Origin of the sequence: Streptococcus sp. HMSC057G03 (assembly GCF_001808745.1) — a bacterium.
GTDB classification, from domain to species: Bacteria; Bacillota; Bacilli; order Lactobacillales; family Streptococcaceae; genus Streptococcus; species Streptococcus parasanguinis_Z.
The window spans coordinates 285,839-326,237 of record NZ_KV794434.1 but is presented as its reverse complement, the minus strand read 5'-3'; the positions used below and the strand labels follow the sequence as shown (position 1 = coordinate 326,237).

Genomic DNA, 40,399 nt, shown 5'->3' with positions numbered 1-40,399 from the left:
ACTCAACTGTGCGGAGGTGAGACGACGAAATCGAATTCTAAGGAATTACCGATTTCTGTCCCACTCTCTTCTTATTTTGTAAAATCAATCCGTTTAGAAAGTTGATTGATCACAATCGCTCCAAAAATCAAGGATGCAAATTCACCCACTCCCATGGTCAACCAGTTATAGAAGAATGGTTGGCCTTGAAGGTAATAAAGTTCCAAGGCAATCGTAAACATGGAAATGGAAAAGAAAATCGCAAACAAGAAATGGTCCAACCGAATAAGACCGTCAAACAAGAACTTGTTTTTAAAACGACCAAATAGAATGAGTCCAAGTCCTAGGAAGACAAAGGTTGAACCTCCACCAACAAAGACATCGATCCACCCAAAACTAAATAAGTTAGCAATCATACAACCAAGAGTCACTCCAATCAAGTACTTCTTATTGTAGAAGGCTAAGAAATTCATCATCTCCGAAACACGGAATTGATAGCCATAGTAGGCCATAGCATTGAGAGGTGGGGTAATGGTCAATACGATATAAATCGCAGCAACAATGGCAATTTGTGCCATATCACGAGCAGTTAACTGTTTCATTTATTCTCCTTTAGCGGTTTTCCCGCGTGTAATATGCTTGGCGAAAGGATCTTAAGCACCAAGGGTTGAAGGTTTGATTTCTTCAACCTTTCAAGTATAGCATATTTTGAGGTTTTATGGTAGACTGAATTTATGAAAACACTAATTAAAAAATTTTTTGATAATGAGATTTTATCCTATCTCTTCTTTGGAGTCGCCACAACCGTTGTTTCCGTCGGAACCCGCCTCTTCATCTATCATATGTCTCGTGATGAACGATTGGCGACAGCGATTGGAAACATTGCTGGGATCCTCTTTGCCTTTGCGACCAACGATACCATCGTCTTTAAGCAAGAAAGAAAGGGCTGGTTTCAGCGCTTGATCCGATTTGCGATTGCCCGCTCTGGGACCTTTATACTAGACATGGCCTTGACCGAGATTTTTGTCAAGCAATTCCCAGGAATCATCGGGCAATTTGTCCACAACAACAAGAGTCAAATCAATCTAATTGAAACCCTCTTTGCGCAAGTTGCTATAGTGGTCCTCAATTATGTCTTTAGTAAACTCTTTGTCTTTAAAAATAAAAACAAGGCTTGAAACAATTGTTTCAGCCTTATTATTTTAAACTTCTATACTTGCATGCTCTGCACTTAATTGATAGATCGTTCCCTCGACCCCAAAATAATCCTTGGCTAGCTCTTTCAATTCCTGCATAGCTGTTTGTGCACGTTTGGCCTGCTCCTCATCAATGGCTTCAATCACCAAAATAGCATCCTTGGTATCTTCAGTTAGCATGGTTCTTTGAGCTTCTCGCCAATTCAAACAACGACAAACGGCTCCTTCTTGGTCATAGTAGATGATCTCCCCTTCCAAAGCTGGCGCATCTTCTTCAGCTCCTAATGGAAAGAACGGTTCGCCTCCTTTCGCCTGTCCTAGAGAGAGTCCACCCACTAATTTATCCATGTCTTCTCCTCCACAAGGAAGGGCATAAGCCATAGACACACTATTGTATAAATCAACCAAGGGATTAATCGGATAAAATTCACGACCCTGGTGAACCCGTTTTAAGAGTGCTTCGATTGAAGATCGGGCTCCTTTTTTTGTTTTAAACTTGCTAAAAGCTTGGCGCCACTCTTGAACGAACTCACTCTGGGTATAGTTTTCTTCATCGATAAATTCCCATGCTCGCTTGGCACCCTTGTCCAACAATTCTTTGAAATAAGGATCCTTGGCTTCATCTACTGTATTATCAATACCATACAAGGACATCACTGTAATTCTAGCTGTTGGAAATAAATCCCAAAATGCTTGATCGACTGTCACTTTCATTGCTTTACCTCACTATAATTTCTTTTTTGACCTTTTTTGACTAGTTCCCAATCCAAGGTGATATTCTCACGAACTCGGATCAGATACTCTTCTAACTGTGCGACTTCTTCTTTGGAAAATCCTTTTAAGGCAGTTGTCTCAGAGTAAAGATGCTCCCCTAAAATGAAGGGGTAAATCTGCTTACCTTTTTCAGTTAATTCCCATTCCTTGGTTTTAAGGTTTTCACCCTTTGGGCGCTGTTGAATCAGTCCTCGTTCTTCTAGTCTTTTTACGGATCGGGCAACAGTTGAGCGATCTACTTTTAAGAGCTCAGAGAGTTCTTCCTGAATCATTCCAGGTTGCTCCGCAATTCGCACCAGGTAAAGGTATTGACCACGCGCCAAATCCAAATCTCGAAATTCAATATTTGCTATAGAATCCAGAGCTCGCGCAATGATGCCTATCTCACGCAAAATACTCATCTCACTCCTCCTTTCCTATTGACAATAGCATAACACATTTTTGTTGCATTTGCAATAAAATGGATAAAAAAAGAGGCTGGAACAAAAGTTCTAGCCTCTCAATTATTTTTGAATTGTGGAGCAAGACGCAGTGGTTGAGTGGGCTCTACTACGCTGATTTTATCAGCTTTTACAGCCCTACACAACTGTGCGGAGGTGGGACGACGAAATCGAATTTTAACGAATGACCGTTTTCTGTCCCACTCTCCCTTATTCCGTTTTTTCTTTTTTTATCAAGCGTAACCGACGCTTTAATTTTTGTGAAACTTCTCTATGCCGGAAGTCCACTTCTTCTGATTTTAACTTAGAGACAATTTCTCCACTGCGCGTTTGGAACTTTGCTTCTCTAGCAAATTGGATACTGGCATTTAAAATACAACCAATAATCATGATTTTTGCCACCAAGATAAACCAGAACATGATGACCGCTAGGACGACCGAACCGAAGAAACGAGCATCTAAGAAATGACTCACATAACGATCCACATATTTCCAAAAGATATTCAAGATCGCATACAGGACAGCAACAACAAAGGTCGCCCCTGGCAATACATATCTAAATTTCGGAATTTTGACATTTGGAAGGGTGTAATAGAGCAAGACCAGACTGACAAAAAGCAAGAGATAGATGGTCGGCTCTGTCAAATTCAGTAAGCGCACATAAATCGTCCGATCAAATGAAAAGGTCCGATAGAGATAGCGAACGATCATTTTCCCAAACATGGAAAGGATCAGCGAGAGTCCAAACAAGCCCTGCAAGGCAAAACTGATCAGGAAGCTAAAGAGTCGCCCCCAGATAATACCACGCTCCTTTTCCACCCCATAACTCTTGTTATAGGCTTTTTGGAGGTAGGCAATGCTCTGAGAGAAGATCCACAAAGCAGAAATAATCGAGAAACTCAGTAAGCCTGTCGAAGGTTTGGTCAAGACACTCGAAATCATCTGTGCCACTATTCGATATAAGGAGGCTGGCAAGACTTTTTGTAAGCTTAAAAGAATCTGAGTGGGACGAATATGAAAGTAGGGTAAAATATTGGCTGCAATCAGCATCAAAGGGAAAATGGAGATCAGCAAATAATAGGCCACCGCAATGCTAGTGATGTCAGACTCTGCACTCTGATAAAACCGCACGAAGCCCTTTATAAATGGCTGTCCCAGTACTTTTTGTAGGACCTTTTTCATTCGTCACCTCCCCATTTTACTAAAAAAGAGCAAAGAGCGAAACCAGACACTTGCCTTCAGCTCCATTCTTTCCTCTCTAGTTTTAGTATGTTCCTTCTTCACCTTGACTAGTCAAGATCACTGGACCATCTTTTGTAATCACAAATTGATGCTCGTATTGACAAGAAAGGCCACCGTCGAGGGTCTTATGGGCCCAACCAGTTTCCATATCTGTATCAATCTCCCAAGTACCGGTATTAATCATTGGCTCAATCGTCAAGACCATCCCTTCACGTAAGCGAAGACCGCGTCCAGCACGACCATAATGCGGGACCATTGGTTCTTCATGCATGGTAGGCCCGACACCGTGTCCGACCAAATCACGCACCACGCCATAGCCTTTGCTTTCTGCATACTCTTGAATCGCTGCACCAATATCTCCCAAGCGATTGCCAACGACCGCTTTCTCAATTCCCTTATAGAGACATTCTTTGGTCACGTCCATCAAATCTTTGACTTCTTGCGAAACATTTCCAACCGCATAAGCCCAGCAAGAGTCCGCCAAGCCACCACTATAAGACTCCGTGTATTTCTTGACTTGCGCTACATTATCAAAATCTAATTTCGATACATCCAAAACAGACTTATCAAGCGGTTCTGACAAGACCATGTCTACCTTGAGGAGATCACCATCTTTGAGAATGACGTGACGTGGAAAAGCATGGGCTACTTCGTCATTCAAACCACAGCAAGTCGCATAAGGATAGTCCATGAGACTACCTTCTACACCGATTTGAAGCGGCAAGACATTGGCTTCTTTACAGCGACGACGGACATATTCTTCTACTTCCCATAGGTCAAGCCCTGGCTTGATCAAGTCACGTAATCCAATATGGATACTGGCAAGGATATCACCTGCACGATCCATGGCTTCAATTTCACGTTGTGATTTTAATGTAATCATTGTCTCCTCATTTCTTTTTGTTTAATTAATCTTAATTGTAATGGTTGCTTTCGCAACTAGCTGCAGATCTAAATACAAGCTAAAATCAACCAAGGCCGAACGTCTGGTTCGTCGAACTAGTTGTGGTTCAATGCGGATCACATCATCCACCTGTACAGCCTGTAAAAAATTGATGATCAACTGTTCGACAATCAAGCTACGCCCACTGTGTTGCATCATCTTGCGAATAATCTTCATCAGCACTTCGATCATGACCCCATTGGCCAAAACACCGCTTTTCTCCAGCATACTTGGCTCCACTGTGAATTGGTAATGGTCGTTCTCTGTCTGAATCTTTTGACCGATCTGCTCACTAAAGGTTGGTAAGCTCGAAAACTGCACCTTGCTAATCCGATCCATGACATCCCGACGCGTAATAACCCCCAGCAAGGTCTGGTTATTACGAACAACAGGAATCATTTCATAATCTTCAGCGATCATCCGTTGGCTAATCGTCGCAATGCTGGTGGACAAATTAGTGGTAAAAATGGTCCGTGACATCACCTTATCAAGGGTCGTCTGAGGCGCCTTATCTCCAGCATCTCTCATGGTTACGACGCCCACTACCATCTGGTGCTGATTGACAACCGGAAAACGACTAAAGCGATTCTTTCGAACCAAATCTAAATAATCCCTTACCGTATCCGTCTCAGAAAGATAGCCGTACTCATGGAAGGGCCGATAGACCTGCTCGACTGTCAAGATATCCGTCTTGATCTGCATGTTAGACAAAGCCTTATTGATCATGGTCGCGACGGTATAGGTATCGTGTGAAGTTCGGATGACTGGGATTTGTACCTGATTGGCCAGATCAATCACATCCTCACTCACTTCAAAGCCACCCGTCACTAAGACCGCATTGTCATGCTTAAGAGCCAATCGTTGGATGCTAGTGCGGTCACCCACGATCAAAAGCCCCCCTTCAGACACATAGTCAAGGACGTGCTTTTCTGTCATGGCACCGATATAAAATTTATTAAATTCTTTTTCGAGTCCCTCTTCACCAGCTAATATTTCAGAACCGGTGATTTCTAAAATTTCCCGATAAGTCAGGTGCTCTAGTACAGCTTTTTGCGATTTGACACGGATGGTCCCGCTTCTAGGACGCGTTTCGACAATTCCTTGATTTTCAGCTTCTTTAATGGCACGATAGGCCGTCCCATCACTGACATTCAAAAAATTGGAGATACTGCGGACACTGACCCGTTTTCCAATCGGTAATTTTTCGAGATAGTCTAAAATCTCTTGGTGTTTACTCATAGAAGTCCCCTCTACCTAGGCGGAAATCATAATAATCGCGCATTTTACGCGTATAGCGGTCACTCCCTTTGAATTGACGAAAGAGACGAAAACCAGCCTTCAAAGCAACCTTTTGACTCCCTGCATTTTCAACATGGGTGACAATCTTAAGCTCCTTCAGTTGAAATTTTTCAAACGATAGAGAGACCAACTCTTTGACCGCTTCTGTCATCAGACCCTTTCCCCAAAAATCTTTGTGTAAAAAGTAGCCTAACTCAGCCTCTCCCTTAATTTCATCCAACTTTTCAAACTTGATGGAGCCAATCATCTGATTGGTTTCCTTATCACAGATCGCCCAAACCCCCAAAGGATTTTTCATGAAATAGTTGGCTAGTACATATTGAGTTTCAGCAAGATCGGCTTGTGCAGGGAAGATAAATTGTAAATTTTCAGGATTCGAAGCAATCTTATAAAAATCTTCCGCATCCTCAAAGAGAAAAGGTCGTAAATACAACCTTTGTGTTTCAATTAGTGAATAGGCAGCTAAGTTCGTCCAAATATTCATTTCAAACTCCATTGTTCGTGTATCCAGCCGCCACTATCAGATCCCAAGTTCTGTCACTATTCCTCTACCAACTGGATGTCTGCTCCAAGTTGGGTCAATTTATGAATAATATCTGAATACCCGCGAAGGATGTATTCCACATTTGTAATTTCTGTTGTTCCAGAAGCCATGAGACCGGCGATCACTAAAGCCGCACCAGCTCGAAGATCCGTCGCTTTCACACTGGATCCTGTCAATTGATTTGGCCCTTCATAAATAATGTGGTCGTTCAAGGTCGAAATGGTGGCCCCCATTTTAGCTAATTCTGGTACATGGTTGACCCGTTTTTCATAAATTGTATCAACAATGCGTCCACGTCCTGCAGCCGTTAAGAGCAAAGGTGTGATCGGTTGTTGCAAATCAGTCGCAAAACCAGGATAAGGAGACGTTTTGATCTGGATGGCCTTCAAGCCCGTCTGCTTTTCTACAAAGATACTATCTTCAGAAATGGTCATGCGCACACCCATTTCCTCTAACTTAGCAATATAGCTCTCTAAATGCTCATACAGGACATTATTGATCTGGATACCTTCTCCAATAGCAGCTGCAAGGGCAATATAGGTTCCAGCTTCGATGCGATCTGGAATCACCTGATGTCTCGTTCCATGCAATTGTGGAACACCATCAATGATAATAATGTCTGTTCCTGCTCCACGAATATGGGCTCCCATGTTGTTGAGCAAGGTCACCACATCGATAATCTCAGGTTCCCGCGCAGCATTTTCGATCACCGTCCGGCCTTCAGCCTTGACTGCTGCCAAAATCGTATTGATCGTTGCACCGACACTAACAGTATCCATGTAGATGTTTGCTCCTTGAAGAGGCTTGCCATCAGTCGCAAGTTTCATACTAGAGCCATCCATGGTCATAGCGGCTCCCATCGCTTCAAAGGCCTTCAAATGCAAATCAATCGGACGTGGGCCAAGATCACACCCACCAGGAAGCCCAACAGTTGCTTGACCATAGCGTCCTAATAAGCTGCCATAGAAATAATAGGAAGCTCGCAGACTGTTGATTTTTCCAAATGGCATGGGCATATTCTTCACCCCACGTGGATCAATGATCAAACTGTCTTCTTTGCGCTCGATCTTAGCCCCCATGATGGTCATGATTTCAATCAGACTCGCCACGTCGGAGATATCCGGTACCCCATCAAGGGTCACGATATCATCCGCCAGAATGGTCGCCGGAATCAAGGCTACTACACTATTTTTTGCACCACTAATGGTCACCTCTCCTTTTAGAGGGCGACCACCATTTATTACAATTTTTTTCATCTTAATAATTTATTAGCTCTTTCAAGTCTTTTTCCTTTTACTATCGTTTTTTGTAACGGAAATAAAAGGGACAACGTATTCAAAATACTGCATCTATTATACCACAGATCGACCTATTTTTCCATCTGTAGGAATTTTCAAAACGAAAAAAAGCTAGGATCAACTTGACCCTAACTTTTCCATTTCAACTAATTATTTTACAGCTTCTTTCAAGGCTTCTACCTTGTCCAAACGTTCCCATGGAAGGTCAATATCTGTCCGTCCCATATGGCCATAAGCCGCTGTTTGACGGTAGATTGGACGTTTCAAATCCAACATTTGAATAATCCCTGCAGGACGAAGATCAAAGAGCTCACGTGCTGCTTTTTCAAGCTTACTTTCAGCGACTGTTCCAGTACCGAAGGTATCAATACGAACAGAGACAGGTTGAGCAACCCCAATGGCATAAGCCAATTGCACTTCTGCTTTCTTAGCAAGACCTGCCGCTACGATGTTTTTGGCAATGTAGCGAGCTGCATAAGAAGCAGAACGGTCCACCTTAGTGGCATCCTTACCAGAGAAGGCACCACCACCGTGACGTGAATAACCACCATAAGTATCCACGATGATCTTACGACCTGTCAAACCTGAGTCCCCTTGAGGCCCACCGATAACGAAGCGACCAGTTGGGTTGATGAAGAATTTAGTCTCCTCATCTAGGTAAGAAGCTGGAATCACTTCTTTGATGACCTTGTTAATCACATCTTCGTGGATTTGTTCATTGCTGACATCTGGATCGTGTTGAGTTGAAATAACCACTGTATCCACGCGCGCTGGGCGGTCGTTTTCATCGTACTCAACAGTAACTTGTGACTTGGCATCTGGACGAAGATAGCTGATTTCACCAGACTTACGAAGCTCTGCCAAACGACGAACCAACTTGTGGCTGAGTGAAATTGGCAATGGCATGAGTTCTTCTGTTTCATCCACCGCAAAACCAAACATGAGACCTTGGTCTCCTGCTCCGATCAAATCAAGTGGATCTTGATCTGCATTTCCACGTACTTCCAAGGCTTCATTAACCCCTTGGGCAATATCAGGAGATTGTTCCACCAAAGATGGGTGTACTCCTACAGTTTCAGCTGAGAATCCATATTCCGTATTAGTATATCCAATTTCTGCAATGGTATCACGAACCACACGGTTAATATCCACATAAGCAGTCGTTGAAATCTCTCCGAAGACATGCACGGAACCAGTATAAACAGCTGTTTCGGCAGCCACGTGAGCTTCTGGATCTTGTTCTAAAATAGCATCTAAAATAGCATCTGAAATTTGGTCTGCAATCTTATCTGGATGCCCCTCAGATACAGATTCAGACGTGAAAAGTTTACGTTCTGACATAAAAATGTCCCCCCTTAAAAAATATTGTTATAGAGTTACAAAGTACTGATAGAAGATTTCTACCACCTTATCGGGACCATATAACACTTCATTATAACACATTACATATGATATGGAAAATGATTTTTCAAAAAGCCCATTAAATCAGCTTTTTCGATCTATGTACTACCCAGTTAAACTGACTTAAACAGTCCTCAAAGTTCCTAAAAAGTTCACAAAAAATACCCCGTAGGGTATCTATCAATTGACGAGTTCAGCAGGCAAGATCTAGCACCCTCACACGGTGCTTTTTTTATCTTCAAAAATGATAGGCGTCCGCGTACCAATGGGTACTCGAAAACCTACCACCTACTTAAATGATAACAGTTCTTTAAAAATTTTCAACCCTATCTACTTTAATCAGTCTCCATTTTTAAATAATATACCTCCAATAAATACCAGGACTCCTAAAACCAAGGATAAAATATTTGGACCTGTCCAATAAGGATCTAGCGTACCTATGATGGAAACAATAAATAAGACGGCTGATGTATTTAAGAGACCCACATTTCCATTCCTCATAGCTATGAAAAGGATGAAAGTCGCAATCATAAAACAAATATAATGGATGGCACCAATATATAAGATCAGTAGATACATGGGGTTTCCTAAAAATAAAGGAAAAATCATAATACCAAGGTGGCAGACTGCTATTATAAGGGCGCTCCATAACCAAGACGAATGAAGAATAATCCTCTTTGGCGAATTTTCTTTATCATTGTTTGATTGTATATCAGCATTCAACTGATCGTTTACATCTATGTCTCCTTCTACTTGAGAGTCCGCCATCTCTGGTTTAGTGTCAATAGATGATAGATCTTGTACTTTCACCTTGGACTCCCAGCTAACTGCAACTTTCTCAAGTAAACTAAAAACACGACAAGCAATATAAATCGATAAGAGAAGATAAAAGAGACCGTAAAAGCTTATACGAGAGATGAAAGAGTATACTGCACCTATCACAACAAGAGAAGATAAAATGAGCAAGAGAGAAAATACTTTCTGAAGTTTCTCACTTGTACTTGTGATCATAACATTAATCAGAAGTAAAAACATTAACTCCATTACACTGTATCGAAGTGTAAAAGCGTAAATATCACTCGTTCTATCCATACCAATCAATATAAATAGTGGAGAAATATTTGTAGAGGCAACAAATAGTACTAAATAAGCTATCGATGATTTCCAACCATCTTTACTTTTCCAATTGTTTAAAAGCTCCCTCATTTCTACATTCTTTATAAGCAAGCAAATCCATATTAAACAAATGATATTTAGCACAAAGGAAATGTTCATCAGATTTGTTGGGGAGAAAGGTGGTAAAAAAAACATCAGTAGTTGGGTAATTGAGAGGAGAAGAGCAGCTATCAATCCTTCAACATTTAAACGCTGCTTCATGATTCTCCAAATTACCCAGCAAATAATCATTCCATTCCATATAGAAAAAATACTAGAGGTAGTGATCAGTGGTGTATTTCCATTTAAATTTTGGACATTATAGCTCTCTACTAGACTACTACCATAAGAAACAAGATAAAGAATTGCTTCAAGAATTAGCAGTATACCATACCATTTTTTTCTAGACATAGATTCTCCTCCGCTTTCTAAGAAAAGTATTTAACGATCCATTTATTTAAATTATAACACAATTTGTAACCGTTTTCTCAGTGCGTTATCAGTACTAAATAAATAAAAAAGATAGGATTGAACATCCTACCTGCTATCATCACTCTTCATTTTTTAACAATACAGTTCCAATCAATACCAGCACTCCTACCACAAACTGTGGTATATGATTAATCACCCAATCCGGATCACCCGCAGCAATAAATGAAAAAACATAAATAGCTACTGCTATATAAAGAGTTGCTTTATTGGCATTCACTATTCCATTCCAAAGCAGGATGGTTGCAATCACAAAGCTAATCATATGGATTCCCAAAAAGTACAAAAAGCCACCAGCCCACGCTCCCATTGAAAAGAGACCTAATAAAAGTAAAACTATATAAACAATGGCCAAGAACAAAGCAATAGAAAGGATTACAGAATTTCCAATTCTCTTCTCTGGCTTCATTTCATTGTTCGGAAAAAGACTTTCATCTGAAGCATATGCCTCATTTTCTTTATCTACTTCAGGATTTTTTTGTTGATCTGTCATAACTTTTTCCTAACATTTTTAGTTATTCTTTCCAATAATAGCGCTTAAAAATAGAGCGGAGAACTGATTTAACTATCTCTTTGATCGACCCGAATACTTTTTATTGAGTAGAGTTGACCATACCCATTTTTTGATTAAGAGCTTTTCTCTTCTTTAACCAGGAGTGTTCCGATTAAATCCAAAATACCTAAACATAAGGGAGCAATTCGAAATATTTCCCAGTCCGGATCAAAAGCCAAGATGATAGACAGCAGATAGAGTCCAACACTCGCATAGAGAAGGCTTTTATTCCCCTTCTTCATCCCTAGTCGAATTAGAGAGGCTCCAATCGCAAGACTTAATAAGTTTGGACCAAGGAAAATCAAAACGACAAATCCCCAACCATCACCCCAAGGTGCAAAGTAAAAGAAAAACAATACAAGATAGATAATGGATAAGTAAAATGTCACTGAAAGAAGAATAGAATGTAAGCTATTTTCTTTTGGAGGATTCTGAACAGATACAGAATTGGGATAATCTTCACTGATCTTGCTATGTTCTTTATTTTCCTCAAAATGTTTCTCTTGGTTTGTCATCACTTTCTCCTTCCTTTCTTATATTTTTATGTTTTTCCTTTAACACCATTATTCTTGATTCCATCATTCTTTTCATGATATCCATCTATTCAATGCTATCTCATAAACATTAATTTGGACAGGTTGCCAATTAGATTGCTAACATATCATGAAATAGGCTGGAAATCTTCCCTAAATAAAATCAGCCTCTGCAATAGCTCTTTTCACTTCTTCAATTGGTAAATTGACCAGTTCTACTTCTTTTTCACGGTAGAGGTATTCGGCATATTCATCGATGCGGTATTGATGAATATATACTACCCGCTTGCAACCGACTTGAAGCAACTGCTTGGTGCAATTGAGGCAAGGAAAATGCGTCACATAAGCTGTAAAGCCTTTGGGAATTCCACGTTCAGCTCCTTGCAAAATAGCATTGACTTCCGCATGAATCGTCCGGACACAGTGTCCCTCGACCATGAGGCAGCCATCCTCTAAACAGTGATCTGTCCCAGAAACAGACCCATTATACCCGGTTGCAATGACCTTATTATCCTTAACTAGAACAGCACCTACTTTCGCTCTATTACATGTCGCTCGATTCGAAATCAGTAAGGCCTGTGCTGCAAAATATTCATCCCATGCTAGTCGATTGTGTGTCACCTTTATATCCTCCATCTCTCCTCATATCGGTTACGATTATTTTCATTATAGCATGAAATCAACAAGAAAAAAAGGGAGTGGGAAAGAACTCTGACTAGTAAAAAAGAGTTCGTTTTCCCACCCCCGCACAGTTGATTAGGTCATCTTTAGAGCTTAAAAAGCGAATAAAGATACCAATCAACCACTGCGTCATACAGTTATTTCTATCATACATCAAAGGCTGGACAACTTTTGCCCAGCCTATTATAAACATTATTTACCAAGTTTTGCTTTAGCTGCATCTGCAAGAGCTGTGAAAGCTGCTGCATCGTTAACAGCCAAGTCAGCAAGCATTTTACGGTTAACTTCGATCTCAGCCAATTTCAAACCATGCATCAATTGTGAGTATGAAAGTCCGTTCAAACGAGCTGCCGCATTGATACGTGTGATCCACAATTTACGGAAGTCACGTTTCTTTTGACGACGGTCACGGTATGCATAGTAGTAAGAGTTCATTACTTGTTCTTTTGCAGTACGGAACAAGATATGTTTAGCTCCATAGTAACCTTTAGCTAATTTAAGAATACGTTTACGACGTTTGCGTGATACAACGCCACCTTTAACACGTGCCATTTATATTTCCTCCAATATTTCCTAGAATTCTTTACTTACGAATACGCGATTATTTCAAGCGAGTAAGCATTGCTTTGATACGTTTGAAATCTCCTGCATGCACCATAGATGCTTTACGAAGATGACGACGTTGTTTCTTAGTTTTTCCGTGGAAACGGTGAGAAGTGTAAGCACGGAAACGTTTAAGTCCACCAGAACCTGTACGTTTGAAACGTTTAGCTGATGCGCGGTGTGTTTTTTGTTTTGGCATGATATTTTCTCCTTTTTTTAACTTTCTGACAGATTATTTCTTGTCAGTTGCTGGCGCCAATTGCATGAACATTTGACGTCCATCCATCTTAGCTCGTTGTTCGATGATCGCCACATCTTGTGTCGCTTCAGCGAAGTCGGCTAAAACTTTAGCACCAATCTCTTTGTGGGTAATCATACGACCCTTAAAGCGAATGGATACCTTCACTTTATTTCCTTTTTCAAGGAATTTGCGAGCATTGCGAAGTTTTGTATCGAAATCACCCTTGTCAATCACTGGGCTCAAACGAACTTCTTTCACGGTCACAACGCTTTGTTTTTTGCGTTGTTCTTTTTGCTTCTTCTGGTACTCAAATTTGAACTTACCGTAGTCCATAATTTTCGCAACAGGAGGTTTAGCTTGAGGTTGAATGAGAACCAAGTCAACATTAGCGTCGTCTGCAAGTGCTTGCGCTTCGCTAAGTGGTTTGATACCCAATTGCTCACCTTCAAGACCGATTAAGCGAACTTCACGTACACGAATTTCATCATTGATGAATAAGTCTTGCTTTGCTATGGTTTTCACCTCTTTTTTATTATTCGAGAAAAACAAAGAACGGACCTGCAATACAGGCCCGAACTACATGATGTATTTCATTACTGAAACTTGATCCGTAGGGGCCAGGCAACTTGCGTCACAAGGCGAGAAGTTCTCACTTCTGCTTTTCTCAACTTTTATATGATATCAAGTTTTTTATTCTTTGTCAAGAAGTTTTTTTGCTTTTTCTTCAATAAAGGCAACAACGTCTGCAATTCCAACACCCGTTGTGTCAAAATGAATGGCATCAGCTGCCGGTTTCAAAGGAGAAACGGCACGGTGGCTGTCCTTATAGTCCCGCTCAGCGATTTCTTTTTTCAACAATTCAAGATCCGCTGTGATGCCCTTTTCAACATTTTCCTTATAGCGACGTTCTGCCCGCTCCTCAACCGAAGCAACCAAAAAGATCTTCAACTCTGCATGTGGAAGGACGACCGTCCCAATATCGCGTCCGTCCATAACGATGCCCCCCTCTGCTGCAATTTCTTGCTGTAGAGTGACAAGTTTTTCACGGACTGGCGCAAGCGCTGCAACCCATGAAACATTGTTGGTCACTTGATTATCGCGAATTGGGTGGGTAATATCCACGTCTGCTACAAAGACAAGCTGCTCTCCTTCTTCTGAACGACCGAAACTAATTGGATACTGATCTAAAAGGGCTAAGAGGTCATCAACCTGTTCAGCTGTCAGATTATTTTGCAAAGCTAGATAAGTCGCTGCACGATACATAGCTCCCGTGTCTAAATACGTATAGCCTAGATCCTTGGCAATAATCTTTGCAACTGTGGACTTTCCACTAGAAGCCGGTCCATCAATGGCAATTTGAATTTGTTTCATTCTGTCTTCAACTCCTACTGAATCTTAACGACATCACCAGGATTCGCATACCATGATCCTGTAGACATGTGAGATGGATTTAACTGTTCCAATTGGGCAATGGAAATACCAGCACGCGCAGCAATCGCTGCTTCCCCTTCACCTGCTTGAACAGTGATCGTACCTTCTTCAGAGTTCTCATCTTTTGAACTATCGTCTTTAGCCGCTTGGTCAGTTTGTGCTGCAGGGGCTGATGATTTCTGTTCAACCTTAGTCTCTCCATTGTAGAAACCAGACATTTGTTTTGATTTATTGCTGCCACCTGTTGAAAGGAAGATCAACAAGCAGACCATCGCCACTACTACTACAAAGAAAATAATGGCTAAAATCGTCAATAGACGATCTGCCTTGATTCCGTTTAACTTACTCGTTCTTTTCAATGTTTCTTCTCCATCATCGTAAATATCTTCTTCCCATGGTTCTTTTGCCATGACTTCCTCCTTGTTTTTTCTCGTAAAAATCATTACAATAGAAGTATGAAAGTTACGTTAATTCCAGATCGTTGCATCGCTTGCGGTCTCTGTCAGACCTATTCTGAATTATTTGATTACCATGACAATGGCATCGTTAAATTTGCTGCTGAAGAGGACGACCTCCTTGAAAAGGAAGTCCCTGTCACAAACGATGTTCTCGAGGCTATTAAAGAATGCCCCACTCATGCTCTCTTAAAAGATTAAGAGGGCTTTTTATTTGTTTGCATAATACATCTCGTAGTAATCCACATGGATGAAATTGTCCGTCAGGATTACTTCTCCCTTAAAATAAGGATTTAAGGCAAGCGCATTGATAAAGTATTTTTTCGGCCATTTACGCATACAGAATGTCCGACTGCGCGAACCATCATTAAAAATGAGCTTGATCGATTTCTTATTTACTTCGACCTTTTCAATCGAGTCAATCTTCACCTTGATTGGAGTAAAAGGATTGGCTGTAATAATCCGCAAGATCCCATCCTCATAGATCGTGAAGTAACGATGGACCCCAATCGCGAGCAAGACCATAAATAAAAAGAACGAAAACAAAACTAGCGTTGGCACACTAGAGCTCTCATACATCAAGGCCAGTCCAATAAAGACCGGAATCACTGCAATAGACCAATAAATCACAAGAATAGATAAGTCCGGTTGCCAATGATAATGGACCTTTCCAAATATCTTAATCATGAGCGTACCCCCATCTAATAGTTTAGCATAAAAAACAAAAAAAAGGGAGCCAGACAGCCAAAATCACAAAGATTTTTACCTGCTAGCACTCCTTTTAAAAGTTTCATTCTGTTCTAGTTCTTATTTTGAGATACTCTAAAGTATTCATAAACTTTTTCTTTGATCATTTTTAATTCACTTTCAGGAATTTCCTCTACCTTACTCCCTGATGTTTTTTTCAAAACAGTACCTTCGGAGTATATAGAACTGAACATATTGTCATTGTTATCTTGTGAAAATAGGGAGGTGCCTAAAAAATAATTTGTCGAAGAATAATCTAAAAAATCTAGAACAGTAGGTGTCATATTAAGAGAATTTTTCCCATTCACGTCTATTGTCTGAGACGATACACCTTTATAGTATATAAAAAATGGAATTTTATCCAAACTTACATGATCACGGTTTTCATTTGGGAATGCTTTTTTATATTCATCATCAACATACGTCGCATGGTCAGTGGTGAAAATAAGGACTGTATTTTCTGAGATTGGACTTGAATTAAATCGATCCATGAATTTTTTAAACTGCTGATCCATCTCATAGAATCGATTGAGAACTCTATCATTACCATCTCCTAATTTATAATTATATCCGTCAGAACCTATATGTGTCCCAAATGTGTACATTGAAATTAGAAACGGAGATTTATTTTTTGAATAATTCTCTATTTGTGAGAACAGTTCCTCGTACGCTTCTTTGTCAAATGAGATTTTTCTACCATTTTCCAACTTTGAACTATAGATATTATCAAAACCTAAATCAGAAAGGTAATCTGTAAATTCTTTATTTTTAGGTTCAGTATTTATAAATTCAGTTTTATATCCTTGTCCACTTAAAAATTTAGGAAGAGAAATTAAGTAATTCCGTGAATTATTCTCAATTTGATAACCCGAGAATAATTGACTTTCTATACCTCGGTATGTTGCAAACGTATGATTATAATAATTTCTAAACGATATAGATTTCGACTCATATTCTTTAATTGTTGGAGTAATATTTCTACTGTCATCGATAATATGATGTGAAAATCCCTCAGTAAAAATTAAGATTATATTTGGCTTATCAGGGAGGTTTGATGGTTTTTTAACATAATCTTGAACTCCATCTTTAAGAAATTTTTGTTTAAGCTTTTCTGATTTTATTAGGGTCTCTCGTTTTACTTTTTCAAACTCAATTTTATCTTGTACCAAATTATATGTTGAAACAGTAGGAGACATTTTTACCGGTAAAAATTGTAATACAATTAATTCAAATACTAAAATCAAAATAGCAAAAATAAGATCTTGGAATTTCCATATTGGGTCATCTTGCAGATTTGCTCTTTTGAATTTTGACGTATCTAACAATTCAATTTTATTAATCGGTAAAAAACTAAAAAACAATAATAGTAAAATAGCAAAACCATAGATAAACGCTCTACCACCCAATGCTTCCCATGAACTTATGTTATCAACCATAGTCAATGTAACATACGAAGTTCCAAAATTTAACACAAGTATTTGTGTATTATACAACAGCAGTAACACACTATTGAAAATTTGAGTGATAACTTGAAATCTCTTGATAAAGAAATTACTCAGAAAAAAAATTAATGACAATTCAATTAAAGATATGATTGTATAACCAAAATTTTTTGTACTACTGATAGCCAGTAATGAAATTATTAGTGAAAATAAATATTTTATCAAAAATAAATTCTTCAAATAATATAACTCTTTAGCCTTTATTATCTTTCTCTTTAATTCCATTAACTTCTCTCTACTACTCTCTTTAATTCCATTAACTTCTCTCTACTACTCTCTTTAATTTATTAACTACTTTTTTAAAGATACTAATTTTCTCATTTCTCACAATTTCGTTTGAGAAAAATTCTATTGATGAATACACATTTTCCAAGATTTCAGAAGGAAAGTCTGAAATTGATTTTATTTCACATTTTAATTGATTTGCTTGTTCTTGATGTGATTGTAGCGCTTTTATTTTTAAAAATGGTACCCTATGATTCAAGATGTCAAACGGTCTATAGTAAGAAAAATCGGGATGAAGCATATCATCTGATTTTTCCCCTAAAGTATTAAATACAACCTGGTAGTTAAATCCTGTTCTTTTTAATTCAGATGTAAATTTCGTTTCATAATTATCAATAACTTGTCTCACATTATCATAAGATTTTACATTCATCCAAAAACTTTTAAACACTTTTGATGAAACAACTTCTCGGGAATAGGAAACAAAATAACTTTGCACATGTTCTCGAAAATATTTTGTTTTTTTAAAGTTTGTCATTCCCCAAAAATCACAATCTATAGCGGATTCAAATGATCTAAAATAAGGTTCTAATGGCCAAAGAGGACCTATACAAGTGTCATTCATTAATGTCACAGAATCATACTTTTCCAAATGATCAAAACCAACGTATTCCATTCCATCTCGCCAAGCTGCAAAATCAAATCCGATATTTGCTCTTTGAATAATTTCAGTTATTCCAATCATTTCTAATTTTCGCATGTAATTCTTTTCTAAACGACTGTTGGATATTAAAATTACACGGGAAAAAAGTGGTTTTATTTGCTCTAACTGATAAAGAACATGCTCACTCACCTCATCAAATTTATTATAATGAATGTACAGAAGAATTCTATTCATCAACTAAAGTCTCCCAATGACCATTCCTCTGAATCAATCCAGTAGCAGAGTCTTTTGCAGAAATATCATCAGCAGAAATATCTGTTCGATTTAACAAAATTATAGGTGAATTATTTCCCTTTGCAAATGCAAGTATTGTATTCGAACTATCTCTTACAGAAATTTGAAGTTTTAATTTGATATCATTCAAACTTGATAAACTACATGAGTAACGGAAATTCTTTCTTCCTTTTCCAGCTGTCAAAAAATCTAAAGAATTATCGTTATATACCCAAAGTCCGCGGTCTATTTCAGTTAGTGAGAAAGCTATGTAAGTTTTAATTTCCTGATTAACATCATATGACACCTCAAACTCAATGGGATCTTCAGGACTTGACATTTTATTCGAAAGCAATTTTATATTTAAATTGCTTACAGCTGAATCCTCAACTGTAACATCATCATTTGAAACCCTTTGACTTGATGCATTATCATAACTATATTGATTTGCAACATCGTCAGGGTTTCCAACTACTTTAACCAACCCATTTTCAATTAAAACTGCTTTATTACAATATTTTTTTACGGCATTCATATCATGGGTAACAAGAATCGTCGTCTTACCTGATTTTTTACGTTCCATAAAGTAATCATTACACTTGCGTTGGAAGGCTTCATCTCCTACTGCAAGGACCTCGTCCAAAATCAAGATATCACCTTGGGCCTTAATCGCAACCGAAAAGGCTAGACGAACCTGCATGCCTGATGAGTAGTTCTTTAGCTTCTGGTTCATGAATTCATGCAACTCAGCAAAGTCTACGATGTCATCATACATGGCATCAATTTCAGCCGTTGAGAAGCCCAGCATGGCCCCGTTCATATAGACATTTTCCCGACCTGTCAGTTCTGGGTTAAAGCCCACTCCAAGCTCAATGAAAGACACCAATTTCCCATTGATGGTAACAGAACCTTTTTCCGGCACATAGATTTCTGAAATTATTTTTAATAGAGTCGATTTTCCAGAACCATTTCGACCTACGATACCATAAAAATCACCTTTTTCAACCTCAAAAGAAATATCACGTAAAACTTCTTGTTTCTTGTAACCCTTAATCCCCCTAAAACGGTTTACTAGTGTTGTTCGTAAACTTTGAGTTGACTCTGTTGGTAATTTAAAAAATTTACTTACATGGTCTACCTTAACTGCTACATTACTTGACATTATAAAATCTCCGCAAATCGTTTCGAATTTTTATTGAAAACAATCAAACCAATCACAAAAATGAATACTGGAATACAATATGGAATACAAGCTATCATTTTATTATCAAAGATATCCCAACCACGTGGATTAACTGGATCAATAATAAAATGACGCATATCTTGTAGCATTTGAGCTATTGGATTCATCATCAACATTTTAGCAACTGCCAAATGATTTCGTTGCAATAAATAGGTAATCGAATAAATAATAGGACTGGCGTACATACCTGCTTGAAGAACAACTTCCCAGACCGGACCAATATCTCGATATTTAACAAATAAGGCCGATAGGATAAATGCACACCCCATAGCTAAGATTAACATCTCAATAAATAAAGGAATAATTATTAGAGAATGAATACCAAATGAAACATTATTTATGAGAGCAAATACAAATACTACTAAAAGATTAATAGAAAAATTAATTGCAGCTCCAAAAACTGAAGAGACAACAATTGTTTGCTTAGGAAAATTCAATTTGCGTAGCAAATCTCCTCTTGAAACAATAGACAACATTCCCATATTTGTTGCTTCCGTAAAGAACGTCCAAAAGATCATTGATAAAAGCAATCCAACAGCATAATGCGGTGTTCCATCATCAAATCTTAAGAAGCGAACAAATACCACATACATGATACTAAACATCATCAGGGGCTTTAAAATAGACCAAAGATAACCGATCGCTGATCCTTGGTAGCGTAATTTAAAGTCTGTTTTGATTAACTCTCGTAATAAAATTCGATTTTTCTGACTAAAAACGTCAAACATTATTTTTTACCTCGATATGCAAACTTTGTCAGAATCAAGCTGGTAAACACAAAGGTGTGAAAGGCTCGGTTCTTACGATAACCATACTTGCGAATACGAGCCAAACGTTCCTTGAACGGGACGTCCATGATTGTCACAAAGTTTTCAATGATTTCTTTATTTTGGAGACTGACAGGCAGATCCAATAAATTTTTTGCTTGTTCTTGACTGGACTCGATGAGATTCCAATATTTAGCAAACAGAATATGAGGGCGAACCCAGTTTTTGACCCGTTTTCTAAGGGTACGAGCTCCCAGAACATTGCTACTGTGTTGCCGGTACAGTTCTGTTGGCTGATCGATATAGATGAGCTTCCCAAAGGCAGTTGCCAACAAGGCCAAATACCAGTCATGCATGAGGAGATCATGTTTTTCTTGACCTGTCCATAACTCTGCCAATGCGTGGTTAATCATGGCTACACCGCCAGTTACCGTATTTTCTGTCAGCTCTTGAATCAGTTCGGTATTGGCATGATCAGACTGGGTGCGAATCATACTCTCATGCTGCACGTTCAAGTTTTCATCGACCACTTTTAAATCTGTGTAGACCAGTAAAGGCACTTCTTGAGGGTGCTTGGCCGCTTCTGCTACTTGAAGAGCAATTTTTTCAGGAAGCCAAACATCATCTTGATCACTGAAGCAATAAAAATCAGCTTTTTCATATTTCAGAAGCGCATGGAAGCTCTTGATGACACCCAGATTTTCGATAGCTCCTTGATTGATAAAGCGGATACGCTCATCCTGGGCCACCAACTCTTGAATAATCTCTACCGTACCGTCGGTTGACCCATCATCTCGGATCAAGAGTTGCCAGTCTTGATAAGTCTGGTCTTGGATACTTTTGACCTGCTCTTTTAGATACTGTTCCCCATTATAGGTGGACAACAAGATATTTACTTTCATGATAAGAATAATTCCTCGTACTCACCTACAATTTTTTCCCAGGTAAAGTTTTGCTTCATATTAGCCTTGGCACGTTGACCCCATTCAGATACATCTTCTAAAGAATCAACCTGGTCAATCAAATGCGCCAAATTCCCAGTTTCTTTGGTCCAATATTGAGCTGTGTCCTTGGCAACCGTTTGGTTAAAGGAGACCCCTAAAACTAAATTCAGATCCGTCTGGGCAAGAGCCTCTAGGAGACCAGGATTGGTTCCGCCCACTTCATGACCATGGATATAGGCAAAGGCTTCTTTACGGATATACTTCAACAGGTCTTGATCATAGACGGTTCCTACAAACTTAACACGAGGATCCTGATCAAATCCAGTACAATCTCGGAGCTCCTCAAAATAAGGATTGCCTTCCTGGTTACAAATGATCACCAAATCCCGTTTGGTGGAAGAGGCCATAAATTCACGAATGGCGGTCTCATAATTATTTTCTGGAACAAAGCGACCCAAAATTAAGTAATAGTTTTTCTCCTGAGTCTTCCACTTGTGATAGAATTCTCGGACCTTATCATCCTGACTGTTTAGGCTGGTCGGTGACAAGTCCGTCCCATAGGCAATATAGGTCGTTTTGGACCAAGGATAGGTTTCCTTGATATAGGACTCAATACCTGGGTTGTCTGAAATTACCAAGTCAGCGTGGCGCGTCATGATCTTTTCAGAATACTTGAGATAGGCTTGAATCGGTTTAGCCCACTTGGCCCGCTTCCACTCCAGTCCATCTGGGTTGATATAGAATCGTCCCCCCAATTTATGGATCTTATGCGCAAAAGGCGCCACAAAGGCTCCGATTGTATTGCCCAAGACGTAAAAAATCGGAAGTTCAATTCCTTGTTTCTTAATAAGCTTCAAGGCATAGTTGATGGCCATCATATCATAGGCGATGACACGCGCAGGCCCAAGCTTAGGGGCTTTAATCGTAAAACAATCCACACCCTTGTAGTCAAAATGTTGATAAGCTTGATCATTAGAAAGACAAGCAACATGGTACTGGATATCTGGAGACACTTGATGCGAAACCAATTGGTCCACAAAAGTCTCAAAACCGCCATATTGAGCCGGAAGCCCACGACTTCCGATAATAAAAACATGTTGCATAGAGTTCCCTTTCAAATCATTCACAGTCCATTCAATTATACCATTTTCTAAGCTTTTTGCCTAATGCAAACAGAAAAGGGAGTGTCACAGAAGGAGCTTTAAATAAAATTCCTTCTGTAACACTCCCACAATGATAAAGAATTCTAACCAAGTTTCTTCAGTCTAAATATTTTTTTAAAAGCAGATTTTACACTCTTTATTAGAGCTTTTCGGCTGTTTAAAAAATCTGTATCTTTCTGATTTACTTTTTTATGACGCAATTCATCATCCTCAATCTTTTCAGTAATATTAGCATAAACTTTCTCAAGAGAATATCTCTCTTTTAAACTTGGAACAGATTGTACTGCTTCAAATTTCTCTTGGTCAAATCCATCAAGGACCTCTGAAATCATTCTAGTTAAAGCATCTAAATCACCCAAAGGGTAGATGCGACCTTGCTCATTCATATATTCAAAAGCAGATTTATGTCCCGCATTATCTGATAAAATTGTTGGAATACCATTTAAAACAGACTCAACATAAACAAGACCAAACGTCTCCATACTAGATGGAAAAACAGCTAAATCCTTATCAGTAATCTCCGACCAAGGATCATCTAAATACCCCAAAAATGAGATATTTTTCAAATCTTGCTCTGCAATATAATCATCACAGAGTTGTTTGTAATCCTCATCCCATGCGCCTAAAAATACAAGTTCAGTTCCTGCTCGATTAAGCATCTGAAAAGCTTTAATTAACTCAAGCTGATTCTTTCTCTGAGTCAAGCGACCAACTGAAACAATACGATGTTGATCATTAGATTCAGTTTTTACATCTTCTTTTGGTTCAATTTGAGTATAGGGTGCAAAGGAATAAATCTTCCTATTTGGAAAATACTTTTCTAAATCCTCAGTTAAAGCTCCTGTTACAGCAAAGATTTCATCAGAAAACTTATCTATAAAATCTAGTTTTTCTTTGTAGTAACCGAACTCCCCCTCAGGAAATTCATGAATCAACCAAAAATGTTTGACATTCTCAAAAGCTGCAGCAAGTGCTCCTTGAAAGACGTTGACTGTATTACTGATGACAAGTTCCACCTTGTTATCTACAATAATATTTTGAATATCTTTAACATTTTTATTATAAGAATTCACTCGTATAAAATGATTAGCCGGCAAACCACCCGGTGCTTCTTCCCACCACCATTTGACAGCTGAAAGACCATAGGTCTCAATCCCTTCTTTCTGAAGTCTTACTTGATACTCTTCTTGAGATGGAACTTTATAATCAGGAAAAACGTTTAATACACGATAACCTTTTTTCACAAGAAATTCCATCAGATTTACAATTGAGATTTCAGCACCATTATCCAACGTTCCTGTTGGGGAAATGAATAGAATTGTTTTGGCCATAATTTTTCTCCTACATCCAATAGAAAGGAATTATCAAAAAAATGGAAATTAGAAAATTTACTAGTAGTGTTATGGTTGAAATTTTTAAAACTTTATTTTGCGAGATTTCAAAGTTTCCTAAATTTGCCACTAAAGGTAAAAAGAGGATTAAAAATGGTGTAAAATATCTTCCTTGAGAACCAACTGAAACAGAAGCCCCGTGTCCAAGAACAATCGGTGTCCATTGAAGGTACATAACTGTTACAGTAGCTAGAACTTGAATTGGAAACAACCAGGCTGCAAAAATTGAAAAATCTTTTGAAAAGAAATCTTTTTCATTAGCTAAGAAAATTAAAACCAATACTGCTATATCTATAAAAATCAGCCATAGAGGTAACTGCAATGTAAAGTTTCCTAAATAACCAAAAACTCCTATTGTGAGAATAGAATTTAAATCTCCATTTTGCCTTGCATTTACAAGTGTATTTAAAAGGACATGAATATAATGGACGAGACCACCTTCATTTCTCATTAAAAATTGTAAAATGAAACCTATTGTTATAAGTAGTAAAAGATAAAAGACAAACTTATATCTAGAAACTATAATCTTTAATGACTCAAACGGTCTATTTAAAACTTTTAATACACCCTTAAATTCAAATGATACAAAAGGTATCAAACCTAATAACAAAATATTATTTGGTTTTGTTGCTAGAAGCAAAATCGCAAGGCCAATCACTTGAACAAAATTACGATTGGTAAATCGTTTCGAATAGGCGAGATTCGTGATAAAACCAATAGCCAACATCACTTCCAAGTAATTCATCACATCATAAGAAAGAGATGAAGCTTGTTGGACCATAATTGGTAATAGTGATATAAACATCAAGGCTGTCTTTCCATACTTAAAATAACGTATTAAAAAGTATAACCCAAGTATATAAGCTAATGCATTAAAGATACGCCCCATATAAATGATCATCCCAACCGAGGGACTAATCCAACTTCCTATCGTCATCCCAATTAATTGAGGTAAAAAGGAAATCGTTTTTAGACTAATACCAACTTTAAATGGCTCATTCTTCATTTCAATTTTGCGTGCTAGGAGTTGTTTATATTCCTTTGGTTTAACCTTATCATTACTTGGTATCTCATCCATCCACTTAAAGGAATTCTCCGTTGGTTTGTGGAAAGTCTCCCAAGTCATACGCGCGTGGTTCATTTCATCTGGCACACGATTAATCGGAAACAGAAACATAAATGAAAAAATAAAAATCGTTGCTAATATGAAAAATAAATTTTCAACTTTTATCTGTTTAATTCTGTTCAAAATAAGTCACCATTTCATCTTTCTTGCTTAAGGTACAATTTTCAAGGACTGCTCGGTATGCTGATTCTGCTAAGTTTTGCCTTAATTCTGGAGATAAAACTAAAGCTTCTAGCTTGTCAAACCACTGATCATCAGTAGCTAACAGACCTGTTTCACCATCAATAACCATATCTGAGAAAGCTCCTATCTTGCTTGCTACTGTTGGTACTTTCACCAAAGCAGCTTCAATCCACTTAATCTCAGATTTGGCACGATTAAAGATAGAATCCACAAGCGGTGCTAGGTTAATATCGACCTCGCTAATCAATACAGGTAATTTGTCCCAGTCCACATAATCGTGAGTGACAATTTGATTTTCAAAGGGCTTCATATCTTTTGGAATATCAAGAATTCCGACAATATGTAATTGAACATTACTGTATTTTTTAAGCAGTTGCTTAATAGCTGGTTTAATCAATTCAAAATTCTCATTATGACTTATTGAACCAGAGAAATAACCAATCTTAACCACGTCTGAGACTTGAGAATAGTCCTTAAGAAATTGACTACTGATAGAGATTAACTCATCAGAGGCTAGATTACGATTCAGCAAAACCTTGCTTTGATACTTCTTCAACTCTTTTTGCAACTGATTCGTTGAAGTAATAGCACCGTCACAGTTCTCTAGCATATAACCATAGTTTCGAACATTAGCATCATAATTTTCCTTCTCATGGTGTGGTAATCCTTTAGTATAACTCAATTGATCAGTATATAGCGTATCAAACACCAAATCATCAATATCAAAGAAAATTGGTTTTCCATAGTCCTTTGCCAAATGGCAAAGACGGAGAAGTTCAGGAGAAATTGGTGACCGATATATGATAATATGACTTGCATTTTGAGCTTGAGTCAATTCGAATTCTGATAAATTTACTACCTTAACTTTAAATCCATGTTTCCGTAATTGCTCTGCTTTATTTAAAACACGATAGCGCGTACATTGTGGAATAATATTTTCAACACCATCAATCAATAAAATATATTGTTCACGAGGAACAGCTTTGAATTTATTGACAATATCTTGCAAAATTGACACTGGGTAATCTGTCTTCTCAGCAACATACTCGAGCAAATCCGGAACTTCTGACTCACGCTCAAGACCTTGCCACAAGAATTGATCCTCATCATAATTTTTCAAAGCTGTGTATTTGACCAAAGGGCTACCTGCTTTCAGCATCCTCAACGGGTGAATATACATAGCAGAATCTTCGTATTCATGCACCACAGCATCGAAACGATAACCTAAATCAGAAAAATACTTGGTAAAACGTGTCTCATGTCGACCAATAGCCTTATCGCGAGAATCTGTGTCTGTCAAATGTGTCCAATATTCATAAAAGGCATCATCATTTAACATGAGCTTTTCAATAACTAGAAAATACGACTGAAGGTGCTTAGGAATATAGCCGTATGGGTTCTCCTTCGTAACATCTTCTTGCTCTTCTCCAAAGGAAATCCCCCAGAAATCAAGATGCTTATCAGTCATCTCTTGACAAACTTGAGACAGATCCCTCATCGGTCCAATATTGGTATCATTGACCAAGAACAGTTGATCGTAATCTTTAAGCTTATCTTTACCAAGAGCAAAGATCCCCTCTCTAAAGGCAGCTGTGTCATATCCCTTATTGTCACGAGTCAAAACTTGTCCATAGGGTTCAAGTGTATTGATATCTTCAACATGAAGCTGACCGTTTACAACAACAATGACATCATCCATCAACGGGGACAAGGCCTGTAAAAAACGTAATTTGTATTCTTGCAGCCGATTTTCAGATTCGAAAATGACATAGACTAGCGCTCTTTTACCAGTAAATGACAGAGCAGACCGTTGACTATTTCTAAGACGACGTAACCGACGAACCTTAAGTGGGGTCACATGACGACGTAATCTAACAATTTTCTCCTTTGTAGCATTTAAATAAGACTTGATTTTTCGTGGATTTTTTAATAAAACCTTCGTGATTTTAATAGGTTTAATCAGAGAATTCCCTATACGATACGAAAGAGAACTTCGAATCAGTTGTATTTCTTTACGAGCCTCTTTCAATTCTTCTACTTGCGTTTGACTCTTACGATGAAGTTGTTTCTGCTTTCTTTGTAATTCTTTTACATATTCAGAAACATCATTATGGTGACTTATTAAACTTTCTAAACGATCTTCTAAAGTCATGAGATTATCACAAACTGCTTTATAAATCTCATGAGGAAGTTTATCCAAATACTTCTCAAGGATCTCAAGATATATTTCATAATGATATTTGACTGAATTACGTAAAGAAATAGATCCTGTTTCAAATACTCGATAAAATAACTTTGTATTTGGTTGGTAACAAGCTTTAGCATTTCTATTAATTACAAGATTCAAGAAAAAATCATAATCTTCCAATTTTTTTCCTGATAAATGTTCATCATATCTGATTTCACCAAGAATATCTTTTCTAACTAACGAACAATTGGAAATATAATTTGCCGTCAAAAAGCTATATATTTCAAAATTTCTAGCTTTTAAATAAATTTCATTTTTTTCAAAATCAAACAAATCACAATAAACAATATCCGCCTGTTGATTTATTGCACATGAATAAAGTTCTTCAACATAGTCATCTGGCAAATAATCATCACTATCAACAAAGAGAAAATATTTTCCATTAATCAGTTCTATACCCTTATTCCTTGTTTTTACAACCCCCATATTTTTATGAGATTCAAACTTTACCTCGAAAGGCGAGTCCTTTAAAGTCTTAAGAATAATCTGCTTAGATCCATCTGTAGACCCATCGTCCAGAACAATTAGTTCGATATTCTGATAAGTCTGTTTAAAAACACTTCGCAAGCATTGCTCAATATACTTTTCGTGATTATAACAAGTTACAATCACAGAGATTAAATTTTTCATTATTTCCGTCCATTTTTTTAATAAAACATAAATTAGTATATGATAACTACTAATACTACTGTACTTCGAGGATTGCCTTTTAGCAATCTTTAAAAGTATAATCAAATTAATTATACTATATTTTAACCAAAAAAGAAAAGCAGCTCTACAGCTACTTCTATTTTTCAAAACACAAAAATTAATTATTCGTCTTCTGACTCTTCACATATTGTCTCATCAACAACTTGGCCATCCATTTAGGCCAGAAGAGTTCATACATGAATAGATCTTCTTTACTACGCGTATTGTCTGCAATGGTTTTTGATGTTTCAGACTCTCCATGGATACGGTGGCACATGAGCTTGTCAGATACATAAGCGAAACGACCTTTATACTCGCTGATCTTATACCATGCGTACCAATCCAAACTCACTCTCATCCCTTCATCAAAATAAAAATTCTTCAAATTTTTACGATTATAGGTGACAGCTGGACAACAAATCGGATTCCCAAAAGCCATCACACGGTTTCGCCAAAAGTGACTAGCAGGAAAAAGATTCATAGTTTTTAACATCAAGGTTTTGATCTTCAGATTTGTATTCGCAGGAATTTTATGGCCATCTTTTTCTTCAAAATAATCAGAATACCCAATCAACACATCTTGATTTTTTTCCATCTTAGCCAAAACTTTCTCAGCATAGTCCGGCTCATAATAATCATCCTGATGGGCGATGGTAGCATACTTCGTCTCTACAAAAGACATGGCATTGTTCCAATCCTTACCAATCCCACCACCTTGCTTGGTGTAAAATGGAATAGCAAAACGCTGACAAAGTTCTTTGATCGAGTTCAGTGGTGTTGAACTATAACAGATAATCTGTGATTGGAGAGTTTGATTCTTCAAGGATTGAATACAAGCTTCCAAGTATTCGCTCTCACCATAAGCACAGATCACCCAAGTATGATTACTGTTCATCATTCTCCTCTTTCGTTTCTACTTGACTTTTTAAAATAGATAATTCTTGAACTAAATGCTTTATCTGTTCTTTTTGTTTTGACAAAGTCATGGTTTGCAAAAATCCAATGACCAACAGGAAAAAAATAGTAAGAGACAATAGAAAATTGGAGGTCAATTCAAATCCAAGTAATTTAGCAAAGTATCCAGGAATAGAATCAAACACTGAAATTACAATCATGACAAGACTGATAACAATCCACATGAATGCTTGTTCAAATAAGATATTATTTTTGTTGATATTTCTAATGACTAAATAAAGGAAAAAGATTGAAGCTATCAACATCACAATAGATAAAACTGACATTATTCACTCTCCTTCATAAAGGCTGCGATAAGAATTGATGAACATACTTCTATCATGTAACGAATAGACTTGATAGGGGTGATGGAGGATACTCCACCTGTACGTTCAAACATATTAGCAGGTTTTTCCACAACCTTATATTTACGTTTCAAAATGTGAACAATAGTTTCTGGTTCAGGATACTTGATTGGATAACGCATAGCGAACTGTTTAATAACAGCTTTATCAGCTAAACGATAGCCCGATGTCGTATCTAAAACTCTTTGTCCAGTTGTCCATTTAATCAGATTAGAAATGACGCTAATACCAAAACGTCGCATAAAAGTCGTCTGAAATTCAGACTTAACATCACCAACAAAACGAGAACCAATTACTAGGTCTGCTTCATTTTTTTGAATTGGTTCTAGCAAATCTGATAAGGATTCAATATCATGCTGACCATCGCCATCAAATTGAACCGCTACATCATAATCATTCTCTAGTGCATATTTATATCCTGTTTGAACCGCACCGCCAATCCCAAGATTCATCACAAGATGAACAGCGTTAAAATGATTCTCTTCCAAAATTTGTTTTGTCTTATCCGTTGATCCGTCATTGATCACAACATAGTCCAAATCAAAATCAACTTTCTTGCGGTAATTCACAATACTTGTTACCGTATCGAAAATACTTTCCTCCTCATTGTAGGCAGGAATTATCATTAAAACTCTCAACTACTTCTCCTTTCCTTTACAGTAAAACTTCGAAAACAGTGGAACTAACCTCAAATGTTCTAAAGTTCTAAAAACCATTACAGAAATAACTGTTTGAATTCGTTCCCCAGTTATCTCAGATGATAATGGTGTTAAATTTGAATCAATATTTTCTTTAGAAACCCATTCTTTAATTCTTCTATATTGATCCATAAATGACGAACTTGAAGCGGCTCTTCCAGAAAAGAGTAAGTACCAAATGTAATATCGTTTTATAAAATAGCGGATATATTTTGAATCGCCAGCAACTTGAAGCAAGTTACTCAGGAAATACACAATATCTATATTCGGATTAAAGCCTCTTTGAGATGTGTTTGAGATACTCTTCTCGTTAAAAAACCAATTATAGCCATTATAATCAATTATTTTAATTTTTTCTGTTAAATTGTAAGCTGATAACGTAAAAATAACATCCTCACCAATTGGATAATCAAAAAACTCAATCTCATTATCAATTAAAAATGAAGTTCGATAGATACGTGCCCAAGGTGCAACTATAATATATTTAGACCATTCAGACTGTGTGAGGTCTTGCTTGAAAAGTGTCTTCAAGTCCTGATTAACACGCTTATAGCCACCAAGAACAATATCTAGTTGTTCTTGATCTATTGCATTATAAAAACGCTCTAAATAATCAGAATCAACAAAGTCATCATTATCAATAAAGACGATATACTCACCCTTAGCGAGGTGAATGCCTTTATTTCTAGTTTTAGCAACTCCCTCGTTTTCCTTATCAATAACCCTGATACAGTCATTTTTAGAAGCATAACTTTTTATAACTTCTATGGTGTTATCTGTAGACCCATCATTCAGAAGAATAATCTCATAATCTGTAAATGTTTGGTTTAAGAGTGAATCTAAGCACTGTTTAATACCCTCTTGAGCATTATATACAGGTATAATTACGGAAACGATTGGATTAGACATATGATCCTTTCTAATTATTTTACTGTTACGCATTAAAACTTTTTATATAATTTCATTAGGTGTGGGAATATCTTAATTGATAAATTCACTCCAAATAATCTAGTTAACAATCCAGTGTATTTAAAGGATTTATTTTTTATTTCATTTGAAAATTTAAGAAGAAATTTATAATCTCTAAGTAAACGTTGAATCTCAGGATGACTAGAATATTGATTAACAAAAGGTAGGATTGAAATATAAGAAATCGCAAAATAAATATTCAATGCATGCTTAACATTAGAACTCAATTTATCAATGTCAGTTAAACCAATTTCAATGCTCTTTAAAATATCAATTACATTTTGCTCTTTAATGATATTGGTAATACTTCCTAAACGATTCTGTCTATATTGATAACAGTCGACATTCAAAATCGAATAAGAAGACATCAATTTTAATAGGTCTGCGCAATATAAACAATCCTCAGATAAAAAGCCAATAGGAAAATCTAAACCTTGTTTAAACAGATTTCTCCTCACACATTTATTCCACGCTGGTGCAGTTAAAACCTCCTTTTTAACTAATTCAGCCAGTTCATCATTGATATCACCTTTATTAGGAATAAAATCGAAACTAACCTTAACACCATTATCTGATTCATAATATTTATTATAAGAAAATACGATGACATCACTTTGATAGTTTTCAATATTTTCCGATAGTGTATGAAGAAATTCTGGATTACTCCAAAAATCATCACCATCAACAAATAATAAATAATCTCCCTTAGATTCTCTTATCCCAGTATTTCTTGCCGAGGATAAGCCACCATTTTCTTGATGAATAGTTCTAACAACTTCATATTTAGATGATAATTCGTCACAAAGTATACTCGTTTGACCATCTGTAGAACCATCATCAACAATAACAACTTCATATTCAGAATTAGGGAAATTTTGATTTGCAAGACTATCTACACATTCTTCTAAATACTCTGCCACATTATAGGCAGCTACCACAATTGAAAATTTCATTTTACTTATTCTTTCTAATAAAAGTGTATGGATTCGTTATAAAATAAATGACTAATGAAGCTACTAACCAAGCTACCATTGAACAAAGAAATGATAGAGAGGCTCCAAAGATTTCAAATTTTGATACTAAGGGTTTAGCAGTTAAAAGAGACACAATATATCCTACAACAAAAGAAATCACCAAATAGCGCTGCTTTCGAAATACTGTTAAAATGTTATCACATACAGTTGAAAATGTACTTGCTATCCCCCCAAGTAGCAATACTATAAAACTTGTTTTATATTGCCCTAGATCTGTCCCATATACAATATTTAAAACTGGAATTGCAAGAAAGATACCTAAAAGAAAAATGAAGGTACACGTACCAAGTAAAATCTTGAAGAGATTATTTTTGTATGTGATAAAATGTGAAATCTTCTTTTCTTCCAAGAAAACCGCGAGTTGGGTAATCATAGGTCTTAGAAACACAATCATCAGATTCATGGCAAAAATAGGGGTAAATAAAATACTGAAATCCCTTTGAACACCATTTCCAATTAGTCCTTGATTAAAAATATCATTCAATGCATATTTAGGTTGGTTATAAATTGAAACCAGCAAAAAAGCATTAATAAACAAAGGCAAACAATCTTTCAATACACTAATGATATCACTAAAATAAACATTAACAGGATTTAATTTATGAAACAGTTTTGAATTAGGGTAATCAAATAAAGCAATAAATACGAATGAACTGATCGTTTGTGAAATGACCGACCACAAAAGATTTTTAGAAATAACTAAAGTTAGAGCAAATACAATTGTTGAGAGGGTATTTCTCAGAAAGAGAGACTTTCCAGCAATATCCAAACGTTCCTTCTGCTGAAATAATCCTTGAAAAACATCTGATAAAGCTTCACTAACTCGGAAAAAAGAGACCCAAAATATGATTCCAACATTTGAATGCGTATTCGGATTAAAAATGAGATACATCACTAAAAGAAGAACCATTGCAATGTTTGAAATGATCCTCGTAACAAAATAGGTATCAAAAGAATACTTTTCTCTGATGTCTGTTGCCTGAAAATCTCTGACCTGAAAACTAGCAACAATAACAAATAGGTTTGCAATTGCATAGGCAAAACTGTAAATATCTGCTGAAGCACTATTCAAGGCGCGTGTAACAATAAAAAGAAGAATAACTGAAACAGCTGCCGAAGACATACTTCCTAAAATATTCCAGAAAAAAACCTTTTGGGGAGTTACATTTTCCAAGTATTACAACTCACTTTCAATCAGTATATTGCCTTTATTATATCATAAACCTTACTAAAAAAAATTATTCAAAAGATAACTCTTAATCCATTTTTTAAATCAATTTATAAGTAACTATTTCATTTATCAAAAATTCTACCTTTAGTTGATTGAGAAAGTTTAGCAACAATATCTAGAAATATTTTTATTCCAAACACTAAAATAAATGTAATTATTAGAGATTGCAAGAATAATAAAAACACAATCAAAGGAAACTTCGGAAATATGTTAGAAAAATCTCCCAATTTTTCAATAATCTTAGGATACCAGTAATTATCTCCGATCACAGACAACAAATAGATCGAGAGCGTGTTATTTGAGATGAAATAAATTATCTTTTGAAGCCAAATTTTTTTTATGTCAATAGGTAGATGTAATACTAAATAATAAATTGAAGAAGATAAAAGTAATATAGGAAGAACTGCAAATTCAACAACTAAACTATTTTCTGACACCCTTGCGATTCCAACTATGCTTAAAACATCAACTATGATGATAGATAAAAACACCATCTTTATATTCCATTTTTTGTTTAACGAAGCAAGAAATATCCCAAGAAAGTAATAAGTAATAGGCCAAATACCCTTCCAATAGTCGGGAACTAGATGTTGAATAATGATGAAATTTTGATTATTGGCTATTAATGAAAATGTAGGTGGTAAAACAGTAAGAATAATCAGAATTAATGTCACTACAGCTTGAACTCTGTGATTTTTTAATGATTTATAACCACTATTTAATAAAGGAATCAAAAGATACAGCCCTATATACATATTTACATACCATGCGTAATGACTGAATGTAACTATATTAACAACTAATTTTTCCAAATACTCTATATTTAAAGCCTTAGTATCAAATAATGTATAAACGGATGCTGTTAAGGCATATGTCCCAAGTACTGGGAGTAACTTCAAAAAATAGGCTTTATTATAGGTTTTATCTTTCATTAAACAACCTGTGACCATGATAAATAACGGAACACAGGTCATAAAAATTATCCAAATAAAAGAAGAATAGAAAATGCTTTTAAAACTGAAAGATCGACCATAATAATTGGTATGAAGAAAAAAATGAACGGATACCACAAACATGACAGCAATACATTTTAAAACATCTATGTTAATATTTCTCTTTTTCATAACGCTCCTTTCAATCAAATGAAAAGATGGCTTACTACCATCTTTTTCACTTTAATTATTTCACTTCTTGTTTGTAAAACTCTTTCAAGGCATCCTTCCAGGTTGGAATAACGAATCCTGTAGCCTTAGCCTTAGCCAAGCTCATCGTTGAGTTCAGTGGACGTTTCGCTTTAGCTGGGAATTGGCTGGAATCCACTGGCTTCACTTCTACATCAGTATCTTTGAGGATTTCAACTGCAAAGTCATACCAAGTTGTATCTTCTTCAGCATCATTTGATAGATGGTAATAACCATATTCTTTACGGTTTTCAGCCAAATAAGTCATAAACTCTGCGAGAGTACGGGTCCAGGTTGGACGACCATGTTGGTCGTTGACGACTGTAAGTGTTTTGTGAGTCTTCGCTAGGTTTTGCATGGTAAAGACGAAGTTTTTACCGTAGTTTCCAAATACCCAAGCAGTACGGATGATATAGAAGTTAGAAACATGTTTCTCAACCAATTCTTCCCCCATACGTTTGGTACGACCGTACTCTGTTTGAGGATCTGGTTGATCGTCTACTTCCCATTCTTGTCCCACTGGTTTTTTACCATCAAAAACATAGTCTGTTGAGATATAAACCAAGGTTGCACCGTGTTTTTCAGACGCTTTTGCTACATTTTCCGTACCAGTCACGTTGATCGCATAGTCCAACTCTTTACCTTCATCTTCCGCAGCATCAACAGCTGTGTAAGCAGCACAGTGGTAGACCAAGGTTGGTTTTACTTCCGCAAATACCTCGTCTACTTTCTCTGCATTTGTGATATCCATTTCAGCTACATCAACAGCTACATATTCTTCATTTCGTTCGTCTAACAAATGGCGAAGTTCTGTTCCAAGTTGCCCATTTGCTCCTGTAATTAAAATCATGTTAAATTCCTTTCAAATGCTTTTTCCCTATCATTATAGCAAAAAAAGCAGAAGTTTTCTGCTTTTTACTCACTTTTCTCTTTGATAACATAGATTGGACGTTTCTTGGTTTCCATAAAAATTTTACCGATATATTTCCCTAAAATCCCAATGGTTAGTAATTGGAACCCTCCTAGGAAAAGAATCACTGTCATGAGGGATGGCCAACCTGAAGTAGGATCTCCAAAGACCAAGGTACGGATCACAATCAGAATCACCATGATAAAGGCCAAGATCCAAGATAACAGTCCACCAATAAAGGCAATATTTAGTGGAGCATCAGAAAAATTGACAATCCCTTCGATCGAGTATTTGAAGAGGGACCAAAAATTCCAAGACGTCTCTCCTGCCACGCGCTCAACATTTTTATATTCCAGGTATTCTGTCTCAAATCCTACCCAAGCAAAAATTCCTTTTGAGAAACGATTGTACTCCGAGAGCTCAAGAATCGCATCGACCATAGGACGACGCATTAAACGAAAATCACGCGCCCCGTCAACCATTTCCACTTGACTAATATGATTGATCAATTTATAAAACATGCGTGCAAAGAAAGAGCGGATCGGTGGTTCCCCATCACGGGTTACGCGTCTCGTTCCGACACAGTCTAAATTCGGCTGTTCCTCCAACTTCTGCATCATTTCGATCAATAACTCCGGAGGGTCCTGCAGATCTACATCCATGACGGTCACGTATTCACCACTTGCACGCTCAAGTCCAGCGTACAGCGCCGCCTCTTTCCCGAAATTTCGAGAAAAAGAAAGATAGTGCACATTTGAATCTGTAACATGTAGTTTTTGAAGAACAGATAGCGTACCATCTGAAGAGCCATCATTTATAAAAATATATTCAAACTTTTCTCCCATCTTCATCCGAACACGTTCCATTTCTCGATAAAACAATGGAATCGATTCTTCTTCGTTAAAACATGGGACTACAACTGATAGTGTCATCTCTTACTCCTTGACTTATTCACTTTCTATTGTAACAAAAAACTCTCGTAAACCCTAGTATTTTTCACCCCGCGCCTCCCCCTTTTCATGGTATAATAGAGTGAATCGATGACGGAAGGACACCTTATGTTAAAGCTGGGAATTATTGGTACGAGTTGGATTTCACATGAATTTATTACAGCTGCTTATCAGACAGGCCACTATCACTTGCAGGCTGTGTATTCGAGAAAAATGAAGACGGCTCAAGAGTTTTGCGAGCCTTATGGAGCGATCTCTTGCTACACGGATTTCATCGACTTCTTAGACAGTGAGCTGGATGTGATCTACATAGCCAGCCCCAATTCTCTTCATTTCGCTCAGGCCAAGCTTGCTATTCTGGCCAAGAAGCATGTCATCATTGAAAAACCCGCTGTGACCAATCCTTCTGAATGGAGGGAACTGGTCAAGCTCGCTAAGGAGCACCAGGTCTATCTCTTTGAAGCTGCCAGAAATTATCAAGAAGCAGCCTTTCAAGTAGTTAAAGACTTCCTCTCTAACCAGGAAATACTAGGCGCTAACTTCACCTTTGCCAAATATTCTTCTAAATTGCCGGCCCTTCTTGCAGGTGAGATGCCCAATATTTTCTCAGATGTCTATGCAGGTGGAGCCTTGATGGATCTGGGAGTCTACTGCCTCTACCTGGCCATTGGCTTCTTTGGAGAACCGATCTCCAGCCACTATACTGCTCAGCAATTACCCAATTCGGTTGATCTCTATGGTCAAGGCGTCTTGATTTATCCAGATTTTCAGGTTGCTATTCAGGCAGGGAAAAATATCACCAGCCATCTACCTGCTGAAATCTACACCAAAACTGGAACACTAACTCTCAATGCTGTAGCATCCTTCAACCAGGCCCGCTTCGTCAGCCATTCTGGGGAAGCCATCGACCTTCCGATCCAGGCCTGCCCACACCAAATGCAAGAAGAGGCGGAAGCCTTTGCCCTTGCCATCGCTCATCAAAAGCCGTCTGCTTATCTTGAGTGGTTACAAACGGCTGAGCAGGTCCATGAAACCCTCTACCAGATGCGTCAGAGCGCTGGAATACAATTTAAGGATGAAAAAGAATGAAAGAACAATTTCCACAAAGCTGGAAAGTCCAGTTAGAAACACTCGGATTTGATACATTCACTGAAATTCAGGAACAGATCTTCTCCCCTATCTATGAAGGAGAAAATGTCCTCGGGATCAGTCCTACCGGTACTGGTAAGACACTCGCCTACCTCTTTCCGAGCTTGCTCAAACTCAAACCGAAGAAGGCCCAACAGCTCTTAATCTTAGCCCCTAATACGGAGTTGGCTGGACAAATTTTTGATGTCACCAAACAATGGGCAGAGCCTCTCGGTCTCCAGACACAACTCTTCCTTTCAGGATCTAGTCAAAAACGGCAAATCGAACGCCTCAAAAAAGGACCCGAAATCCTGGTTGGGACGCCTGGTCGGATCTTTGAACTGATCAAGCTGAAAAAGATCAAAATGATGAATGTGGAAACCATCATTTTAGATGAATTCGACCAATTACTGAGCGATTCTCAGTACCACTTCGTCGACAAGATCAGCCACTATGCTCCCCGCGACCACCAATATATCTATATGAGTGCCACAGCCAAGGTCGATCCAGACCAGCTAGAAGAAAATACCCTTCGCATTACGGTTGATGGAGTTTCTTTGGAAAATATCCAACATTTTTATATGCAAGTGGATAAGCGGGACAAGGTCGAATTGCTCCGCAAACTCGCCTACGTCGAAGATTTTCGTGGTCTGGCTTTTTTCAATAGCCTGTCTGATCTGGGTAGTGCTGAAGAAAAACTACAATACCGTGGTGTTGAGGCCGTATCGCTCGCCAGTGATGTCAATGTCAAATACCGCAAGGTCATTCTGGAACGCTTCAAAGACCATCAGCTGACCCTCTTGCTGGCCACCGATTTGGTCGCTCGTGGAATCGATATTGAACATCTTGAGTGTGTGATTAACTACGATATTCCTCGTGATGTGGAGACCTATACCCACCGTGCCGGTCGAACAGGACGAATGGGGCGTGATGGCTATGTGATCACCTTTATCACCCACCCAGAAGAACTCAAAGCCTTGAAAAAATACGCTTCTGTCCGTGAACTGGTTTTAAAAAATTCCGAACTCTTTTTAAATGAATAAGAAAATCCTCTGCTAGTGAATGAACTGCAGAGGATTTTTATGTTAATTTCCATTGTAATAGATGCGATGGCTTTCAAGTTGATAATCCAACAACTCATCCACCGTTACAAAGGTATAGCCTTGTGATTTGAGGTAGTCAAGGACGGTCGGTAGAGCGTCAATCGTGGTTTGATGGATATCATGCATGAGGATAATCGAACCCGGTTTGACTTCTTTTTTCACTTCATTGAGAATGGCCGTCGTATTATGTGTCTTCCAATCTAGACTATCCACATCCCACATGATGAAGGATTGGTCGACACCGTATTGGATGGCGTTATTGATGGCTCCATATGGAGGACGGGTAATCTTGGTTTGGACGCCTGTCGCTTTTTGAATTGCTTCTTGGGTATCCAAAATCTCTTTTTTAGCATTATCCAAGCTCAATTTTGGTAATTGAGGGTGATCCCAGGTATGGTTCCCGATTTGATGACCTTCTTTGCGGACTTGTTTAGCAATATCCGGATTCGCACTGACATTTTTTCCGACCATAAAGAAGGTAGCTTTGGCATTGTATTTCTTTAAGATGGCCAGCGCCTGAGGAGTCGTGGTTGGATCTGGTCCATCATCAAAGGTCAGAGCAATCATCTTACGGTGGCGTTCTTCTATATAGGATTCGTAAGAAGCTAGATCATCAGGAAGCAAGCGTTCTGTATCAATCACATCATAGAATTTAGACAAGGGAACAGTGAAGGTATCGTCTCCCTTAACCTTGGTTGGAAATGGAATGGTGAAATTTCCTTTTTCATATTGGAATTCCCATTGGCTCAAATCCAACTCTGAGAAGTGGGCAACCATTTGATCAATGCTTTCCTCGTCCAACTGACGAAAGGCTAGATTCCCTCGTAATTCCTCCAAAAAGATCTGCTTGGCTCCATCTGGATCCGCAAAGACCTGGCTGAGGGTCAGAGGATTGTTCTCATCATCCAAGTAAAAGAGGGGCAACTTCACCGTCTCATCTTTGATGAATTTCCCTTTTTTGTACTGGTATTCAGACCGCTTAATCTGGATCGGGTGATAGCCAACAAAAGGCCCTTCTGCTTCTTCACTATGGTAGAAGGTCAAATGCTTTGGCTCTTTGATTTTCTCATCGGATCCTAGACGCTGAAGGTCTTCTTGGATCTTCTCTTTCACAATCTCAACAGGCTGTCCATCCTTAGTAGGATAATAAGCCGTCACATAAGAAGTTCCTAAAATCCCTTCCTGAACTTGAACATCTTTCCCTTTTTCAGAGCTTTTCTCAAGTTGGGTAACCTTAGCAAACTGATCCTGATAGGCTTTTTGTTCACGAACCCTTTGAATCTTTTGATAGCCGATATACAAAAGACTCAGAAAAAGGAGATTTATAATGATTAATAAAATAGTTTTCGTGTGTTTGAATCTCATAACTTTATTATAGCAAATTTCTCTCGAAAAAACATTCCTTTTTTGTAAATGGTTTCATAAAAAAGAGAGAGTGGGACAGAAATCGGTA

General features: G+C 37.7%; 42 protein-coding genes, 1 riboswitch and 1 other annotated feature. Of the genes, 4 read left to right on the top strand and 38 right to left on the bottom strand.

The window, feature by feature from the left end; translation table 11 throughout:
• Nucleotides 1-71 precede the first annotated feature (71 nt).
• Nucleotides 72-581 (bottom strand): QueT transporter family protein, encoded by a 510-nt coding sequence (locus tag HMPREF2686_RS09965; RefSeq protein WP_023917840.1) that lies wholly within the window; start codon nt 579-581, stop codon nt 72-74.
• Nucleotides 579-685: riboswitch (PreQ1 riboswitch) on the bottom strand. Its footprint overlaps the gene before it by 3 nt.
• Before the next feature lie 28 nt (nt 686-713).
• On the opposite strand from HMPREF2686_RS09965, the gene HMPREF2686_RS09960 reads away from it, so the two are divergent.
• Nucleotides 714-1,157, top strand: coding sequence for a GtrA family protein (locus tag HMPREF2686_RS09960; RefSeq protein ID WP_070450555.1), 444 nt, complete (start codon nt 714-716; stop codon nt 1,155-1,157).
• 24 nt (nt 1,158-1,181) lie between these two features.
• On the opposite strand, the gene HMPREF2686_RS09955 is transcribed toward HMPREF2686_RS09960, so the two are convergent.
• From HMPREF2686_RS09955 to HMPREF2686_RS09875, 17 genes are all read right to left on the bottom strand, one after another.
• The gene (locus tag HMPREF2686_RS09955) at nt 1,182-1,889 is read right to left on the bottom strand and encodes a B3/B4 domain-containing protein (protein WP_070450552.1); all 708 of its coding nucleotides are present in this window, start codon (nt 1,887-1,889) and stop codon (nt 1,182-1,184) included.
• On the bottom strand, nt 1,886-2,350 hold the full coding sequence (locus HMPREF2686_RS09950) for a MarR family winged helix-turn-helix transcriptional regulator (protein WP_070450549.1): 465 nt from the start codon (nt 2,348-2,350) through the stop codon (nt 1,886-1,888). Before HMPREF2686_RS09950 ends, HMPREF2686_RS09955 begins: the two co-directional genes overlap by 4 nt.
• Before the next feature lie 249 nt (nt 2,351-2,599).
• On the bottom strand, nt 2,600-3,571 hold the full coding sequence (locus HMPREF2686_RS09945; RefSeq protein WP_070450546.1) for a YihY/virulence factor BrkB family protein: 972 nt from the start codon (nt 3,569-3,571) through the stop codon (nt 2,600-2,602).
• 82 nt (nt 3,572-3,653) lie between these two features.
• Entirely contained in the window at nt 3,654-4,514 is an 861-nt protein-coding gene (locus HMPREF2686_RS09940; RefSeq protein WP_070450542.1) for a methionyl aminopeptidase, read from the bottom strand.
• Nucleotides 4,515-4,535: 21 nt separating this feature from the next.
• The gene (gene spxR / locus HMPREF2686_RS09935) at nt 4,536-5,813 is read right to left on the bottom strand and encodes a CBS-HotDog domain-containing transcription factor SpxR (RefSeq protein WP_003006721.1); all 1,278 of its coding nucleotides are present in this window, start codon (nt 5,811-5,813) and stop codon (nt 4,536-4,538) included.
• Nucleotides 5,806-6,357, bottom strand: coding sequence for a GNAT family N-acetyltransferase (locus tag HMPREF2686_RS09930; protein WP_037607828.1), 552 nt, complete (start codon nt 6,355-6,357; stop codon nt 5,806-5,808). Before HMPREF2686_RS09930 ends, spxR begins: the two co-directional genes overlap by 8 nt.
• Before the next feature lie 56 nt (nt 6,358-6,413).
• Entirely contained in the window at nt 6,414-7,673 is a 1,260-nt protein-coding gene (locus tag HMPREF2686_RS09925; RefSeq protein ID WP_049471988.1) for a UDP-N-acetylglucosamine 1-carboxyvinyltransferase, read from the bottom strand.
• Between the two features lie 192 nt (nt 7,674-7,865).
• Complete coding sequence (gene metK / locus HMPREF2686_RS09920) at nt 7,866-9,056, bottom strand: methionine adenosyltransferase (protein ID WP_049506526.1); 1,191 nt, start codon at nt 9,054-9,056, stop codon at nt 7,866-7,868.
• Between the two features lie 399 nt (nt 9,057-9,455).
• A complete protein-coding gene (locus tag HMPREF2686_RS09915) occupies nt 9,456-10,682 on the bottom strand; it encodes a hypothetical protein (RefSeq protein ID WP_049515548.1) in 1,227 nt (408 codons plus the stop codon).
• A 139-nt stretch (nt 10,683-10,821) separates the two neighbouring features.
• Nucleotides 10,822-11,253 (bottom strand): hypothetical protein, encoded by a 432-nt coding sequence (locus tag HMPREF2686_RS09910; RefSeq protein ID WP_070450539.1) that lies wholly within the window; start codon nt 11,251-11,253, stop codon nt 10,822-10,824.
• Between the two features lie 134 nt (nt 11,254-11,387).
• Nucleotides 11,388-11,828 carry a hypothetical protein gene (locus tag HMPREF2686_RS09905; RefSeq protein WP_049506528.1) on the bottom strand — a complete coding sequence of 147 codons (441 nt, stop codon included), beginning with the start codon at nt 11,826-11,828 and terminating at the stop codon, nt 11,388-11,390.
• A gap of 171 nt (nt 11,829-11,999) precedes the next feature.
• Nucleotides 12,000-12,467 (bottom strand): deoxycytidylate deaminase, encoded by a 468-nt coding sequence (locus HMPREF2686_RS09900; protein WP_049490930.1) that lies wholly within the window; start codon nt 12,465-12,467, stop codon nt 12,000-12,002.
• 252 nt (nt 12,468-12,719) lie between these two features.
• Nucleotides 12,720-13,079, bottom strand: coding sequence for a 50S ribosomal protein L20 (rplT, locus tag HMPREF2686_RS09895; protein ID WP_000124830.1), 360 nt, complete (start codon nt 13,077-13,079; stop codon nt 12,720-12,722).
• Between the two features lie 49 nt (nt 13,080-13,128).
• Entirely contained in the window at nt 13,129-13,329 is a 201-nt protein-coding gene (gene rpmI, locus HMPREF2686_RS09890; protein WP_003003453.1) for a 50S ribosomal protein L35, read from the bottom strand.
• Between the two features lie 33 nt (nt 13,330-13,362).
• On the bottom strand, nt 13,363-13,893 hold the full coding sequence (gene infC / locus HMPREF2686_RS09885; RefSeq protein WP_003003721.1) for a translation initiation factor IF-3: 531 nt from the start codon (nt 13,891-13,893) through the stop codon (nt 13,363-13,365).
• Nucleotides 13,894-13,909: 16 nt separating this feature from the next.
• Nucleotides 13,910-14,038, bottom strand: a sequence feature (ribosomal protein L20 leader region).
• Between the two features lie 23 nt (nt 14,039-14,061).
• The gene (cmk, locus tag HMPREF2686_RS09880; protein ID WP_049482459.1) at nt 14,062-14,742 is read right to left on the bottom strand and encodes a (d)CMP kinase; all 681 of its coding nucleotides are present in this window, start codon (nt 14,740-14,742) and stop codon (nt 14,062-14,064) included.
• Nucleotides 14,743-14,756: 14 nt separating this feature from the next.
• Complete coding sequence (locus tag HMPREF2686_RS09875; RefSeq protein ID WP_003006692.1) at nt 14,757-15,212, bottom strand: SAG1386/EF1546 family surface-associated protein; 456 nt, start codon at nt 15,210-15,212, stop codon at nt 14,757-14,759.
• 45 nt (nt 15,213-15,257) lie between these two features.
• Between HMPREF2686_RS09875 and HMPREF2686_RS09870 the strand changes: the two genes are divergently transcribed.
• Nucleotides 15,258-15,458 (top strand): ferredoxin, encoded by a 201-nt coding sequence (locus tag HMPREF2686_RS09870; protein ID WP_003006690.1) that lies wholly within the window; start codon nt 15,258-15,260, stop codon nt 15,456-15,458.
• A 9-nt stretch (nt 15,459-15,467) separates the two neighbouring features.
• On the opposite strand, the gene HMPREF2686_RS09865 is transcribed toward HMPREF2686_RS09870, so the two are convergent.
• The 19 genes from HMPREF2686_RS09865 to HMPREF2686_RS09775 all read right to left on the bottom strand — a co-directional run bounded on the left by HMPREF2686_RS09865 (nt 15,468) and on the right by HMPREF2686_RS09775 (nt 36,697).
• Nucleotides 15,468-15,944 (bottom strand): EbsA family protein, encoded by a 477-nt coding sequence (locus tag HMPREF2686_RS09865; RefSeq protein WP_049506529.1) that lies wholly within the window; start codon nt 15,942-15,944, stop codon nt 15,468-15,470.
• A 113-nt stretch (nt 15,945-16,057) separates the two neighbouring features.
• Complete coding sequence (locus HMPREF2686_RS09860; protein ID WP_049506530.1) at nt 16,058-17,731, bottom strand: LTA synthase family protein; 1,674 nt, start codon at nt 17,729-17,731, stop codon at nt 16,058-16,060.
• A gap of 31 nt (nt 17,732-17,762) precedes the next feature.
• Nucleotides 17,763-18,629, bottom strand: a complete 867-nt coding sequence (locus tag HMPREF2686_RS09855; protein ID WP_049506531.1) for a rhamnan synthesis F family protein — start codon at nt 18,627-18,629, stop codon at nt 17,763-17,765.
• Nucleotides 18,622-19,830, bottom strand: coding sequence for an ABC transporter ATP-binding protein (locus HMPREF2686_RS09850; RefSeq protein ID WP_049506532.1), 1,209 nt, complete (start codon nt 19,828-19,830; stop codon nt 18,622-18,624). The genes HMPREF2686_RS09855 and HMPREF2686_RS09850 overlap by 8 nt, the downstream gene beginning before the upstream one ends.
• A complete protein-coding gene (locus tag HMPREF2686_RS09845) occupies nt 19,830-20,639 on the bottom strand; it encodes an ABC transporter permease (protein ID WP_049506533.1) in 810 nt (269 codons plus the stop codon). The genes HMPREF2686_RS09850 and HMPREF2686_RS09845 overlap by 1 nt, the downstream gene beginning before the upstream one ends.
• Nucleotides 20,639-21,580, bottom strand: coding sequence for a glycosyltransferase family 2 protein (locus HMPREF2686_RS09840; protein ID WP_049506534.1), 942 nt, complete (start codon nt 21,578-21,580; stop codon nt 20,639-20,641). Before HMPREF2686_RS09840 ends, HMPREF2686_RS09845 begins: the two co-directional genes overlap by 1 nt.
• Nucleotides 21,577-22,725: a beta 1-4 rhamnosyltransferase Cps2T gene (cps2T, locus tag HMPREF2686_RS09835; protein WP_070450536.1), complete on the bottom strand. Its 1,149-nt coding sequence runs from the start codon at nt 22,723-22,725 to the stop codon at nt 21,577-21,579. The genes HMPREF2686_RS09840 and cps2T overlap by 4 nt, the downstream gene beginning before the upstream one ends.
• Nucleotides 22,726-22,868: 143 nt before the next feature.
• Entirely contained in the window at nt 22,869-24,116 is a 1,248-nt protein-coding gene (locus tag HMPREF2686_RS09830; protein ID WP_049506536.1) for a glycosyltransferase family 4 protein, read from the bottom strand.
• A gap of 10 nt (nt 24,117-24,126) precedes the next feature.
• The gene (locus tag HMPREF2686_RS09825) at nt 24,127-25,425 is read right to left on the bottom strand and encodes a DUF2142 domain-containing protein (RefSeq protein WP_049506537.1); all 1,299 of its coding nucleotides are present in this window, start codon (nt 25,423-25,425) and stop codon (nt 24,127-24,129) included.
• Complete coding sequence (locus HMPREF2686_RS09820) at nt 25,412-28,363, bottom strand: rhamnan synthesis F family protein (RefSeq protein WP_049506538.1); 2,952 nt, start codon at nt 28,361-28,363, stop codon at nt 25,412-25,414. The genes HMPREF2686_RS09825 and HMPREF2686_RS09820 overlap by 14 nt, the downstream gene beginning before the upstream one ends.
• 178 nt (nt 28,364-28,541) lie before the next feature.
• Nucleotides 28,542-29,318 (bottom strand): glycosyltransferase family 2 protein, encoded by a 777-nt coding sequence (locus HMPREF2686_RS09815; RefSeq protein WP_049506539.1) that lies wholly within the window; start codon nt 29,316-29,318, stop codon nt 28,542-28,544.
• On the bottom strand, nt 29,308-29,664 hold the full coding sequence (locus HMPREF2686_RS09810; protein ID WP_070450533.1) for a DUF2304 domain-containing protein: 357 nt from the start codon (nt 29,662-29,664) through the stop codon (nt 29,308-29,310). The genes HMPREF2686_RS09815 and HMPREF2686_RS09810 overlap by 11 nt, the downstream gene beginning before the upstream one ends.
• Complete coding sequence (locus HMPREF2686_RS09805; protein ID WP_070450529.1) at nt 29,664-30,380, bottom strand: glycosyltransferase family 2 protein; 717 nt, start codon at nt 30,378-30,380, stop codon at nt 29,664-29,666. Before HMPREF2686_RS09805 ends, HMPREF2686_RS09810 begins: the two co-directional genes overlap by 1 nt.
• Nucleotides 30,381-31,349 (bottom strand): glycosyltransferase family 2 protein, encoded by a 969-nt coding sequence (locus HMPREF2686_RS09800; protein WP_070450581.1) that lies wholly within the window; start codon nt 31,347-31,349, stop codon nt 30,381-30,383.
• 32 nt (nt 31,350-31,381) lie between these two features.
• Nucleotides 31,382-32,362 (bottom strand): glycosyltransferase family 2 protein, encoded by a 981-nt coding sequence (locus tag HMPREF2686_RS09795; protein ID WP_024054794.1) that lies wholly within the window; start codon nt 32,360-32,362, stop codon nt 31,382-31,384.
• 1 nt (nt 32,363) lies between these two features.
• Nucleotides 32,364-33,617 (bottom strand): MATE family efflux transporter, encoded by a 1,254-nt coding sequence (locus HMPREF2686_RS09790; protein WP_021152991.1) that lies wholly within the window; start codon nt 33,615-33,617, stop codon nt 32,364-32,366.
• A gap of 119 nt (nt 33,618-33,736) precedes the next feature.
• Nucleotides 33,737-34,798: an acyltransferase family protein gene (locus HMPREF2686_RS09785; RefSeq protein ID WP_021152990.1), complete on the bottom strand. Its 1,062-nt coding sequence runs from the start codon at nt 34,796-34,798 to the stop codon at nt 33,737-33,739.
• A 55-nt stretch (nt 34,799-34,853) separates the two neighbouring features.
• The gene (gene rfbD, locus HMPREF2686_RS09780; RefSeq protein WP_021152989.1) at nt 34,854-35,705 is read right to left on the bottom strand and encodes a dTDP-4-dehydrorhamnose reductase; all 852 of its coding nucleotides are present in this window, start codon (nt 35,703-35,705) and stop codon (nt 34,854-34,856) included.
• Between the two features lie 65 nt (nt 35,706-35,770).
• Nucleotides 35,771-36,697, bottom strand: coding sequence for a glycosyltransferase family 2 protein (locus HMPREF2686_RS09775; protein WP_021152988.1), 927 nt, complete (start codon nt 36,695-36,697; stop codon nt 35,771-35,773).
• Nucleotides 36,698-36,823: 126 nt separating this feature from the next.
• Between HMPREF2686_RS09775 and HMPREF2686_RS09770 the strand changes: the two genes are divergently transcribed.
• Together HMPREF2686_RS09770 and HMPREF2686_RS09765 are read left to right on the top strand one after the other, a co-directional pair.
• A complete protein-coding gene (locus HMPREF2686_RS09770; protein WP_021152987.1) occupies nt 36,824-37,804 on the top strand; it encodes a Gfo/Idh/MocA family protein in 981 nt (326 codons plus the stop codon).
• Complete coding sequence (locus tag HMPREF2686_RS09765; protein ID WP_049506541.1) at nt 37,801-38,886, top strand: DEAD/DEAH box helicase; 1,086 nt, start codon at nt 37,801-37,803, stop codon at nt 38,884-38,886. The genes HMPREF2686_RS09770 and HMPREF2686_RS09765 overlap by 4 nt, the downstream gene beginning before the upstream one ends.
• Before the next feature lie 42 nt (nt 38,887-38,928).
• Here HMPREF2686_RS09765 and HMPREF2686_RS09760 read toward each other — a convergent pair whose 3' ends face one another.
• Nucleotides 38,929-40,311 (bottom strand): polysaccharide deacetylase family protein, encoded by a 1,383-nt coding sequence (locus HMPREF2686_RS09760; protein WP_049506542.1) that lies wholly within the window; start codon nt 40,309-40,311, stop codon nt 38,929-38,931.
• Between the last annotated feature and the right edge of the window lie 88 nt (nt 40,312-40,399).

Coding starts and splice junctions, on each gene's coding strand:
- HMPREF2686_RS09965 (WP_023917840.1), bottom strand. CDS start 581: ATGAAACAGTTAACTGCTCGTGATATGGCACAAATTGCCATTGTTGCT.
- HMPREF2686_RS09960 (WP_070450555.1), top strand. CDS start 714: ATGAAAACACTAATTAAAAAATTTTTTGATAATGAGATTTTATCCTAT.
- HMPREF2686_RS09955 (WP_070450552.1), bottom strand. CDS start 1,889: ATGAAAGTGACAGTCGATCAAGCATTTTGGGATTTATTTCCAACAGCT.
- HMPREF2686_RS09950 (WP_070450549.1), bottom strand. CDS start 2,350: ATGAGTATTTTGCGTGAGATAGGCATCATTGCGCGAGCTCTGGATTCT.
- HMPREF2686_RS09945 (WP_070450546.1), bottom strand. CDS start 3,571: ATGAAAAAGGTCCTACAAAAAGTACTGGGACAGCCATTTATAAAGGGC.
- HMPREF2686_RS09940 (WP_070450542.1), bottom strand. CDS start 4,514: ATGATTACATTAAAATCACAACGTGAAATTGAAGCCATGGATCGTGCA.
- spxR (WP_003006721.1), bottom strand. CDS start 5,813: ATGAGTAAACACCAAGAGATTTTAGACTATCTCGAAAAATTACCGATT.
- HMPREF2686_RS09930 (WP_037607828.1), bottom strand. CDS start 6,357: ATGAATATTTGGACGAACTTAGCTGCCTATTCACTAATTGAAACACAA.
- HMPREF2686_RS09925 (WP_049471988.1), bottom strand. CDS start 7,673: ATGAAAAAAATTGTAATAAATGGTGGTCGCCCTCTAAAAGGAGAGGTG.
- metK (WP_049506526.1), bottom strand. CDS start 9,056: ATGTCAGAACGTAAACTTTTCACGTCTGAATCTGTATCTGAGGGGCAT.
- HMPREF2686_RS09915 (WP_049515548.1), bottom strand. CDS start 10,682: ATGTCTAGAAAAAAATGGTATGGTATACTGCTAATTCTTGAAGCAATT.
- HMPREF2686_RS09910 (WP_070450539.1), bottom strand. CDS start 11,253: ATGACAGATCAACAAAAAAATCCTGAAGTAGATAAAGAAAATGAGGCA.
- HMPREF2686_RS09905 (WP_049506528.1), bottom strand. CDS start 11,828: ATGACAAACCAAGAGAAACATTTTGAGGAAAATAAAGAACATAGCAAG.
- rplT (WP_000124830.1), bottom strand. CDS start 13,079: ATGGCACGTGTTAAAGGTGGCGTTGTATCACGCAAACGTCGTAAACGT.
- rpmI (WP_003003453.1), bottom strand. CDS start 13,329: ATGCCAAAACAAAAAACACACCGCGCATCAGCTAAACGTTTCAAACGT.
- cmk (WP_049482459.1), bottom strand. CDS start 14,742: ATGAAACAAATTCAAATTGCCATTGATGGACCGGCTTCTAGTGGAAAG.
- HMPREF2686_RS09875 (WP_003006692.1), bottom strand. CDS start 15,212: ATGGCAAAAGAACCATGGGAAGAAGATATTTACGATGATGGAGAAGAA.
- HMPREF2686_RS09870 (WP_003006690.1), top strand. CDS start 15,258: ATGAAAGTTACGTTAATTCCAGATCGTTGCATCGCTTGCGGTCTCTGT.
- HMPREF2686_RS09865 (WP_049506529.1), bottom strand. CDS start 15,944: ATGATTAAGATATTTGGAAAGGTCCATTATCATTGGCAACCGGACTTA.
- HMPREF2686_RS09860 (WP_049506530.1), bottom strand. CDS start 17,731: ATGGAATTAAAGAGAAAGATAATAAAGGCTAAAGAGTTATATTATTTG.
- HMPREF2686_RS09855 (WP_049506531.1), bottom strand. CDS start 18,629: ATGAATAGAATTCTTCTGTACATTCATTATAATAAATTTGATGAGGTG.
- HMPREF2686_RS09850 (WP_049506532.1), bottom strand. CDS start 19,830: ATGTCAAGTAATGTAGCAGTTAAGGTAGACCATGTAAGTAAATTTTTT.
- HMPREF2686_RS09845 (WP_049506533.1), bottom strand. CDS start 20,639: ATGTTTGACGTTTTTAGTCAGAAAAATCGAATTTTATTACGAGAGTTA.
- HMPREF2686_RS09840 (WP_049506534.1), bottom strand. CDS start 21,580: ATGAAAGTAAATATCTTGTTGTCCACCTATAATGGGGAACAGTATCTA.
- cps2T (WP_070450536.1), bottom strand. CDS start 22,725: ATGCAACATGTTTTTATTATCGGAAGTCGTGGGCTTCCGGCTCAATAT.
- HMPREF2686_RS09830 (WP_049506536.1), bottom strand. CDS start 24,116: ATGGCCAAAACAATTCTATTCATTTCCCCAACAGGAACGTTGGATAAT.
- HMPREF2686_RS09820 (WP_049506538.1), bottom strand. CDS start 28,363: ATGAAAAATTTAATCTCTGTGATTGTAACTTGTTATAATCACGAAAAG.
- HMPREF2686_RS09815 (WP_049506539.1), bottom strand. CDS start 29,318: ATGAACAGTAATCATACTTGGGTGATCTGTGCTTATGGTGAGAGCGAA.
- HMPREF2686_RS09810 (WP_070450533.1), bottom strand. CDS start 29,664: ATGTCAGTTTTATCTATTGTGATGTTGATAGCTTCAATCTTTTTCCTT.
- HMPREF2686_RS09800 (WP_070450581.1), bottom strand. CDS start 31,349: ATGTCTAATCCAATCGTTTCCGTAATTATACCTGTATATAATGCTCAA.
- HMPREF2686_RS09795 (WP_024054794.1), bottom strand. CDS start 32,362: ATGAAATTTTCAATTGTGGTAGCTGCCTATAATGTGGCAGAGTATTTA.
- HMPREF2686_RS09785 (WP_021152990.1), bottom strand. CDS start 34,798: ATGAAAAAGAGAAATATTAACATAGATGTTTTAAAATGTATTGCTGTC.
- rfbD (WP_021152989.1), bottom strand. CDS start 35,705: ATGATTTTAATTACAGGAGCAAATGGGCAACTTGGAACAGAACTTCGC.
- HMPREF2686_RS09775 (WP_021152988.1), bottom strand. CDS start 36,697: ATGACACTATCAGTTGTAGTCCCATGTTTTAACGAAGAAGAATCGATT.
- HMPREF2686_RS09770 (WP_021152987.1), top strand. CDS start 36,824: ATGTTAAAGCTGGGAATTATTGGTACGAGTTGGATTTCACATGAATTT.
- HMPREF2686_RS09765 (WP_049506541.1), top strand. CDS start 37,801: ATGAAAGAACAATTTCCACAAAGCTGGAAAGTCCAGTTAGAAACACTC.
- HMPREF2686_RS09760 (WP_049506542.1), bottom strand. CDS start 40,311: ATGAGATTCAAACACACGAAAACTATTTTATTAATCATTATAAATCTC.